Below are 55,507 nucleotides of genomic sequence, written 5' to 3' on the forward strand. Positions count from 1 at the left end.
GGTGATCCTGTCCACCGGCGCACGCTGGCGGCAGATGAACGTCCCGGGCGAGGACGAATACCGCAACAAGGGCGTGGCCTACTGCCCGCACTGCGACGGCCCGCTGTTCAAGGGCAAGCGCGTGGCGGTGATCGGCGGCGGCAACTCCGGCGTCGAGGCGGCCATCGACCTGGCCGGCATCGTCAGCCACGTCACCGTGTTCGAGTTCGACAGCAAGCTGCGCGCCGACCAGGTGCTGCAGGCCAAGCTCAACAGCCTGCCCAACGTGAAGGTGGTGCTCAACGCACAGACCACCGAGGTGCTGGGCGACGGCCAGAAGGTCAACGGGCTGGTCTACACCGACCGCGTCGGTGGCGATTCGCACCGCGTCGAGCTGGAAGGCATCTTCGTGCAGATCGGCCTGCTGCCGAACACCGAGTGGCTGCGTGGCACGGTGGAACTGAGCAACCGCGGCGAGATCGTCATCGACGACCGCGGCCAGACCAATGTGCCGGGCGTGTTCGCTGCCGGTGACTGCACCACGGTGCCGTACAAGCAGATCATCATCGCCATGGGCGCCGGCTCGACCGCCGCGCTGAGCGCGTTCGACCACCTGATCCGTACCCCGGCCCCGGCGGTTGCCAAGGCCGAAGTGGCTGAAACCGCCTGACCTCAGGCGTCTGCCCGAACAGGAGCGAGGGGCACTGCCCTTCGCTCCTGTTGCCGTTGCGTCCATTGACCGGAGTCCGCCATGAACCTGCGTGACCTGAAGTACCTGGTGGCACTGGCCGAGCACAAGCACTTCGGCCGCGCGGCGGCGGCGTGTTTCGTCAGCCAGCCGACGCTGTCCACCCAGATCAAGAAGCTGGAAGAGGAGCTGGGCGTGCCGTTGGTCGAGCGTGCGCCGCGCAAGGTGATGCTGACCCCGGCCGGGCGCGAGGCCGCGATGCGCGCGCGCGGCATCGTCGCCGAGGTCGAGCAGATGAAGGAAGCCGCGCGTCGCAGCCGCGACCCGGAAGCCGGCACGGTGCGGCTGGGCATCTTCCCCACGCTCGGCCCCTACCTGCTGCCGCACGTGGTGCCGGCGATCCGCCAGCGTTTCCCGCAGCTGGAGATGCTGCTGGTCGAGGAAAAGAGCGACGTGCTGATGGCACAGCTGCGCAATGGCCAGCTCGACGCCGCGCTGCTGGCGTTGCCGGTCAACGATGAGCAGCTGCACACCGAGTTCCTGTTCGAGGAACCGTTCGTGCTGGCCGCGCCGGAAGGCCACCCGCTGGCCGCGCACGACACGCTGCGGCTGGACGACCTGTCCGACCAGCGCCTGCTGCTGCTGCAGGACGGCCATTGCCTGCGCGACCAGGCGCTGGATGTCTGCCACCTGGCCGGCGCGCTGGAGAAGTCCGAATTCCAGGCCACCAGCCTGGAAACCCTGCGGCAGATGGTGGCCGCCAACGTCGGCGTCACGCTGTTGCCGATGCTCGCGGTCAAGCCGCCGGTGGCGCGCTCGGAGAACATCCAGCTGGTGCCCTTCCAGGGCGACCCCCAGCCCAACCGGCGCATCGCCATGGTCTGGCGGCGCAGCTCGGCGATGGGCGCCTTCCTGGAGCAGTTCGCGCAGTTGTTCAAGCAGCTGCCGGCGGGGTTGTTGCGGTTGCACTGAGGGCTGGGGCTGTACCCCTCCCCAACCCGCAATCTGAACACTCCCCCGGCCCACATTGCATCCCGGCCGTGGCGGCCCCATCATCCTGAAAGGGTCGCAAGCGACCCCTGACATCTGCACAATAGTGCCCGGGCGGCGCCGGCAAGGCGTCGCCTTTTGCTTGCATTTTTTCTTCAACTGATAAGGAACATCCCATGACCAGCCACAGCGGTCTCCCGCCATCGATCATCGTTTCCACCCGCGACATGGCCCGCCTCGAGGCCCTGCTCGACTCCCCGGCCCTGAGCCGGCACCCGGCCGCCGTCGCCCTCTCGCAGGAGCTTGAACGCGCCCAGGTGTTGCCGCCGGAGGAAATCCCGGCCGGTATCGTCACCATGCACTCCCGCGTGGACTGCGAAGACGAACTGCACGATGAAAAGCATTCCCTGACCCTGGTCTATCCGCACGAGGCGGATTTCGACAAGGGCCGCGTGTCCGTGCTGGCACCGGTTGGCAGCGCCCTGCTGGGCCTGTCGGTCGGCCAGACCATCGACTGGACCGCGCCCGGTGGCCGCCAGCTGCGCCTGCGCGTGATCGCCGTCCACTACCAGCCCGAAGCTGCGGGCGATTTCCACCGCTGAGCGCCTCGCGCCGGCCTGTACCAGGAACCTGCAATGACCCAGCCCCGCTCCAAGCTCGCCCAGCTGCGTGAACTGTCCGTCGTCGTCGCCGACACCGGTGACTACGAGGCCATCAAGCGCCTGCGTCCGGTGGACTGCACCACCAACCCGACCCTGGTGAAGAAAGCCCTCGACCTGCCGGTCTATGCCGCGTTGATCGAGCGCGAGCTGCAGTGGGGCCGCGGCCAGCCCGGCGACGTGCAGGACGTGGCCAAGGCCGTGGTCGACCGCCTGACCGTGGGTGTGGGCACGATGCTGGCCGAGCTGGTGCCCGGCCGCGTGTCCACCGAAGTGGACGCCGACCAGGCCCACGACACCGCTGCCACCATCGCCAAGGCGCGCGAATTCATCGCCATGTACGAAGCGGCCGGCGTGCCGCGTAGCAAGGTGTTGATCAAGATCGCCGCCACCTGGGCCGGCGTGGAAGCGGCGCGCGTACTGCAGGCCGAAGGCATCGACTGCAACCTGACCCTGATCTTCAACCCGACCCAGGCGCTGGCCTGCTCGGAAGCCGGTGCGTTCCTGATCTCGCCGTTCGTCGGCCGCATCCTGGACTGGTACGTGGCCAACGGCCAGGCGCCGGCCAGCATCGACGAAGACCCGGGCGTGCAGTTCGTGCGCGGCGTGTACGCCGAGTTCAAGCGCCGTGGCTCGCCGACCGTGGTGATGGGCGCCTCGTTCCGCTCGACCGCGCAGATCGAAGCGCTGGCCGGCTGCGACCGCCTGACCATCTCGCCGGACCTGCTGGAGAAGCTCGACGCCGACTTCGGCGAGCTGCCGCGCAAGCTGGTGGCCGGTACGGCCGAAGCCGTCAACGTGGCCGCCATCGATGAAGCCAAGTTCGACGCCGACCTGGCCGCCGACCCGATGGCCACCGAGAAGCTGGCCACCGGCATCGACGCGTTCGCCAAGGACCTGCAGACGCTGCGCCAGCGCATTGCCGACGAACTGGCGAAGTAAGCAGACTCACACGTAGTGCCCGAGAATCTCCCTTCTCCCGCCTGCGGGAGAAGGGGCCCCGAAGGGGCGGATGAGGGCGTTTCTGCGTTGCCGTGGCGCTTGCGCGCTTTCAAGGCGCCCTCACCCCAACCCCTCTCCCGTACACGGGAGAGGGGCTTGAGCAGAAAGCCAGGGCACGCAATGCCCGAGAACCTCCCTTCTCCCGCCTGCGGGAGAAGGTGCCCCGAAGGGGCGGATGAGGGCGTTTTTGCCTTGCCGTAGCGTTTACGTGCTTTCAAGGCGCCCTCACCCCAACCCCTCTCCCGCTATGCGGGAGAGGGGCTTGAGCAGAAAACTAGAACACGCCCAGCTCCAGGCCCGCCGCCAGCAACGCACCGAGCTCGCGGCCACGCGCCAGCGCAGAGGCCGGCACCTGCTTGGCCGCCAGAATCGCCTCCGCCGTCTGTGCCTGCGTACACACCAGCACCGGCTCGGCCACCTCCTTCAGGCGCAGGCCCAGGGCCACCCGCCGCAACTGTGCGATCGTCGGCTGCCCGTCCGAACCGGCACACACCAGCAGCGCATACGGCTTGCCTTCGCAGCGCCCCAGCAACGGGTAATAGCTGCGGTCGAAGAAGTCCTTCATCGCCCCGCTCATCGAGGCCAGCGTCTCGGGCGTGGCGAACACCACTGCATCGGCCGCCAGCACATCCGCCGCGCCGGCATCGGCCGCACGCAACGCACTCACGTCCACGGCATCATCCGTCGCCGCGCGTGCACCTTCCAGCAACGCACCGACCATGGCCTCGGTCGCACCGGTGAAGCTGTGCCACACCACCAGCAGACGCCGCGGCGTGGCCCCCATCGCTCAGACGTCCAGCCCGATCGGGCAGCTCACGCCGGTGCCACCGATGCCGCAATAGCCGTTCGGGTTCTTGGCCAGGTATTGCTGGTGGTAGTCCTCGGCGTAGAAGAACGCCGGTGCCGGATGGGCGATCTCGGTGGTGATCGGCCCGTAGCCGGCCGCTTCCAGCTGCTGCTGGTAGGCCGCGCGGCTGGCGATGGCCGCGTTGTACTGCGCCTGCGTATGGCAGTAGATCGCCGAGCGGTACTGGGTGCCGGTATCGTTGCCCTGGCGCATGCCCTGGGTAGGGTCGTGGTTCTCCCAGAACGTGCGCAGCACGGTCTCCAGGGGCACCTGTGCGGGGTCGAACACGACACGCACGACCTCGGTGTGGCCCGTGAGCCCGGAGCAGACCTCCTCGTAGGTCGGGTTGGGGGTGAGCCCGCCCTGGTAGCCCACCGCGGTGGTCACCACGCCCGGCAGCTGCCAGAACTTGCGCTCTGCACCCCAGAAGCAGCCCAGGCCCACGTCCAGTACCTGCAACCCGGCCAGATCGCCCTGCAACGGCTGGCCGTTGACGAAATGCACGTTGTGCAGCGGCAGCGGGGCCTCGCGCCCCGGCAATGCCTCTTCCGGGCGCGGCAGGCGCTGCTTGAACGCACCGATACCCAGCAAACCTTGGCCGATTCCCAACATGGTCAGTTCCTCAGGCCGGGAGCAGTCCCGGCGACTCATCTGCATCGGAAATGGGGTCGCCCGGGCCCTCGTCCAAGGCCAGTGCGGCCACGATGTCCTCGGCCTGCGGCTGGGCCGAATCCGGCACGCAGACGCGCAGCAGGCCGAACAGCGGCAGTTCGCCGCCGGCGCCCAGCAGCGACTCGCCGAACACGAACGCCGGGATGCCGGCGTCCTCCAGCGCGTGCTTGACCAAATGGGCGTCGAACAGGTTGTTGGTCTGGTAGATCTGCTGCATCAGTGTTCTCCCTTCACAGCGGCACGCGCAGTGCATCGGTGGCGGCCAGTCGCTCGGTTTCCGCCGCGCCGGCCTGGCGCCATTCGCGCAGCGCCGGCAAGGCCAGCAGCGCGCGATGGTACGGTTCCGCACCGTCATCCACGGGCACCCCGTAGCCATCGAAACGTACCGCCACCGGTGCAAACATCGCATCAACGATGCCGAACTGCCCGAACAGGAAGTCACCGCCGGTACCGTAGGTCCCACGTAGTTCGGCCCACAGCGCGCAGATCCGGCCGATGTCGGCCTGGGCCGCGGCATCCCAGCGGTAGCCGTCCGGCTGCCGCCGGCTGTTCATTGGCAACTGGGTGCGCAGGGCGGTGAAACCTGAATGCATCTCGGCCGCCGCCGCCCGCGCCACGGCCCGCTGGGCCCGGTCGGACGGCCAACCACGCCCGTCCAGCCAACGCTCGTTGGCGTACTCGCAGATGGCCAGCGAGTCCCACACGTGCAGGCCGCCGTCACGCAGGGCCGGCACCTTGCCGGTCGGCGAGTGACGCAGGGCCTGGCGGGTGAAATCCGGGCTGTCCAGCGCCAGCCGCACCTCGTCGAAGGCCACGCCGAAATGGCGCAGCAGCAGCCACGGGCGCAGCGACCAGGACGAGTAGTTCTTGTTGCCTATCACCAGAACGGGGCGGTCCATCGTTACGGTCCACGGGGCGGGAACCCCCAGCATAGCCCCGTCCCGGCAGCCGAGGCCGGGCTCGGCTAAACTTGCGGCTTATTTCAATACGTTGCGTCCCCCATGTCCGAGAACACGCCTGCCGCCGGTGCCACGCCGGAGAACGCTCCCGCCGAGAAGCGCGACTTCATCCGCCAGATCGTCCGCGAGGACCTGGCCAGCGGCAAGCACACGGCCATCAAGACCCGCTTCCCGCCCGAGCCCAACGGCTACCTGCACATCGGCCATGCCAAGTCGATCTGCCTGAACTTCGGCATCGCCGGCGAGTTCAGCGGCGTGTGCAACCTGCGCTTCGACGACACCAACCCGGCCAAGGAAGACCCCGAGTACGTCAACGCCATCCAGGACGACGTGCGCTGGCTGGGCTTCGAGTGGAACGAGCTGCGCCATGCCTCGGACTACTTCGATGCCTACTACCTGGCCGCGCAGAAGCTGATCCGCGACGGCAAGGCCTATGTCTGCGACCTGTCAGCCGAGGAAGTGCGCGCCTACCGTGGCAGCCTCACCGAACCGGGCCGCCCGTCGCCGTACCGCGAGCGCAGCGTCGAGGAGAACCTGGACCTGTTCGCGCGCATGCGTGCCGGCGAGTTCCCCGATGGCGCCCGCACCCTGCGCGCCAAGATCGACATGGCCAGCGGCAACATCAACCTGCGCGACCCGGCGATCTACCGCATCAAGCACGTCGAGCACCAGAACACCGGCGATGCCTGGCCGATCTACCCGATGTACGACTTCGCCCATGCGCTGGGCGATTCGCTGGAAGGCATCACCCATTCGCTGTGCACGCTGGAGTTCGAGGACCACCGCCCGCTGTACGACTGGTGCGTGGACAACGTCGACTTCGCCCACGACAACGCGCTGACCCAGCCGCTGGTCGACAAGGGCCTGCCGCGTGAAGCCGCCAAGCCGCGCCAGATCGAGTTCTCGCGCCTGAACATCAACTACACGGTGATGAGCAAGCGCAAGCTGATGGCGCTGGTCACCGAGCAGCTGGTCGACGGCTGGGACGACCCGCGCATGCCGACCCTGCAGGGCCTGCGCCGCCGCGGCTACACCCCGGCGGCGATGCGCCTGTTCGCCGAACGCGTGGGCATCTCTAAGCAGAACTCGATGATCGACTTCAGCGTGCTGGAAGGCGCGCTGCGCGAGGATCTGGACAGTGCCGCCGCGCGCCGCATGGCGGTGATCGATCCGGTCAAGCTGGTGCTCACCAACCTGCCGGAAGGCCACGAAGAAACCCTGACCTTCAGCAACCATCCGAAGGACGAAAGCTTCGGCACCCGCGAAGTACCGTTCGCACGCGAGCTGTGGATCGAGCGCGAGGACTTCGCCGAAGTCCCGCCGAAGGGCTGGAAGCGGCTGGTACCGGGCGGCGAAGTGCGCCTGCGCGGCGCCGGCATCGCCCGCGTCGATGAGGTGGTGAAGAACGACGCCGGTCAGATCGTCGAGCTGCGCGGCTGGCTGGACCCGGAATCGCGTCCGGGCATGGAAGGCGCCAACCGCAAGGTCAAGGGCACCATCCACTGGGTCAGCGCCCGGCACGCGGTGGAAGCGGAAGTGCGCCTGTACGACCGTTTGTTCTCGGTCGCCGACCCGGACGATGAATCCGAAGGCAAGACCTACCGCGATTACCTCAACCCGGAATCGCGCAAGGTCGTCACCGGCTATGTCGAGCCGGCCGCCGCCATTGCCGCGCCCGAGCAGGCCTTCCAGTTCGAGCGTACCGGCTACTTCGTCGCCGACCGCCGCGACCACACCGCCGGCAAGCCGGTGTTCAACCGCAGCGTGACCCTGCGCGACACCTGGGCGGGCTGATCCAACGCCGCTGCAATGAAAACGCCGGGCAACGCCCGGCGTTCTTGTTTTCCCCTCCTGGCCGTCGCTGGCTGCACGCTACCGCTGCACGTCGACAGCCTGCGGCTGACCTGCGGGTTCCACGCTGCTGCGCCAGGCATCCAGGAACTGCCGCCGCTTGAGCGCGTCCAGGTACACCAGCAGGCCCGGCCCCAACTGGATCGGCCGGCGGTTGCGGCCGGGCGTGCCATCGCGCCCTGCCGCACCCACGATCGGCATCAACCGCGCCTCGCGCGAGAGCACCAGCTGTCCGCGCGGCGACAGCAGGTAATCCAGGAAGCTGCGTGCCTCGGCCGGGTTGCGGCTGCTGCGCGGGATCATCGCCGTGCGCAGCACCACCAGCGTGTAGTCCTCCGGCTCGACGATACCCAGCGGCGCACCGGCATCGATGCGTGCCTGCGCATACGACCCCAGCACGTTGTAGGCCAGCGACAACTCGCCGCTGCTGACCTTGTCCAGCAGCACGCCAGTGCGCTCCTCGCGGACCACCGCGTTGTCCCCCAGCGCCCCCAGCAAGGCGCCGGCGATGCTGCCGCGATGCGCGTCCTGGGTGGCCAGCAGGTACCCCACGCTGCTGCGTTCGATGTCATAGGTACCGACCTTGCCGCGCAACGGCGCGCCTTCACCGCGCAGCAGCGCCAGCAACTGCCGGCGGGTATGCGGGACCCGTGCCGGCGGCAGCGCGCGGGTGTTGTAGACGATGGTCACCGGCTCGTAGCTGATGCCATAGGCTTCGTGCCGCCACTGCGCCCAGGCCGGCACCGCGTCGGTCCACACCGACTGGTGCGGCAGCGCATGACCGTCATTGACCAGTTGCGTCTGCAGGTCCATGCCGCTGGAAATCAACAGGTCCGGCCCGTTCGGGCCCTTGCCGGTGCGCAGGAAACGCGCATGCAGGTCCTGGGTGATGATGTCCTCGTAGATCACCTCGGTGCCCGGATGCAGGCGCTGGTAGTCGGCGATCACCCGCGCGAACACCTCGATATCGGTGGTGCCGTGGATGCGCAGCTGTGCGGTGGCCGCGCCCTTGGCCGGGAAGCGTTGCACATCCCCCGGCGCGGCCCGGGCCGGCAGCACCAGCAGGCAGCACAACATCATGATCAACAGGGACTTCATGCATTGCTCCTGGGCAGGTGCAGGGTGGCGACCAGGCCGCCTTCCGGCCGGTTGGCCAGATCGATCCGGCCGCCATGGCTGTCGATCACCCGCTTGACGATGGCCAGACCCAGCCCGGCGCCGCCGGCCGGCGCGTGCTCGCCGCGGCCAAAGCGCTCGAACACCCGCTCGGCGTCGGCGGCCGCGATGCCCGGGCCGTGGTCGGCGATGGTCAGCACCGCATCGGCCGCCTCCACGGTCAACGCGATCTGCAGCGCGCCGGCACCGCCGTACTTCACCGCGTTGTCGATCAGGTTCTTGATGGCCTCGCGCAGCAGCAGGGCGTCGCCGTTGACCGACACCACCGCGTTGGTCATCGCCAGCTGCACCCGCGGCGCCGGGCCGGCCTGCGGCAAGGCCTCGTGCAGGGCCTGGTGCACGACTTCGGCCAGGTCCACCGTGGCGAAGCTGCGCAGGTGCGAACGGTGGATCACGCTGGCATCGCTGAGCAGCTGGTTGAGCAGACGGCTCATGTGGGTGGCGTTGCGCTCGATCGCCTGCAGGCTGCGCCGCATCTCCTGCGGGTCGTCCTCGTCCAGCGCCAGCTGCGCCTGCGCGCGCAAGGCGGCCAAGGGCGTGCGCATCTGGTGCGCGGCGTCGGCCATGAACGCACGCAGCGTCTCGTTGCTGCTGGACAGGCGCTCCATGAAATGGTTCAGCGCACCGACCATCTGGTCCATCTCGCGTGGCACCCGCGCGTCCAGCGGCTTCAGGTCCGACGACTCGCGCCGCGACAACTCGCGCTCCACCCGCACCAGCGGGCGGAACGCGCGATGCACGCCGAACGCGACCAGCGCCAAGGCAAGTGCCGACAGCACCCCGATCGCCAGCAGCGCGCGGTTGACCATCTCCTGTGCCAGCGCCTCGCGGGCACGACGGGTCTGCCCCACCTGCACCTGCACTTCACCCTGCGCGGAGGCGGCGGCAAAGCTGCGCGCGACCACCACGAAGCGCACCGTCTCGCCGCTGTAGCCGGCATCAAACAGCTGCGGCCGGCCATCGGCGAGCTGCGGCGATGCCGGCAGGTCCGGGTAGCCGGTGATCAGCGCACCACGGCTATCGGCGATGCGATAGAACACGCGGTCCTCCTCGGCCATCGACAGCAGGTCCAGCGCTGCGTACGGCAGGTCCACCTGCCATTGCCCGTCCACCAGCGCCACCGAATCGGCGATGGACAGCGCCGAGGACACCAGCAGGTGGTCATAGGAGCGGTTGGCGGCGCGCTGCCCGTACTCGCGCGCGGCGAACAGCAACACCACCGCGAACACCGCCAGCAGGCCGCCGAGGTACAGCAGCAGCGTGCGCCGCAGCGAACCCGGCGCGCGCTCCTCAGTCATCGCCATCCACCGCGCCCTCGCCGGGCTCCAGCAGGTAGCCCACGCCACGCACGGTGGTGATGCGCAACGGCGCGCCGGCCAGCTTGCGGCGCAGGCGACCGATGTACAGCTCGATCGCATTGGGCCCGGCCTCGTCATCAAAACCGAACAGGCCATTGCCGATCTCGTCCTTGCTCACCACCTGCCCGAGCCGCCCGACCAGGATCTCCAGCAGGCGGTACTCGCGGTTCGGCAACTCGATCGGCTCGCCATCGACGCTGACGCGATGGGCCGCATTGTCGAACTGGAAGCTGCCCACCTGCACCACCTCGCTGGCATTGCCGCGGGCACGACGCAGCAGCACCCGGCAGCGCGCCTCGAACTCGCGGAAATCAAACGGCTTGCCGAGGTAGTCATCGGCGCCCACGTCCAGGGCCTGCACGCGGTCCTCGATACCATCGCGCGCGGTAAGCATCAGCACCGGGGTGCTGTCGCCGCGCTCGCGCATGCCGGCCAGCACGCGCAGGCCGTCGAGCTTGGGCAGGCCGATGTCCAGCACCACCAGGTCGAAACTCTGGTAGCGCAGCACGCTGGCCGCGCCCAGGCCGTCGGACTGCCAGTCCACCGCATGCCCGCTGCGGCGCATGCGACGGATGATCGCATCGGCCAGGTCCGGGTTGTCTTCGACCAGCAACAGGCGCATGGGCAGGAGCAGCAGGAAGGTGCGGGCATGCTAACGCGCCGCCCCCCGTCCACGCAGCAGGAATGCCACCGCGCTGCGCCGCACAAGGCGCTGACAGGCGGATGACAGCTTGGCCGCACCAGACTCTGGTCCAACGCACCATCCGGTGCCCACGCCGCGCGCCTGGCGCGCAACCTGGGAGGGTTTGTGGCAAACAACAACACGTGGCGGCAACGCGCCGCCGTGCTGGCGCTGGCTGCCTGCACGGCACCGGCCCTGGCCGCCGACGGCGAGGACGACGGCCCGGTCACCGCCACGCTCGGCGGCCGCCTGCACCTGGACTTCGCCAGCTTCGACAACGACCCGCGCGGCACCCCGAACAAGGACGACACCGAGATCCGTCGCGCATGGGTGGACGTATCCGGCCGCTTCTTCGCGGTCGACTACAAGCTGGAAGCCGATTTCTCCGGCGACCGCGTCGAGGCCAAGGACGTCTACGTCAGCCGCGGCTTCGGCAATGCCGGCAAGCTCACCGTGGGCCAGTTCAAGCAGTACTACTCGCTGGACGACCGCACCAGTTCCAACTACGGACCGCTGCTGGAGCGTGGCAATGCCGCCACCACGCTGGCGCCGCTGTATCGACTGGGCGCGTCGTGGCAGGCCAACCCGGGCGATTTCACCTGGGCGGCCAGCATCTACAGCCTGGAGAGCATCGACGCCTGGCAGGTGAAGGGCCGTGCGGCCGGTGGCCGCGTCACCTGGGCCCCGGCGCCGCAGGCAGGCGATGTGTTGCACCTGGGCCTGTCGCTGGCGCGCGAGGCCTATGACAATCCCGGTGCCAACGGCGTGCCGGCGCTGCGCATTCGCCCGCGCCCGGCCGGCCACCTGTCCGATGAAAGCCGCTTGACCCTGGTCAGCTTCGCCGACGGCCGCGACACCGACGTCGACAAATGGTCGCTGGAGTATGCGCAGGTGCGCGGCCCCTGGTCGTGGCAGGGCGAATTCAGCGGCGCCACCTTCGATGACGGTGCGCAACGCGGCAACGTGATGGCCGGCTACGGCCTGGTCAGCTGGTTCGTTACCGGCGAGACCCGCGCGTATGACCGCAAGACCGGCCGTTTCGCGCGCATCAAGGACATCCACCACACCGCCGGCGCGTTCGAGCTGGCCCTGCGCTATGACCAGATGCGCGGCGCGCAGCATCTGGACGGCCAGCCCGACCTGCGCCGCGGCAGCACCGAGGCATGGACGCTGGGCGGCAACTGGTACCTGCGCGACAACCTGCGCTTCATGCTCAACCTGATCGAAAGCCGCAACCGCGACCGCCTGGCCGGCGCCACCGTCGACCGCACCCGCGCGGTCACCGGCCGGCTGCAGTTCGACTTCTGATCCCCTTTCCCACGTCCTGACCCTTAGGAGTCTGCAGATGATGCTGACCATCCTCGGCTTCGGCATGGTGCTCACGTTCATGTACCTCATCATGAGCAAGCGCCTGTCGCCGCTGGTAGCCCTGATCACCGTCCCCATCGTGTTCGCCCTGATCGGCGGCTTCGGCCACGGGCTGGACGAGATGATGCTCGAGGGCATCAAGAAGATCGCGCCCACCGGCGTGATGCTGATGTTCGCCATCCTGTACTTCGGGGTGATGATCGATGCCGGCCTGTTCGACCCGCTGGTGCGGATCATCCTGCGCGTGGTCAAGGGCGATCCCTTGAAGATCGTGATGGGCACGGCGGTGCTGGCGATGCTGATCTCGCTCGACGGCGACGGCTCGACCACCTACATGATCACCGTTTCGGCGATGCTGCCGCTGTACCGGCGGCTGGGCATGAACGCGCTGAACATGACCTGCGTGACCATCCTCGCCGGCGGCGTGATGAACCTCACCCCCTGGGGCGGGCCGACCGCACGTGCGGCCACCGCCCTGCACGTGGATCCGGCCGACGTGTTCGTGCCGATGATCCCGTCGATGGTGCTGGCCTGCGCCGGCATCCTCGCGCTGGCCTGGTACCTGGGCATCAGCGAGCGTCGCCGCCTGGGCGTGGTCAGCCTGCCGGAGGGCGGCAACTGGATGGACAGCAGCGTCTCGGACGACGGCGATGCCCTGCCAACCGTGGAGGATGCCGAGGACACCAAGCGCCCCCGCCTGCTGTGGGTCAACTTCGCGCTGACGCTGGCGCTGATGGCCGCGCTGGTGATCGGGCTGTTGCCGATGCCGGTGCTGTTCATGGTCGGCTTCGCCATCGCGCTGGTGATCAACTACCCGAACCTGGCCGAGCAGCGCCGTCGCGTGGTCAACCACGCCGGCAACGTGCTGTCGGTGGTGTCGCTGATCTTCGCCGCGGGGATCTTCACCGGCATCCTCTCCAACACCGGCATGGTCGAGGCGATGTCACGCAGCTTCCTGGCGGTGATCCCCGACGCCTGGGGTCCGTACCTGGCGGTGATCACCGGGCTGGCGTCGATGCCGTTCACCTTCTTCATGTCCAACGACGCCTTCTACTTCGGCGTGCTGCCGATCCTGTCCGAAGCGGCGGGCCACTACGGCATCACCCCGGTGGAGATGGCCCGTGCCTCGCTGGCCGGCCAGCCGGTGCACCTGCTCAGCCCGTTGGTGCCATCCACCTACCTGCTGGTGGGCCTTGCCAAGGTCGATTTCGCTGACCACCAGAAGTTCACCCTGAAGTGGGCGGTGCTGATCTCGTTGTTGCTGATGATCGGCAGCCTGCTGCTGGGCCTGTACCCGCTGGCCGCCTGATCGGCCCCCTGCCCTCGAAACGGAGCTCACCATGACTCTTCGCATCGCCTACGTCACCAGCGGCATGGGCAGTGTCGGCACCGCCATCTGCCAGAGCCTGGCCCGTGCCGGCCATACCGTGGTCGCCGGTTGCGCGCCCAATTCCCCACGCAAGGCCAACTGGTTGCGCGAGCAACGCGAGCAGGGCTTCGACTTCATCGCCTCCGAGGGCAACGCCACCGACTGGGCTTCGACCAGCACGGCGTTCGCCAAGGTGCGCGCCGAGGTCGGCGAGATCGACGTGCTGGTCAACAACGCCGGCGGCAGCCGCGACGTGCTGTTCCGGCAGATGAGCCCGGAAGACTGGAACGCGGTGATCGCCTCCAACGTCAACGCCCTGTTCAACATCACCAAGCAGGTGGTCGAAGGCATGAGCCAGCGTGGCTGGGGCCGCATCATCAACATCGGCTCGGTCAGCGCGCACAAGGGCCAGATCGGGCAGGTGAACTACGCCACCGCCAAGGCCGCGATGCATGGGTTCACCCGCGCCCTGGCCGCCGAAGTCGCCGCGCGCGGCGTCACCGTCAACACGCTCTCGCCGGGCTACATCGCCAGCCAGGCGATCAGCAGCTTCCCGCCGGACGTGCTCGACCGGCTGGCCGCCTCCGTGCCGGTGCGTCGCCTTGGCCGCCCGGAGGAAGTCGCCGCGCTGTGCACCTGGCTGGCATCGGATGACGCGGCCTACGTGACCGGCGCCGACTATGCGGTCAACGGCGGACTGCACATGGACTGATCCTGCTTCATTGCCCCCCGGCACGCCGCGCTGCTCCTCAGCGCGGCTTTTTTTCAGCGTGTTCATGGACAGCGCAAGTGACGCATCGCGCGTTCATCGCGCTGCCGTAAACAAGCTTTCATGTTGGTTTTCCATAGTGGCCGCGCACCTGTTTCACCGCGCCCTCCCCCACGCCACGGACCGACATGCAGACCCGACACCTGAGCCTTGCCATCCTTGCCGCGCTGATTTCCGCGCCGCTGTACGCCGCCACCCCCGAGGACGTGGGCGAACGCACCGACGCCACCGCGGCAACCGCCGCCAGCGCCAGCGCGCAGACCCTGGACGCGGTCTCGGTGATCGGACGCGGTGAAACCCGCCAGGTGCAACGCATCAGCGAAGTCGACAAGCAGGTGCTGCCACCCGGCAGCAGTGGCCAGAAGATCCTCGACCGCCTGCCCGGCGTCTCGGTGCAGTCCAACGACGCCTTCGGCGCCAACGAGGAATCACAGACCATCAGCCTGCGTGGCTTCGACAAGAATCGCCTGGGCTATACGCTGGACGGCATCCCGCTCGGCGACAACAGCTACGGCAACTACAACGGGCTGAGCATCGCCCGCGCCATCATCGGCGAGAACCTGGCCGGCGCCGAACTGGCGCAGGGCATCGGCTCGCTGGGCGTTGCCTCCACCAGCAACCTGGGCGGCACCATCCAGTACTTCTCCAGCGACCCCTCCAGCGTGTTCGGTGGCCGCGCCAGCATCACCATGGGCGAGGACAACCAGCGCCGCGGCTACCTGCGCGTGGACACCGGCGAATACAACGGCTTTGCCGCCTACGTGTCCGGCGTGCACCAGGACGCGGACATGTGGGCCGCGCCCTACCAGAACCAGACCACCCGACAGTTCAATGCCAAGGCGGTGTGGAATGTCGGCGACCATCGCTTCGGGGCATTCGTCGCCACCTCGCGGGTGAGCCAGGCCAACTACGCCTACCTGTCCAAGAGCATGCTCGAGCGCGGCCTGGGCTGGGACTGGAACATCTATGCCCCGGATTGGGACCGCGCGGTCGCCGCCGCCTACTGCGCCCCGGCCACCTTCAACGCCGACCGTTGTGCGTTCGTCGATGGCGTCAGGAGCATCGACGATGCGTACTACCAGAGCCGCGCCCTGCGCGATGACAACCTGTACGCCATCGACGCCGACCTGCGCGTGGCCGAGCAGGGCCGCCTGAAGCTGCTCGCCTACCACCACGAGAACCGTGGCCAGGGCCATTGGTGGGCACCGGGCCAGCCCTCCTATCCGGGCACCGACAAGATGCTGCCCATCTCCATCCGCAGCACCAACTACACCATCAACCGCCAGGGCGTGACCGCCGCACTGTCCTGGACGCTGGGTATCCACGAGCTGGAAGCCGGGCTGTGGTGGGAACAGAACGACCACAACGTCGAGCGCAACTTCTACTACATGAGCGGCCCGTTCCTGGACGACGTCTACCTCAACCACCCGGACCGCCGCCTGTTCGACCAGGACTACGACATCCGCACGCGCCAGTTCTACGTGCAGGACCGCATGCGCTTCATGGACGACCGCCTGGTCGTGGACCTGGGCATCAAGAGCCCGAACACGCGGATGCGCGCCGTCGCCAGGCCGGGCACCGAGACCCGCCTCGCCTCCGGCACGTTGACCGCCAGGGAATCGGTGCTGCCGCAGGCCGGCATCGGCTTCAAGCTCACCCCGAACAACGAGCTGTTCGCCTCGTATGCGGAGAACATCGCCGCCTTCGTCGGCGGCGGCAGCGGCGGCCCGCTGCAGGTCTCGCCGGAATCGTTCGCCGCCAGCGCCGGGCTGGAGCCGGAGAAGTCCAGGACGCTGGAAGCCGGCTTCCGCACCTTCGGCGAGAGGTACCAGGCCTCGCTTGCCGCCTACGCGGTGAAGTTCGACAACCGCCTGCTCTCGCTCAACCCGTGTTCGAGCATCGAAGTCGGCACCCGCCCGGAGTGCGTCACCCGTTTCATCAACGTCGGCTCGGTGAAGAGCCACGGCGCGGAGCTGACCTTCATCCTCAAGCCGGTCGATGGCCTGCAGTGGTACAACGCGCTGTCGTGGAACAAGTCCACCTACCAGGACGACTACCTCTCCGGCGGCCAGGTGGTGCCGGTGGCCGGCAAGATCACTGTCGATACGCCGCAGCGGATGGCCTCCAGCGAACTGAGCTGGAACCGCGACGGCTGGTTCGCCAGCCTGCGCGGCAAGTACACCGGCAAGCGCTACTACACCTACACCAACGACCAGTCGGTGCCGGGCGTGACCACCTTCGACGCCGGCTTCGGCTACACCTTCGGCCCCGGACTGGGCCTGCAGGACCTGAAGGTGTCGATGAACGTGACCAACCTGACCAACAAGCGTTACGCCGGCCAGCTCAGCGCGTTCGCCCCGACCGACCCGACCGGCACCCGCTACGCCATCCACGCCAGCGCGCCGCGCCAGGTGTTCATGACGCTCAGCGCCGGGTTCTAGGCCAAACGACCAGCCGGCAGACGGCCCGGCCTGAATCCCCTCCCTTCTGCGCCGCAGAAGGGAGGGTTGCGGCGGGAACACGCCCGAGCCGCCCCCGCGGCAGCCCCGCTCCCCTCGGATGAACAGCCCCCGGCCCCGTCGGTGAGCCCCCGGCCCCAGTCCTATACACTGGCCGCCGTTTTTGCCTCTGGTTGGTCATCGTCATGCTTCACGCGCAGGTTCACCTCACCCTTCCCGTCTGGATCCACGACGTCGTCGATTGCGACCGCGCGTATACCGGCGACGAGGCCAAGGTGGCCCTGGCCGTGGAGCTGTCGCGGCTGAACGTCGAGCACGGCACCGGCGGCCCGTTCGGTGCGGTGGTATTCGGCCCGGATGACAGGGTCATCGCCGCGGCCGTGAACCGCGTGGTGCCGCACGCCACCTCGCTGGCGCATGCCGAGAACATGGCCTACATGCTGGCCCAGCAGAAGCTCAACACGCCGCGCCTGAACGCGCTGCTGGCCCCCATCACCCTGGCCACCTCCTCGCAGCCCTGCTGCCAGTGCTATGGCGCCACCGTGTGGGCCGGCATCGACCGCCTGTTGATCGGCGCCAGCGCCGCCGACGTGGAAGCGCTCACCCCGTTCGATGAAGGCCCGCTGCCGGCCAACTGGGTCGGCGAGCTGAACAAGCGCGGCATCGAGGTCGTGCAGGGCCTGCAGCGTGACGCCGCACGCGCGGTACTGGCCCACTACGGCCAGAACGAAGGCGCACGCTACTGATTCCCGACGCCCCGCTCCCACCGGAAGCGGGGTTGCGATGAACCGCTGACGCGACCTGCAAGCAGCGTCGCCAGTGCCTTCGCCCACCGCTGTACCACCGCTACTCCACCTGCCCTCCACCAAGGACTTCCATGACCGGCCTGCTGTGCTACTGCCGCCAGGGTTTTGAACCCGAACTCGCTGGCGAGTTGAACGAACGCGCCGGCGCGGCGGGCATCGCCGGCTACGCACGCACGCAGCGCAACGACGGCTACGTGGTGTTCGTCACCGACCAGGCCGCCGAACTGGACCAGCGCCTGGCATGGCGCGAGCTGATCTTCGCGCGCCAGAAACTGCGCGTGCTGGCCGAGTTGCCGCAGCTGGACCCGTCCGACCGCATCACCCCGATCATCGCCGCACTGGAAGGCCAGGCGCGTTTTGGCGACCTGTGGGTCGAGCACCCCGATTCGGATGCCGGCAAGCCGCTGGCCGGGCTGGCGCGCAGCTTCGGCAACGCGTTGCGCCCGGCGCTGCGCAAGGCCGGCCTGCTCACCGACAAGCCCAATCCCAAGCTGCCGCGCCTGCACGTGGTGTTCGTCGACGGCACGCATGCCTTCGTCAGCGTCGCCGACACCCGCGACAGCGCACCGTGGCTGCTCGGCATCCCGCGCCTGAAGCTGCTCCCCGACGCGCCCTCGCGCTCGGCCTTGAAGCTGGAAGAGGCGCTGATGACCCTGCTCACCCCGGAAGAGCGCGAGGCGCTGGTCAAGCCGGGCATGCGCGCGGCCGACCTCGGCGCGGCACCCGGCGGCTGGACCTGGGTGCTGACCCGCCAGCACGTCCAGGTGCTGAGCATCGACAACGGCCCGTTGCGCCAGCACGTGCTCGATACCGGGTTGGTGGAACACCTGCGCGCCGACGGCTTCCATTGGCAGCCGGAGACGCCGTTGGACTGGATGGTCTGCGACATGGTCGAACAACCCCGTCGCGTCGCCGAGCGCATGGCAACCTGGCTACGCCAGGGCTGGTGCCGGCACGCCATCTTCAACCTCAAGCTGCCGATGAAGAAGCGCTGGGACGAAACCCGCCTGTGCCTGGACCTGTTCGCCGAGCAGGCTGGCAAACCGCTGACGCTGCGCGCCAAGCAGCTGTACCACGACCGCGAGGAAATCACGGTCTTCGTCACGCCCGCCTCGCGCTGAGCGGCCCGGGCCCGGGCCGCCTTCCTCCAACAGGCGGGCGAGCCCGCAGCGGCTACCATGGCGGCGTGCCCTGAAACGGAGTCCGCCATGTTGCGTTCGTTCCTGTTGCTCGTCGCCCTGCTCGCCGGCAGCGCCTGCAGCGCCCCGGCCACCACCCATCCCCCTGTCACGGCGCCGACGCCGTCCCCCCAGGCAACGGCGGTGGTGATCGACCAGAGCTGCCGCACCGATGCCGACTGCACGGTGAAGGATGTCGGCAATTGCTGTGGCTATTACCCGGCCTGCGTCAACGTCAACAGCCCCACCGACCCGAAGGGCGTGCAGGCCAGCTGCCAGGCACGCGGCATGATGAGCGTCTGCGGCTTCAGGGAGATCAGCGGCTGCAGCTGCGTGCAGGGCAAGTGCGCCGCCCGGGAGGCCGAGGCCGGTTCACTGCGGCGGCCACTGCAGATGGACGGCCAACGCTGAGCGGGAATGCCGCGCGGTTGCCTCCGCAACCACCGCCCGCGTGCACGACGTGCTCTGGCACACTGCCCCGGACCGTGAACCCGAGGATGCCGCCATCGCCCGCCCTGCCCGCCTGTCCCGCGTCGTTGCTTCCCTGAGCCTGCTGCTGGCCGGCAGCGCCTGTGCCGCCGCGCCGTTCCTCGTGCGCGACCATGTGGGCGACGGGGTGTTCACCGCCGGCATCGAGGGGCCGGCCACCGGCCCGGACGGCGCGCTGTACGTGGTCAACATCGGCAAGGACGGCACCGTCGGCCGGGTGAACGCCGACGGCATCGCGGAGACCTTCCTCACCCTGCCCACGGGCAGCGTGGGCAACGGCATCCGCTTCGGCGCCGATGGCCGCATGTTCATCGCCGACTACGCCGGCCACAACGTGCTGCAGGTGGACCCGACCACGCGCACGGTCACGGTGTTCGCGCACCTGCCCGATGCCCACCAGCCCAACGACATCGCGCAGGCGCCGGATGGCACGCTGTACGCCAGCGACCCGGACTGGGCACGCCCGGACAACGGCCAGCTGTGGCGGATCGACCGCGACGGCACCGTACACCTGCTCGAACGCGGCATGGGCACCACCAACGGCGTGGAAGTCAGCCCGGACGGCGCCCGGCTGTACGTCAACGAAAGCGTGCAACGCAACGTATGGGTCTACGACCGCGCCGCCGACGGCAGCATCGCCAACAAGCGCCTGCTGGTCCGCTTCGCCGACCATGGCATGGACGGCATGCGCTGCGACGTGGACGGCAACCTCTACATCGCCCGCTACGACGCCGGCGTGGTCGCGATCGTGTCCCCGGCCGGCGAGCTGCTGCGCGAGGTGCCACTCACCGGCCGCAAGCCGACCAACGTGGCCTTTGGCGGCACTGACGGCCGCCAAGTCTTCGTGACCCTGCAGGACCGTGGCGCGGTGGAAACCTTCCTGGCCGAGCGACCGGGGCGTGAATACGGCGGGGCACCGCTCCAGTCTCAGCCTGTGCCATCGCGATAAGGCATCCTGTAGTCCTTCCGGGAGGACCACGATGCAAGCAATCGAACTGAAGGATCCGGCGGCGTTCGGCAATGAGTTCCTGCGGCTGACGCTGCTGCAGGGCTTCCAGTCGCTGACCAAGCGTGACCTGGAACTGTTGATCTTCGTGCTGCTCGAACGCGACGGCAGCATCGACCGCAGCGAGTCCAATGCCGCGGTGGCGCTGCGCCTGCGGGTCACCCCGGCCAAGGTCAAGGGACTGCGCCGCGACGGCTACGCCCGCTGGCGGGCGCTGGTGCCCGAGGATGGCGAGGCCGCGCTGCAGCGCATCGTCGCCGGCGTGCTGACCGAAGCCAACCTGCGCTCGGGCGCCAAGCACGTCAGCGAACGCAGCCGCAAGGAAGGCTTCCTGGCCATCCGCATCGAGCACCCGGATGACGCGCAGCAGTTCGAGCAGGCGATCCTCGACGTCGGCGCGATCCCGGTCTACGAGCGCAACCGTGAGGTGGTGGCGGTGCGTTTCGACACGTTGGTGCAGATCGCCGAGCGCTGGAACTACCTGCAGCCCGACCCCCAGGCCACGCTGGCGGCATTGAAGAAGCTGGCGCCGGCCTCCGAAGAGGTCGCCGACCTGCTGAAGAAGGACGTCAAGCAGCTGCGCTGGGACGATGCACGCCGCGCACTCAACAGCCTCGGCGCAAAGGCGGTCAGCTCCACCGTCGAGGGCGGCCTGCGCGGGCTGCTGAAGCTGGTTTTCCCCTTCATTCCGGGCTGAGTGGCCGGCATCGGGTTCTCCGGCCCGCACCTGCGGGCTACCATCACCGCGGCGGCGCGCGTCCCGCGCGTGCCGGCTGCCTCCCCTGGATCACGTGAGCCGTTTGATGACCTGCCCGTTTCCCGCCCGCCTTGCCCTGTCGCTGTTGCTGGGCGCTGGCACCTTCGCCGCGTTTGCCCAGCAGCGCCCTGCCCCGGCCGTCAGCACGCCGCTGACCGAGGTGCCGGTCAACGTGCGCGAGCAGCCGCTGTCCAGTGGCCGTGTCACCCATGCCGTGCAGGTGCGTACCGAACCCGGCCAGGCCCCGGTGACGATCCGCTCGATCCAGCCGGACACCGTGGCCGGCAACTACCGCATTGATTTCACCGCGCTGGACCTCGATGGCGATGGCTTCATCAGCCGCGCCGAAGCACAGGCCAACCCGGCGCTGGCCGATGAGTTCAATGCGCTGGACACGGCCCGTCGCGGCAAGCTGTCACGCGAGCAGCTCGCCGGCTGGCTGAAGCCGTAGCCGCGCCCCTGAACGTGAGGCGGGCCATCGGACCGTCCTCTGGGTTGGCGGCCGAGAGGAAATCCCTGCGCGCTGCCTGCTGTCTATCGGCTTCGCGGCCGAGGCCGCGCCTACAGGCCCGAGGCGCGCTTCCAGAACAGTGACAACAACGGCGGCATCCTGCCGGCCATGCCCAGCAGGGCGCCACGGGCCAAGGTCAGGTGCATCTCGTCGTTGGAGAACACCTTGTTGATCGCATCGAAGCTGTAGGCGGCCACGGTGTTCTCGCTGCGCCGCGTGCGCGCCCAGCGTTGCAGGCGGTGCGGCGTACTCCACTCCTGGCGACGTTGCCGGGCATCACGCACCAGCTCACGCAGGCCGGCCACGTCGCGCAGGCCCAGGTTCACGCCCTGACCGGCCAGCGGGTGCACCACGTGCGCGGCATCACCCAACGTCAGCACGCGCCCGGCGACATAGCCCTTGGCCAACTGCCGGCGCAACGGGAACGCGGCGCGCGGTGAGGCCACCTTCATCTGCCCCAGCCGGCCGGCGAAGGCGTTGGTCAACTCCCGCTCGAACGCCGCATCCTCCAGCGCCAGCACCCGTTCTGCCTCGGCATCGGGCAAGGTCCATACGATCGAGCTGCGGTACTTGTCGTAGGGCAGCACCGCGAGCGGGCCGGTATCAAGGAAACGCTGCCAGGCCGTTGCTTCGTTCGGTCGCTCGCTGTCGATGTAGCCCACCACGCCGCGCTGGCCGTAGTCGTGCCGGCTCACGTCCAGCCCGGCCAACGTGCGCAGGGTGGATTCGGCCCCGTCGGCGGCAATGGCAATGGCCGCCTCGATGCGGCGGCCATCGTCCAGGCGCAGGCGCACGCTGCCGGCGTCCTGTTCCATTTCCACCACCTTGGCCGGGCAGTACACCTGCACGCCGGCTGCCGGCAGCGCCGCCCACAGCCGGTCGACCAGCAGGCCGTTCTCGACGATCCAGCCCAGCTCACGCCGGCCCAGCGTGTCCGCATCGAAGGTCAGGTCGCCGCCACCGCCGGCATCCCAGACGCGCATGCGCCGGTAGGCATAGGCGTGCCCGCCCTCGACCTGTGACCACACGCCCAGCCCATCCAGCAATGCGGCATTGTCGGCGGCAAAGGCGAACACACGCAGGTCCGGGCGTTGCGGCGACCACGGCGGCGGCTCGCGGCCTTCCACCAGCGCCACCTGCAGGCCTTCCTTCGCCAGCGCCAGCGCGCAGGCACCGCCCACCACGCCGCCGCCTACTACGACTGCATCCCATTGTCCGCGCCGGCTCATCGCGCTTCACTCCTGCACAACTCGGGCACCTGCCCACGGAATCCCATCGCACCGCCCACCAGGAACGATTGCAGCGGCGCGGCCTGCGCGGCGGCCACCAGGCCCAGGCTGCGCAACGGCCGCATCAGCGGCGAGGCATTGCTGGTCAAGCGGGCCAGGCCGTCGGAGAAGGCCAGGGTCTGCTCGCGGTCCGGGCCGCGGCGCTGCATATAGGCCTGCAGCAGTGCATCAGCGCCCGGGTCCATTGCGCCATCGGCAATCAGTTCGGCCAGGGTCAGCGCATCGCGCAGGCCCAGGTTGAAGCCCTGCGCGCCCAGCGGATGGATGGTCTGCGCGGCATTGCCGAGCAGCAGCGCGCGTTCGCCGACCAGCTTCCTGGCCAGCACCTGGATCAACGGGTACGCACTGCGCGGCCCGCTCTCCAGCAGCCGCCCGGCGCGCCAACCCACCGCGTCCTGCAGGCGCGCCAGCCAGGCGCGCTCATCCAGGGCCAGCACCGCATCGGCCTGGTCGCGGGCCACGCCATGGACCACGCCGTAGTGGCGGTCCCCGCGCGGCAGCAGGGCGGTCGGGCCGGTATCGGTGAAGCGTTCGTAGGCACTGCCGTCCGGTGCCTTGGCCGCGCGGACGCGGGCCACGAACAGGGTCTGCGCGTAGTCGTGCTCGGTCACCTCGATGCCCAGTGCTTCACGCACCGCGCTGCGGGTACCGTCGGCCCCGACCACCAGCCGGGCCCGCAGGCGACGTTCGCCGTCCGCCTCGGCGATGACCACCTCCCGGTAGCCATCGCTGCCGGCGCCCAGCCCGACGAACCTGGCCGGGCGATAGCGGGTCAGGTGCTGCAGCTCGCCCAGCCGGGCTTCCAGTGCATCGCCAAAATCACGCGCCACCACCACCTGGCCGAACGCCTCGCGGCCGTAATCCTCCGCGCGCATCACCACCCGGCCGAAATCCCCGGCGCGGCTGACATGGATGCGGCGGATCGGCCCGCCCGGGTTGCCCAGCCGCTGCATCACGCCCAGCGCGGTCAACGCGTTGACCGTGGCCGCGGCGAAACTGAGGTTGCGCTGGTCGAACACCGCCGGCAACGCCCCACCCGGCGTGGCTTCGACCAGGCCCACGTCCAGCCCCAGCCGGTCCAGCGCAATGGCCAGGCTGGCCCCGACCAGGCCACCACCCACAATCACTACGTCATGGTTCTTGCTCATCCCGCCATGATACGGGCTCGCCCGCCCGCTTCGATCCCGGCCCGTCCGCCGCCGGACGCCGGTTCACCCCCAGTCCGGCTAGAATGGCCTCCTGATTAACGGGAACCGACCATCCATGACCGCCAACGTCCAACGTGCCTTCATCCTGTCCCTGCTCGTGCTGCTGATGGCCGGCACCCGCATCAACCATTTCGCACCGATCCCCGATGCCTCCTGGGCGGTGTTCTTCATCGGCGGCTTCTACCTGCGCGACTGGACCCGCTGGGCCTTCCCGCTGCTGATGGCACTGGCGGTGGTGGTCGACTGGGCGGTGATCAGCAACCAGGGCATGAGCTTCTGGCAGCACTACTGCGTCTCGGCCGCCTACTGGATGCTGGTGCCGGCCTACTTCGCGATGTGGGCCGGCGGCATGCTGCTGCGCCGCTTCCACAAGGCTGCCAGCTGGCAGTCGCTGGGCCTGCTGGTGGCCAGCCTGGTCGGCTCGGTCGCGCTGTGCCACCTGATCGCGCAGGGCAGCTTCTACTGGATCAGCGCCTCGGTCGCCGACCCGACCGTCGCCGGCTGGGCCAAGAACTACGCCGACTGGCTGCTGCCTTACCTGCGCACCGCCGCCCTGTACACCGGCGCCGCCGCCCTGGTCCACGTCGTCGTGGAAGCCGTTGCCAAGCAGCCGGCCACCGGCCGCGTCGCCCACTGAGGACGGCGTCGGCATGGGCAACCGTCTTTCCAGGATCTATACCCGCACCGGTGACGATGGCAGCACCGGCCTTGGCGATGGCAGCCGCACCGGCAAGGATTCGCTGCGGGTCAACGCCTACGGCACCGTCGACGAGGCCAACTCGGCCATCGGCGTGCTGCTGGCGGTCCCCCTGCCCGACGACGTGCGGACACTGCTGACCACCATCCAGCACCAGCTGTTCGACCTGGGCGGGGAGCTGTGCATCCCCGGCCACGCCGCCATCCACGCCGCCGACATCGACGCGTTGGAGCAGCACCTGGACCGCTACAACGACGACCTGCCGGCGCTGAAGGACTTCATCCTGCCGGCCGGCGGCGAAGCGGCTGCCCGCTGCCACCTGGCGCGCACCATCGTGCGCCGCGCCGAGCGCGAGACGGTGGCCCTGGCCCGTCAGGAAGACATCCGTGGCGAGGCGGTGCGTTACCTGAACCGCCTGTCCGACCTGCTGTTCGTGCTGGCCCGGGTGCTGGCCCGCGCCGACGGCCATGGTGAAGTGCTCTGGAACCACGAACGCCGGCGCGGCTGATCCCTCCTTCCCCCTCCCAGGACGCCGCGCAACGCGCGGCGCCGACGGTCCAGAGTGCGGCCATGCTGGTATTCACCCACCCCGCCTGCCTTGAACACGACCCCGGCATCGACCATCCGGAGTCCCCGGAGCGCCTGCACGCGGTGATCTCGGCGCTGCGCGCCGAATTCCCGGACCAGCTGGAATGGCGGCAGGCCCCGGCGGCCAAGCTCGGCGAGCTGGCACGGGTGCACAGCCGCGAACTGATCGACGACATGCTGCGCGCCCAGGTCGCCCCGCTGCGCCGCATCGACCTGGACACCTTCACCTCGCCCGGCTCGGCCAGCGCCGCCCTGCACGCCGCCGGCGCCGGGGTCGCCGCCGTGGACGCGGTGATGCTGGAGGACGACCGCCGTCACGTGTTCTGCGCAGTGCGCCCGCCCGGCCACCATGCCACCGCCGATACCGCGATGGGCTTCTGCCTGTTCAACAACATCGCCGTGGCTGCCGCCTATGCCCGCGACAAGTACGGCCTGGAACGCATCGCCATCGTCGATTTCGACGTCCACCACGGCAACGGCACCCAGGCCATCTTCGAGGCCGACCCCAAGGTGGCCTACTACAGCACCCACCAGTCGGGCCTGTTCCCGTTCTCCGGCAGCATGCGCGAGCGCGGCGTGGGCAACGTGTGCAACATCCTGCTGCCGCCGGGTAGCGGCGGCTTCCGCTTCCGCAACACCTGGGCCGACGACATGCTGCCGCAGATCGAAGCGTTCCAGCCCCAGCTGTTGTTCATTTCCGCCGGCTTCGACGCCCACATGCGCGACCCGCAGGCCGACCTGATGGTCGAGACCGAGGATTTCGGCTGGCTGACCCGTGAGCTGGTCACCCTGGCCGAGCGCCACGGCAGCGGACGGGTGGTATCGATGCTGGAGGGCGGCTACGACCTGCAGGCCCTGCGCGAATGCAGCGTCGCCCATGTCCAGGCCCTGCTGCCATCGGCCTGATGGATGAACCCGACCCGGCTCCGCCGGGTGCCCTTCATTGCCCCCATGCAGGCGATGCGGCAAGCTAGCGACCGTTTTCCCCCAGAATCCGAACCGCGTGCGCCGAGCCTTCCGCCTGCTTCCCCTGCCCCTGGGTATCGCCATCTGCCTGCCCGCGATGGCCGATGACAAGCCCGTGAACTGGGGGCTGTGCCCGGCCACCGAGTCCCTGCCTGCCTTCGAGGAGGCCCCGCAGGCCGACCCGAAAAGCGCGGCCAACCGCGAGCAGTTGCCGACTGACATCGAAGGCAACGAGCTGACCGGCACCACCGTGGTCCCCGAGTACCAGGGCAACGTGGTGCTCAAGCGCGGCGACCAGTTCATGGGCACCGACAGCCTGCGCCTGGACACCGAAAGCGGTAACTACATCGCCGAGGGCAACGTCCGCTATTCGGACTCCTCGATCCGCATGGTCGCCGAGCGGGCCGAAGGCAACCAGGAAACCGACACCCACAAGATCAGCAACATCCAGTACCAGCTGGTCTCGCGGCGCGGCAACGGTGGTGCCGAGTCGATCGACCTGCAGGGCTCGGTCGGCCAGATGCACCATTCCACCTACACCACCTGCGACCCCTCGCAGCCGGTGTGGAAGCTGGTGGCCCCGCAGATCGAGGTGGACAACGAGGAAGGCTTCGGCACCGCCCGCAATGCCGTGCTGCGCATCGGCAAGGTGCCGGTGCTGTACGCGCCGTGGTTCAAGTTCCCGATCGACGACCGCCGCCAGACCGGCCTGCTGTATCCCAAGCTGAGCATGTCCGGCCGCAATGGCTTCGACTACGAGCAGCCGATCTACTTCAACCTGGCACCGAACTACGACGACACGCTGAGCCCGCGCTACATGAGCAAGCGCGGCCTGATGCTGGAGAACGAGTTCCGCTACCTGTACAGCGGCGGCAAGGGCCAGCTGGAGACGGCCTACCTGCCCAACGACTCGCTGCGCGACAAGGACCGCGGGCGCATCCAGTACAGCGGGTACCACAACATCGACAGCCACTGGCAGGCCCGCGCCAACCTGGGCTGGGTCAGCGACGAGCGCTACGTGGAGGACTTCTCCAACCGCCTGCTCGGCGTGACCTCGTCCAACCTGCAGAGCACCATCGGCCTGTACGGCTCCGGGAGGAGCTGGACCGCCGGGGTGATGGCCGACCACTGGCAGCTGACCGATTACACCCTGACCGAGAGCTCATTGGCCTACAACCGTGAGCCGCGCTTCTTCGGCACCTGGGACGAGAGTTTCGGCCGCTGGTTCGAAGCTGGCGTCTACGCCGAAGCGGTGCGCTTCACCCACGACGACGTCCACCTCAAGATCCAGAACGCCGACGGCGAGTACGAACGCACCGGCGTGGTGCAGCCCATGTACGGTGGCTCGCGCCTGGACATCAAGCCCTACGTGTCGATGCCGCTGGCCGGTGCCTCCTGGTACATCACCCCGACCCTGGCCTGGCGCTATACCGCCTACCAGCTGGACCGCGGAATGGTCGCCAACGGCGCGGACCGCACCCCGACCCGCAGCCTGCCGATCACCACCGTGGACGCCGGCCTGTTCTTCGACCGCGAGACCTCGCTCGGGGGCAAGTCCTACCTGAACACGCTGGAGCCGCGGATCTTCTACCTGAACACCCCGTACCGCGAGCAGAACAACCTGCCGTTGTTCGATACCCGTGCGTTCACCTTCAGCTGGGGCCAGCTGTTCCGCGATAGCCGCTACACCGGCGCCGACCGCCAGAACGACGCCAACCAGCTGACCACCGCCCTGACCACGCGCCTGATCCGCCAGGAGGATGGCCGCGAGAAGCTGTCGGCGAGCATTGGCCAGATCACCTATTTCGACGACTCCCGCGTCACCCTGAACAGTGGCGAGGCGCCGGTCGAGCAAGGCAACTCGGCGTGGGTGGCCGACGTCAACTGGGCGCTCACCGACCGCTGGACGCTGGGCAGCACCTACCAGTGGAACCCGAAATACGGCAAGGAAGACCTGGCCAGCGTCCGCGCCCGCTACCTGATGCCGGGCGACGGCGTGGTCAACCTGAGCTACCGCTACCGCCGCAACCCGAACAACGGTACGGACCAGCTCGAACAGGCCGACCTGTCCTTCCTGTACCCGATCAACCCCACCTGGAGCGTGGTCGGCCGCTATTACTACTCCCTGCTGGACAACAAGCCGCTGGAAATCATCGGCGGCGTGCAGTGGGACAGCTGCTGCCTGACGGTCCGCGCCCTGGCCCGTCGCTACGTCCGCAACCGCGACGGCGACCTGGACAACTCCTTCCAGATCGAGTTCGTGCTCAAGGGCCTGAGCTCGGTCGGGCAGGACACAGACCGCACCTTGCGCCGTGCTATTCTCGGCTACAACCGAGACGACCTGTACCTCGTTCCGCCGAGCAACATCGAGGCGAACGATGACGACTACGATCCGAACCAGATTCCATGACCAAGACCCTTTCTGCAGTCCTCGCCAGCGTACTGGCGCTTTCCGGCGTGTCCGCCCCGGCCGTTGCCCAGCAGCAGCCGCTGGATCGCATCGCCGCCATCGTTGATGAGGACGTGATCCTGCAGAGTGAGCTGCAGCGGGCGGTCAACAACATCAAGGGCCAGTACGCCGGCCGCGAAGCCCAGCTGCCGCCCGAAGCGGTGCTGGAGCGCCAGGTGCTGGAGCGCCTGGTGCTGGTCAAGCTGCAGGTCGCCCGTGCCGAGGGCAGCGGCATCCGCGTCGGTGACGAGGAGCTCAACCACGCCATCGGCAGCATCGCCCAGCAGAACGGCACCACCGTGGACGGCCTGCGCCAGCGCCTGGCCCAGGACGGCATCGGCTTCACCGACTTCCGCAACTCGGTGCGCGAGGAAATCATCACCCAGCGCCTGCGCCAGAGCTTCGCGCAGAGCCGCATCAGCGTCAGCGAAGGCGAAGTGGACGCGGCCCTGGCCCAGCAGAACGCCGGCGGCGCGCAGTACCACCTGGCGCACATCCTGGTCGCCCTGCCCGAAGGCGCCAACGCCGAGCAGATCGCCACCGGCCAGAGCAAGGTGGACGGCATCAAGAACCTGCTGGACAAGGGCGAGCTGGACTTCGCCGCGGCGGCAGTGCGCTACTCCGACAGCCCCAACGCGCTGGAAAGCGGCGACCTGGGCTGGCGCAGCCTGGATGAAATCCCCAGCGCGTTCTCCAACCAGATCAAGAACATGAAGGCCGGCGACGTGCTCGGCCCGATCCGCGGCCCCAGCGGCTTCCAGCTGCTCAAGCTGGTGGAAGTGCGTGAAGCCGGGGCCGGCGGCGGCTCCGCCGCGCAGGTCACCGAGTTCCACGCCCGCCACATCCTGGTGCGCATCACCGACCAGGTGGACGAGGCGGCAGCCAAGGCCAGGATCGACACCCTGCGCGCCCGCATCGCCGGCGGCGCCGACTTCCAGGCCGTGGCCAAGGAGTCCTCCGACGATGCCAACAGCCGTGGCCAGGGCGGTGACCTGGGCTGGTTCCCGGCCGATGCCTTCGGCCCGGACTTCGGCAAGCAGATCGAAGGCGTCAGCGATGGTGGCGTGACCGCACCGTTCCGCACCGATGCCGGCTGGCACATCGTGCAGCGCGTGGGTACGCGCCAGACCGATGTCACCGACGACAACAAGCGTGCGCAGATCCGTGACCAGATCGGTCGCCGCAAGCTCGACGATGAGTACAACCGCTTCCTGCAGGAACTGCGTGGCGATGCCTACGTCAGCTTCCGCAGCGGCGACCGCGCCGAAGGCACCGCCGAGCCGGCCACCGAACCGGCCAAGCCGTAAGCCATGATTCCCCAGCTCGCTCTGGTCCCGGGCGAGCCCTCCGGGATCGGCCCGGAACTGTGTATCCGCCTTGCCCAACAGCCGCGCAGTGATTGCCGGCTGTTGGCGTTTGCGGACCCGCAAACCCTGCGCGACGCCGCTGCCGCGCTGCAGCTGCCGCTGCAACTGCTGCCCGAACACGCCTGGGCCCAACAGCCCGGTGATCTGCGCCTGCGCCCGGTCACCAATGCCGTCCCCAGCCGTTTTGGACACGCCGACCCACGCAACGCGCGCGCGGTGATCGATGCCTTGCACGGGGCCGGGCAAGCCTGCCTGGACGGCGCGCTCGATGGCGTGGTGACCGGCCCGGTGCACAAGGCCGTCATCAACGACGGCGGCATCGCCTACAGCGGCACCACCGAGTTGCTGGCCCAGCAGGCCGGGGTCGAGGTGGTGATGATGCTGGCCAACGACATCGTCCGCGTCGCCCTGGCCACCACCCACCTGCCGCTGCGCGAGGTCGCCGACGCGATCACCGCAGACGGCCTGCGCAAGGTCATCCTCACCACCCATCGCGCGCTGCGCCGTGACTTCGGCCTGGCCGCGCCCCGCATCGCGGTGCTCGGGCTGAACCCGCACGCCGGCGAGGATGGCCATCTGGGCCGCGAGGAGCTGGATATGATGATCCCGCTGCTGGACCAGCTGCGCGCCGAGGGCATCCCCCTGATCGGCCCGCTGCCGGCCGATACCGCCTTCCTGCCGGCCAAGCTGGCCGGCTTCGACGCCGTGCTGGCCATGTACCACGACCAGGGCTTGCCGGTGCTCAAGTACAGCGGCTTCGAACAGGCCACCAACATCACCCTCGGCCTGCCCTACCCGCGCGTGGCGGTGGACCACGGTACCGCGCTGGACCTGGCCGGCAAGGGCATCGCCGACCCCTCCAGCCTGTTCGCCGCCACGGAACTGTGCGCCAGGCTGGCCGCACAACGTAAAATCACCGAATGAATTCCTCCCATCCCCCGCGCGCCGGCGCAGGTTTCACCGCGCCGGCGAAGAAGCAGCTGGGCCAGCACTTCCTGGCCGACACGCATTACGTCGAAAAGATCGTGATGGCGGTCAACCCGAAGGACGGCGACTGCCTGGTCGAGATCGGCCCGGGCCAGGGTGCCATCACCTTCCCGCTGCTGCGCCGCCACCCGAAGCTGACCGTCATCGAGTTCGACCGCGACCTGATCGCACCGTTGACCGAGGCCGCCGCGCCCCTGGGTGAGCTGACCATCGTCCACCGCGACGTGCTGCAGGTCGATTTCACCGCGCTGGCCGCTGGCGGAAAGATCCGCCTGGTCGGCAACCTGCCCTACAACATTTCCTCGCCGATCCTGTTCCATGCACTGGAGCACGCCGCGGCGATCTCGGACATGACCTTCATGCTGCAGAAGGAAGTGGTCGACCGCATGGCCGCCGGCCCGGGCAGCAAGGTCTATGGCCGCCTGAGCGTGATGCTGCAGGCCTGGTGCGAGGTGACGTCGCTGTTCGTGGTGCCCCCAGGCGCGTTCCGGCCACCGCCGAAGGTGGACTCTGCCGTGGCCCGGCTGGTGCCGCGCGACCCCGCCACAATCGGCATCGATGACCCCAAACGCTTCGCCGAGGTGGTCAAGGCCGCCTTCGGGCAACGCCGCAAGACGCTGCGCAACGCCCTCAACGGCGTCATCGACGAAGCCGGCTTCGCCGCCGCCGGGGTCCGCAGCGACGCCCGCGCCGAACAGCTGGAAGTGGCCGATTTCATCCGACTTGCGAACGTACCGCACGCCTGAGTGCGACATCTGCGCAAACCGATCACCTGCTTTTGCTTACACTCCCCCCATGGAAGAATCCCGCCACTACGCGATCGAGATCGAGGTTTCCCCTCGTTTCATCGACGACCAGTCGGCCCCTGAAGACGGGCGCTTCGCGTTCGCCTACACGATCCGCATCCAGAACCGCGGCAGCGTCCCCGCGCGGCTGATCAGCCGCCATTGGCGCATCACCGACGGCGAGGGCCGGGTCGAGCACGTCGACGGCGACGGCGTGGTCGGCGAACAGCCACGGCTGCGCCCGGGCGAGGAGTTCAGCTATACCTCCGGCGTCATGATCGGCACCGAGTACGGCACCATGCAGGGCCACTACGACATGCTCGCCGACGACGGCACCGAGTTCGCCGCGCCGATCGCACCGTTCGTGCTGTCCATTCCCAGGACGCTGCACTGATGGCGACCTGGGCAATCGGCGACCTGCAGGGCTGTTACGACGTCACCCAGTCGCTGCTGGAGAAGATCAACTTCGACCCCGCCGTAGACCGGCTCTGGTTCTGCGGCGACCTGGTCAACCGTGGCGGGCAATCGCTGGAGACCCTGCGCCTGGTGCATTCGCTGCGCGAGCAGAGCGTGGTGGTGCTGGGCAACCATGACCTGTCGCTGCTGGCCATCGGCGCCCGCAGCGAAGAGGAGCAGCGCAAGGTCAACCCGGACCTGCAGCGCATCGTGCTGGCCGAGGACCGCGACACCCTGCTCGACTGGCTGCGCCTGCAGAAGCTGGTGCACGCCGACCGCGAACTGGGCTGGATGATGTTCCATGCCGGGCTGGCGCCGAAGTGGACCGTCGCCCTGGCCGAGAAGCATGCCCGCGAGGTCGAGCAGCAACTGCACGGCAACGGCTACCGCAAGCTGTTCCGCAACATGTACGGCGACAAGCCGGCCTGGTCGCCGGGGCTGAGCGGCTATGACCGCTCGCGCGCGATCATCAACATCTTCACCCGCATGCGCTACTGCACCCCCAGTGGCCGCATCGGCATGGAGGACAAGGGCACGCCCGGCACCCAACCGCAGGGCATGTACCCCTGGTTCGAAGTACCCGGCCGCGTGGAGCGCGAGCTGAAGATGGTCTGCGGCCACTGGTCGGCGCTGGGCCTGACCATCACCCAGGGCGTGCACGCCATCGACACCGGTGCGGTCTGGGGCGGCAAGCTCACCGCGCTGCAGCTGGACAGCGAGGACCTGCGCGTGGTGCAGGTGCCGGGCCGTGACGTACCCGCGCCGGTCCCCGGTGCGCATCCGCCGCGCAAACCCAAGCCGGAGCGCCCGGCCGAGCCCCGCGGCGAGCAGCCCGCGCGCGGCGAACCGCGCCGACGCCCGCGCCGTCGGCGACCGGGTGCGGGTAATGGCGGTGGCAACAATGCCGGCACCCACGGCGCTCCGCCCACCGTCGGGCCGGGTGAATGATCCGCGGGCCATCAGCCCTGCTGCTGATGGCCTCCGTCCTGCTCGGCGCCTGCCGGCAGGAAGTCCCCCACTCCACTGAACTGCCGCCTTCGCGTGCCCAGGCACCGGCGGTCACGTCCGTACCGCTGGTGGCCGCGGCACGTGCGCAGGTCGGCGTGACCGTGCGTTACGACCCGGCCTACTTCGCATTGGCCTATCCCGAAGGCGATCCTCCACGGGACCGTGGGGTCTGCACCGACGTGGTGGTACGCGCATTGCGCGGGGTCGGCATCGACCTGCAGGCGCGCATCCATGCGGACATGCGCGCGCACTTTTCCGAGTACCCCCCGCTATGGGGCCTGTCGCGTACGGACCGCAACATCGACCACCGGCGCGTGCCCAACCAGATGCGCTGGATGCAGCGCCAGGGTTGGGAATTGCCGATCAGCGCGCAACCGGGCGACTACGCGCCCGGCGACATCGTCGCGTGGAAGCTCAACGGTAATGGCCTGCTGCACGTGGGCATCGTGTCCGATCGCCTGCTGGACGATGGCACGCCGCTGGTGCTGCACAACATCGCGCGCGGCACGCAGGAGGAGGATGTGTTGTTCCGGCACCGCATCATCGGGCACTACCGGATGCCGGGTTAAGGCAAAGGCTTACCCCTCCCCCTCCCCTTGGCTGCGCCAAAGGGAGGGCGCGGATCCTGCGAGCGTTCAGATCATCGCCGTGCGAGCGTCGTTCGGATCACCGCCCTGTGAGCGCTCAGATCATCGCGCAGCCGCTGTTGGCCCCCTCCCTTTGGCGCAGCCAAGGGGAGGGCTGGGGAGGGGTTCGCTGTTCCAGCAGTCTGAGAAACGGCGCCAGCTTCGCAGCCGAGGCCGCTCCTACCCGCTAGGCCGCGCCTACCGGCGGATGTAGTGGGCGAAGCGGAAGGCGTAGGCGTGCCGGTCGTCGGCCGCGTGCGGCTGGCTGTCCACCTCCTGCCACTGGGCCGGGTCCACGGCCGGGAAATGCGTATCGGCCACCACCTCGGCGTCCACCCAGGTCAGGTACAGGTCGGTGGCCTGATCGATCAGCAATCGGTAGATCTCACCCCCGCCGATCACGCACAGTTCGGACGCGCCTTGCGCCAGCGCGATGGCCTGCGCCTGCTGCAGCGATGCCACCGCCTGCATGCCCTCGAACGGCACCTGGCCGCTGCGGGTCAGCACCAGGTTGGTCCGCCCCGGCAGCGCGCGACCGAGCGACTGCGCGGTCCTGCGCCCCATCAGGATCGGCTTGCCCAGCGTGAGCGTCTTGAAGTGCCTGAAATCATCTGGCAGGTGCCACGGCATGCCGTTTTCCTGGCCGATGCCGCGATTGCGGTCCAGCGCGGCGATCATCGACAGCCGCAGCTGCACCGGGGTTGCCGCTTCGCCGTTCGCCGTTCCCATCCCCAGGCTCACACCGCCACCGGTGCCTTGATCGCCGGGTGCGGGTCGTAGCCGTCGATACGGATGTCCTCGAAACGGAAACCGAACAGGTCGGTGACCTCCGGGTTCAACCACAGCGTCGGCAGCGCGCGCGGCGCACGCGACAACTGTTCGCGCGCCTGCTCGTAGTGATTGGAATACAGGTGTGCATCACCCAGCGTGTGCACGAAATCGCCCACGCCCAGGCCGGTGGCCTGCGCCACCATGTGGGTCAGCAACGCGTAGCTGGCGATGTTGAACGGCACGCCGAGGAAGATGTCGCCGCTGCGCTGGTATAGCTGGCAGCTGAGCTTGCCGTCGACCACGTAGAACTGGAACAGGTTGTGGCAGGGCATCAGCGCCATCTGCAACAACTCGCCCACGTTCCATGCGCTGACCACCAGCCGGCGCGAATCCGGGTTGCGCTTGATCTCCTCGACCAGCCACTGCATCTGGTCGATCTCGCGCCCGTCGGCGGTGGCCCAGCTGCGCCACTGCTTGCCGTAGACCGGACCGAGGTCGCCGTTGGCATCGGCCCACTCGTCCCAGATCCGCACGTTGTTGTCCTTCAGGTAGGCGATGTTGGTATCGCCCTTCAGGAACCACAGCAGCTCGTGGATGATCGAGCGCAGGTGCAGCTTCTTGGTGGTGACCAGCGGGAAGCCTTCGTTGAGGTCGAAGCGCATCTGCCAGCCGAACACGCTGCGCGTGCCGGTGCCGGTGCGGTCGGACTTCTCGCTGCCGTGCTCGAGCACGTGCCGCAGCAGATCCAGGTAGGGCTTCACGCTTTTTCCTCCAGCGGCAGGACCGGCTGCAGCACCGGGGCACGGCGCGACATCACCAGCAGGATCACGCCCAGCGCGATCAGCGGCAGGCTCAGGATCTGGCCACGGGTCAGCCAGTCAAACGCCACGTAGGCGCCGTTGTCGGGCATGCGCACGAACTCGACCAGGAAACGGAAGGCGCCGTACATCAACGCGAACAGGCCGGACACGGCGTAACGCGGGCGCGGCTTCATCGAGTACAGCCACAACACCACGAACATCACCAGCCCTTCCAGCACCGCTTCATACAACTGCGAGGGATGGCGCGCGTACTGGGTAAGCAGCCCGGCGGCGAAGTCCTGCTTGATCTGCGCGGCCGACATCAGCTGCTCCATCGTCGGCAGGCCCGCCGGCACGTCCTTCAACGGCGAATGCGGGAACACCACGCCCCAGCCGGAATGAGTGAACTTGCCCCACAACTCACCGCCGACGAAATTGCCCAGCCGGCCGAAGCCCAGGCCCAGCGGCACCAGCGGCGCGACGAAATCAATGGTGTCGAAAAAGTGCTGGCGCTGCTTGCGCGTCCACCACCAGCCGGCGATCAGCACGCCGAGCAGGCCGCCATGGAAGCTCATGCCACCTTCCCATACGCGCAGCAGCAGCAACGGGTTATGCAGGAACTCGGCGGTGGCATAGAACAGCATGTAGCCGATGCGCCCGCCCAGCACCACGCCGAGCATGGCGTAGAACAGCAGGTCCGAAAAACCGTTCATGCTCACGCCCGGCAGGCGCCCGGCGAGGATCCGCTGCCGGCCCAGCCACCAGGCGGCGCCGAAGCCCAGCAGATACATGATGCCGTACCAGTGCACCGAGATCGGCCCCAGGCTGAAGGCGATGGGGTCTATGTCATGGAGATAGATCATGAAGGCACTGTCTGGCGAACGAAGTCCTATTCTCGGGGCTGCATTCCCTGCGTCAACCGCCCACTCAGCCAAGCAGCTGCGGGCGGTCAGGCAACTCGTTGCCACGTGGTCGGTCCGGGTCGGCGGGAAAGTGCCGGGCCAGCAGCTGCGAGACCTCGGCCACGGCGGCCAACACGGCCGCCTCGCGGTCGCCACTGCCCAGTTGCACGCGCAGGTGCTCGCAGACCTGCTGCCACTGCCCGGCCTCGATGCGGCCCGACAGGCCGCGGTCGGGCACGATCTCGATGGCGTGGTCGGCCAGCAGCAGGTAGATCAGCACTCCGTTGTTGGCCTCGGTGTCCCAGGTGCGCAGCACCGCGAAGGCATGCTCGGCGCGCTGCCGGGCATCCACGCCCCGCCAGAGCATCGGCAAGGACAGGTCCGACTCCACGGCGAACATCACCTGGCCGCCGTGCTGGCGCTCACCGTCGGCGATGGCCCGGGCGATCCGCTCCAGGCTGGCTTCCGGGAAAACCGCATGGGCCGAGGGCGAGAACACATGGCGCAACCAGCGCATCACCAACTCCCCGAGGCGCCACCGCCTCCCGATCGCCCGCCGCCGCCGGACCAGCCACCGCCGCCGAAGCCTCCGCCACCGCCAAAGCCCCCGCTCCCCCAGCCCCCGCCCCCGCCGCGGGCGAAGCCGCCGGAAGCCCTGCCGAAGGAGAAGAACAGCGCGGCGAAGGCCGCCATCACGCCATTGGTCAGCGTCAGCAGCAGCGCACCGGCAAGCCCGGCCAGCACCGCGGCAAGCAAGCCGCGCACCGCCTTGGGCTGCCGCGCCAACAGCAGGCGCATCAGCACCGCGGCAACCACGCCGATGCCGATCGCGAACAGGAAACTGTCCTCGCCGCCGTCCCTGCGCCCGCGGTTGCTGCTGACCTGGGCCGGCAGTTGCTCGCCATCAATCAGCTTGACCAGCACCCCTGTGGCGGCGGTGATGCCGCCGGCATAGTCATCCTGGCGGAAATGCGGCACCAGATACTCCTGGATCACCCGGTTGGCGATGGCATCGGGGATCGCCCCTTCCAGCCCGTAGCCGGGCTCGATGCGTACCCGCCGGTCGTCCTTGGCCACCACCAGCACCACCGCGTCATCCACGCCCTTGCGCCCGACCTTCCATTCGTCGAAGACGCGGGTGGTGTACTGGGCGATGTCCTCGGGCTGGGTGGTGGGCACGATCAGCACCTGCAGCTGGCTGCCCTTGCGCTGCTGCAGGGCCAGCGCCTGCTGCTCGAGTGCCTGCTTCTGCGCTGTGTCCAGGGTGCCGGTGACGTCCACCACCGGCGAGTCCAGCGGCGGGATCGGTGCCCGTTGCTGGGCCACCGCCAGGCCTGCCCAGCCCACGCCAAGCAGGCACAGCAACAGCCACAGCCGCGGCAGCAGGCCGGTCATCGGCACGAACTCACTGCGCCGGCGCAGGCGCCGGTTGCGGTGCCGGCGGCTGCGGCTGTTGGTTGCCGAAGTTGACCGCCGGCGGCTGGGCGATCTGCGCCTCGTTCTCCACGCTGAAATTCGGCTTGGCCGCATAGCCGAACATCTTGGCGGTGATCACCTGCGGGAACGAGCGGATGTAGGTGTTGTAGTCCTGCACCAGCTGGATGTAGCGGCCGCGGGCCACGGTGATGCGGTTCTCGGTGCCTTCCAGCTGCGCCTGCAGGTCACGGAAGTTCTGGTCCGACTTCAGCGTCGGGTAGTTCTCGCTGACCACCAGCAGCCGCGACAGCGCGCTGCCCAGCTCGCCCTGGGCCTGCTGGAACTGGGCCAGCGAGTCGGCATCGTCGGCGTTGACCTGGATCTGCCCGACCTTGGCGCGGGCGTTGGTGACCTCGGTCAGCACCTGGCGCTCCTGCTGGGCGTAGCCCTGCACGGTGTTGACCAGGTTGGGGATCAGGTCGGCGCGGCGCTTGTACTGGTTCAGCACCTCGGACCAGCCGGCCTTGACCGCCTCGTCCTTCTGCTGGATGGCGTTGTAGCCACACCCGGAAATGGAGATTGCCGCCACGACGAGCAGCATCAAGCGGAGGAACTGGCGCATGGTCGGGTCCTTGGACGTCGGAGTGCCGAGCATGCCACGGCCGGGGTGCAGCGTGTGCCAAAGCAAAGGGCCGGCAATGCCGGCCCTTTGTGATTCGTTTACCAGTCTTCCGAACCCGGTACGTGGTGCTGCTTGGCGTTGCGCCGCATCAGCAGGTTCAGCCACTCGACCAGGACCGAGAAGCCCATCGCCGCGTAGATGTAGGGCTTGGGCACGTGGACATCGAAGCCGTCCAGCACCAGCACCGTGCCGACCATCAGGATGAAGGCCAGCGCCAGCAGCTTCACGGTCGGGTTGGCGTCGATGAAACGGCCCAGCGGGTTGGCCGCCAGCAGCATCACCGCCACCGACAGCAGCACCGCGCAGACCATCACCGGCACGTGGTCGGCGATGCCGACGGCGGTGATCACCGAGTCCAGCGAGAACACGATGTCGATCACCGCGATCTGCGCGATCACCATGCCGAACGCGGCCGAGGCCTTGGTGGTGGTCGGGTCGGCGTCTTCACCGCCACTGACCAGCTCGCGGATTTCCTTGATGCCCTTGTAGAGCAGGAACAGGCCGCCGACGATCAGTACCAGGTCGCGGATGGAGATGCCCATCCCGGCGATGGTGAACAGGTTGTTCTCCATGTGCGCCAGGTAGGCCAGCGAGATCAGCAGCAGGATGCGGGTGATGCAGGCCACCGCGATGCCGACGCGACGCGCCAGCGGGCGCTTGTGCTCGGGCAGGCGCCCCACCGCGATGGAGATGAACACCAGGTTGTCGATGCCCAGCACGATTTCCAGCGCACTGAGCATGAACAGCGTGACCCATACGTTCGGGTCGGCAAGAAACTCAAAAGACATGCACGCAATCCTTCAATAGAACCCAACTACCCCGCGCCACCCGGCGCGTGGTTTCAGAAAAGACGGGGAACCAGCAACAGGCCCCAGCACACCAGCACGTTCATCATCAGCACGAACACCGCCGCCGAACCCATGTCCTTGGCGCGGCCGGCCAGCACGTGGTACTCCGGGCCATAGCGCTCGATCACGGCCTCGATGGCCGAATTGGCCAGCTCCATGGCCAGCACCAGCAGCATCGAGCCGATCATCAGGACCTGCTCGACCGGGGTCTGCCCCAGCCACAGCGCCAGCGGGGTGAGGACCACGAACAGGTAGACCTCCAGGCGGAACGAGGACTCGTGCAGCCAGGCCGCGCGCAGGCCCTGCCAGGACCACTGGGCCGCCTTGAAGATGCGGCCCGGACCGCGCGGCATATGGCCGGTCTGGTCAGCCATGGCACACCTTGCCAGTCGCCGCGCCACGGCGCGGCGGGTACAGATCAAACAGGGGAGCTGCCATGAACGATGACACCGGTTGCGGATAGGCAATGGGCAATTTTGCCACATCTGCCCGTTCACTTCCCGGAACCGGCCGCCGCTCAGCTGAAGCGCACCACCGCCACGGTGCCCTGTCCCTCCCGGCTGTCCAGGCTGATCTGCCAGCCGCAGCGTTCGCACAGCCGCCGGACGATGCTCAGGCCCAGCCCCAGCGAATTGCCGTGCTCGCCGCGGACGAACGGCTCGAAGGCCCGTGACAGGGCATCGGGCGACATCCCGACGCCGGTGTCGCGCACCGTCAACTGGCCGTGGGACACCGTGACCTCGACCAGGCCGACGTCGGTGTAGGTACAGGCGTTGCGCAGCAGGTTGCCGACCACCACGTGCATCACCCGCGGTGGCGCCAGCAGCGGGTGGCGGCCGTCGATGGACACCCGCAGCTCCACCGGCTTGCCGCGCAGCAGCTCCTCGGCCAACCCGGCCTCGTAGCGGACCAGGTCGCCGACATCGAACCATTCCGATTGCGGCTCCACGTCCACTTCCCGGGCCAGCAGCAGGAAGGCATCGATCACCGCCTCCATGTCGCGCCCGGCGCGCTGGATCCGCTGCAGGCTGCGCTGCAGGCGCGGGGTCAGCTCGGGGTCGGCCAGGGCCATGTCGCTGGCCATGCGGATCACCGTCAACGGGGTCCGCAGTTCATGGCTGGCATCGCGGGTGAAGTTGCGTTCGCGGGCCACGTGCGCGGCGACGCGCCCGGCCATCGCATGCAGTGCCAACGCCAGTTGCAGGCTTTCGCCCTTGACCTCGGCCGGCAACCGCTCCGGTGCCAGCTCCCCGGCATCGGGACGGCGCGGGTCCCACTGCGACACCCTGCGTGCCAGCCAGTTCACCGGCCAGACCAGGCGCCGCGAGACCCGGTAGGTCCGCCATGACACCGCGTAGATCACGATCAGTACCAGCAGTACCGGCACCACCCCGAACCAGAATGCATTGCGCTCGGTCTGCGAGCGCTCCAGCACCAGGTACAGCCGCCCGGCCGGCTGCGGGTCGACCAGCACCCGCTGGCTGCTGGCCTTGAGTTCATGGAACCCCGGAGAAAGCGTGCGCATGGCGACCGGAATGCCATCGGGTGGCTGCCCTTGCAGCCACAGATAGCCCTGCAGGGTGTGGGTGTCGGGAGGTGGCTTGCCCGGGTGTTTGGTCCGCGCCTGCCAGTAGTGGGCCGCCTCTTCCTGCAGCTTCACTTCTTCCAGCCCGTGCCGGATCACCTGCGTCACCAGGTAGCCGCCCACCAGGACCGCCAGGCTCACCAGCAGCGCCTGAAGGATGAATGCGATCCTGATTTTGCGCGACAACCCGTAAGGCATCTGCCTCCCCCCGAAGCACGCGTGATTATAAGGATGCCCGCCCACCGGCCGACGCGCGTCCTGGTACGAAAAGGCCGTCGCGCCCCCAAAGGCGCGACGGCCTGCTCATTGTCCGGTCACCGCATGTGCCTCAGCCCATCGGCTGGCCGATGTCCGCGATGCGGTAACCGGCGCTTTGTACGGTATGCAGCAGCGGGCGATCAAACGGCTTGTCGATGATCTTGCGCAGGTTGTACAGGTGGCTGCGCAGGGTGTCGGAGTCCGGCAGGCCATTGCCCCAGATCTCCCGCTCGATCTCCTGGCGGGTCACCACGCGCGGCGATTCGCGCATCAGGATGGTCAGCAGGCGCAGGCCGATCGGGGAGAGCTGCAGCTCGCTGCCGGCGCGGGTGGCGCGCATGCTGACCGGGTCCAGCACCAGGTCGGCCACTTTCAGCACCTCGGCACCCACCTGGCGACGCTCGCGGCGGATCAACGCACGCAGGCGCGCTTCCAGCTCCTGGATCGCGAAGGGTTTGGTCAGGTAGTCGTCGGCGCCGTATCCCAGCCCGGTGAGCTTGTCGTCCAGCGTGTCGCGCGCGGTCAGCATGAGCACCGGCGTGGACTTGCGTGCCTCGTTGCGCAACCGGCGGCAGACCTCGATGCCGTCCAGCCGTGGCAGCATCAGGTCCAGCACCACCACGTCGTAGCTGTTCTCGGCCGCCAGGCGGTAGCCGTCCAGACCATCGACCGCGTAATCAACCTCAAACCCCTTGCCTTCCAGGTACTCACCGATCATTTCGGAGATGTTGCGGTTGTCTTCGACAACCAGTACCAGGCCGGACGATTCCTTTGTCTGTCGCATGGAGCCTCCTCAGTCTTCAGCTTTGTGAAACATGACGTACCCCGGGTAGATACCGCGTGAAGACGGCATGTGCCAATTGGTTGCTTCGGAAACCATTCGAGCCCGCCGATGAAGGCCGGCTCACGGCCTTCGGCCCTAAGCTATCGGCCCCTCACGACGAATCTGCACATGGCCGCGATGCCTTTCACCGCCTACCTGTACCCGGTGCTGCTGTTGATCGCCAGCAACGTATTCATGACCGTCGCCTGGTACGGCCACCTCAAGTTCAAGACCGCGCCGCTAATGACGGTGATCCTGGTCAGCTGGGGCATCGCCTTCTTCGAGTACTGCCTGCAGGTGCCGGGCAACCGGCTTGGCAGCGCGGTGTATTCCGCGCCGCAGCTCAAGGGCATGCAGGAAGTGATCACCCTGGTGGTGTTCGCGGTGTTCTCGGCCGTGTACCTGGGCCAGCCGCTGAAGTGGAACCATTGGGCCGCGTTCGGCCTGATCGTGGTCGCGGCGCTGTTGATGTTCAAGGAGTAAGGCGCCCCGGACGGCAGGAGCGCCTTCAAGCACGAAGCCGGTACCGCATTGGCCGATGCGATTCCTGCGAGTGCAGGCCTTGCCGGCTTCGCGGCCAGGTCCGCTCCTACGGGGCGGGCTCGACGAACTGCACGAACACCGCGTCGATCTTCGCGGTGTCCACGGCCGCACCGCCCTGCACGGCCTCGGCCTGCTCGAACAGCGGGATGATCATCGCCATGCCGTCCAGCTTGGTCTTCAGGTGCACGCCCGGCGCCTTGTCCAGGTGGGCCGCCCAGCGCTGGCGCACCTGCGCCCAGAAGCCGGCAGTTGCCTTCCAGTAGTCCAGCGCCGGGGTGAAGTCGACCTCGGTGGTCCTGATGTAATCGTTGAAGCCGAACTCGCGGGCGATCTCCACCTGGCTGCCGTCGGTGTTGCGCTGCACCTTGGTGTTGAACTGCTCGTGGGTCCAGCCATTGGGCGTGAGCGTGTGCCGGTTCACCACCGCCAGCGCGTTGTAGTCGCTGCGCCGGGTGTACTCGCGGCGCGGCAGCGGCCGCCAGCTGGTGTCGCTGGTCCAGGTCGGCACGTTGTTGTCATAAGTCCACTTGCCGGTGCCGCAGTAGCGCGGGGCGTCGCTGACTTCGTAGACGCACTGCGTCCAGGCGCCCTGGTTCAACGTGGCATCGACCGGCCGCACCTGCCAGGTCTGATCGGCGCTGAACTCGAAGCGGCTCGGTGCCTGGTACACCCAGTCCTGGCGCCAGTGCTTGGTCACGTGCCCGCTCTTGGCATCGACCAGCAGATGCTGCAGCACGATGCGGGTCGGGCTGTCCTCGACCACCACCACCACCTCATCCCCGCCACTGCGCATGGCCGGCGCACGTTCATAGCCGGGCTTGAGCAGCACGGTCTCGTCGAAGGCGAAATCCACGGTGTACTGGCCCTGCATGGCCAGGATGCTGTCGTGGTCACGGGTGATGCTGGCGGGCGCTGCGCTGGCCAGACCGCTCACGGCGGTCAACAGCAGCAGGCTGGCGGGATGAAACGTCATGAGGCATTCCTCGTACGTGGCGAAGTGGGTGACACGATGAAAGGCGCCTTCCCTGGCCCGGTCGCGTTCCCTCGCACCGGCCCCTGGAGGAACCGGCCTGAAGCGGGAGGGTTACCAGGACACGGCAAGGCTTGCCGACACCGTGCGCCCCGGGTTGCTGAAGCGGTCGACCACCGTGCTGCCGGTGGCCAGCGTGGAGGTGATGCCGGACCAGTCGATGTAGGTGCGGTCGCCCAGGTTGAACACCCCGACGTTGAACGTGGCTCCCGGTGCAAACTGCCAATGCGCCATCAGGTCGAGCACGCCGTAACCAGCCGGGCGGTAGGTGGCGGCACTGGCAACGCGGTCCTTGCGGCGCGCGAACGTGCCGGCCAGTTCCACGCCCCATGCCTGGCGGTCGTACATCAGGCCCAGCGTGCCGCGCAGCGGGTCGACCGAATCCAGCGGCACGTCCTCGGTACGGTTCTGGCCGTGCGACCAAGCCACCGCGCTGCGCAGCGACCAGCCATCCAGCGCGGTGCTGAGCTGGCCGAAGTCCACGCCGGCCTTGAGTTCGGCGCCGTAGATGCGCGCCTCGGAAATGTTCTGCGACTGGAACACCATCAGCCCCTGTGCATTGGTGCCGACGAAGCGCTGTGACTCGATGAAGTCCTTGTAGTCGTTCCAGTAGCCGCTGACGCTGACGTAGGCCACCGGCGCGATGTAGCGCAGGCCCAACTCGACCCCATTGCTGGTTTCCGGCTTGAGGTCCGGGTTGGGGATGGCCGTGTAACCGAACATCACGTTGGTGAAGCCCAGGTTGACGTCGTTGTACGGCGGCGAACGGAAACCGTGCGAATAGCCGGCGAACAGCGACCACTGCTCATCGAAGCGCCACACCATGCCCAGCTTCGGCGAGACGCTGGTCTTGGTGAGCGAAGCCACCGCCATGTCCGGGTTGTCCTCGCGGAAGATACTGTCCAGCTCCGGCGTGAGCCGGTAGTGGTCCACGCGCAGGCCCGGGACCAGCGACAGGCGACCGTCGGCCATGCGCATTTCATCCTGCACGTACAGGCCGAGCTCGGTGGTCTTGCTGACCGGGAAATCACGCACCGGGAACACGTCCGGCAGGATCGTGCTGCTGACCGCGCCGGTCGCCGACACCTGGTAGCCATCGCGCTTCTGGCGGATTTCGGTCCATGCGCCATCGAAACCCCAGGTCAGCGCGTGCTCGATGCCGTTGCCCTGCAGCGTCTTGTTGAACTGTGCCTGTGCGCCGTAGACGCGCTGGTCGAAGTTGAACTGGCGGTGTCGACGGCTGCCGTTGGTACGGCCCTCATCGGTGACCTGGGTGGTCTCGCTGTCCTGGCGGTACACCTGCCAGCTCAGGCTGTCGGCGAAGGCCGCGTCCACCGCATCCATCTCGTGTGCGAACGACACGCGGGCGCGCGTCTGCTTGTCATGCGCGGTCATGCCGGTAGTGGTGCGCGCCGACGGCGTCGGGTGGGTGTCGTTGACCGCCGAGAAGACATCGGTATCGGTGATGTCCTCGTTGCCCTCCACGGTCAACCGGAAGCGCTGGCTTTGATCCGGCGCATAGACCAGCTTGGACAGCACGCTGCGGCCATCGCGCTCCTGCGGATTGGCGGCGGTGCGCGTGTAGTCCTGGCTGCGCACGGTGCCTTTGTTGTCGGTTTCCTGGCCCTGGCGGTGGTTGACGTTGACCATGCCGCTCCAGTGCTCGCCACCGAAGGCGGTGGTCACGCTGCCGAGCAGGCCTTTCCAGTCCCCGTCGTAGCCGAACTTCAGGCCGACGTAGCTGTCCTTGCCGTCCTTCAGGTAGTCCGCCGGGTCCTTGGTGACGAAGGCGACCACGCCACCGAGCGCATCGGAGCCATACAGCGAACTGGCCGGGCCACGCACGATCTCGACCCGCTTGAGGGTCTCCAGGTCGGTGAAGTCGCGGTTGGCACTGGCGAAGCTGCCGATCAGGAAGCTCTTGGGCATGCTGATGCCATCGGTCTGGATCAGCACGCGGTTGCCGTCCAGGCCGCGGATACGGAAGCCGCCCAGGCCGAAGCGGGTCGCGCTGCGGGTCACCGAGATGCCCGGCTCGTAGCGGACCAGGTCGCCGATGTCATGCACCAGTTGCCGGTCCAGCTGCTCGCGGTCGATCACGTCCACCGTGGCCGCCACGTCGCTGACCGCGCGCTCGGTGCGGGTCGCGGTGACCTGGACGCGGTCGAAGTCGCGGGTGTCGGCGGGCGCGCTCGCACTTTCGGCATGCGCGGAAGGCAACACCGCCCACAGGGCGGCGCTCAACAGGGTTGGACGGATCATGGGAACCTGGAGGCGTTCGGGAAACAGAACCTTGGCGATGCGACCGGATTGCCAGGCAATCCGGTCGCGGCCAAGGGGGAGAGAGAGGTGGATCGGGCCAGCCGGGCGTGGGAGGGGAACGCCGCCGGCAGGCGGGCGGCGGCAGGCCGCCGCGACCAAGGCTTACTTGGTGAGGATCAACTTGTCGTTGCTGGTATGGCGCAGGCGATAGAACTTGTCGCCGTGCTGGATGACGATTTCACGCTGGCCCTTGAGCAGGGCGCCGCTGTCGATGACGCCCTCGGGCGACAACAGCTGCACCGGACGCTGCGGCAGGTGGAGGGTGCGGGGACGGAGCAGGACAGGCTGGGCGGACATCATCGTGGTTCCGTGCTGGGGACGGAGTTGATGATAATGATTCTCAATACCAATGCAAGACCCATTCTCAAAAACTTTCCAGAGAATGGCAGCGACGGACACCTCGCCCTCCCCGCGACGCCCCGGCCGCAACCGGGACGCCTTGCGCTTCATTGAAGGTCTACGGCGGCACCAGACCCGCCAGGGTCAGGCGAAGATCGCCTCGATACGCTGCCAGGCGGCCTCGTCCACGCGTTCCAGCACGTCCAGCGCGCGCAGGTTCTCCTGCAGCTGCGACACCCGGCTGGCGCCCAGGATCACGCTCGATACCCGCCGGTTGCGCAGGCACCAGGCGATGGCCAGCTGCGCGGGCGACTCGCCCAGCTCCGCCGCCACGGCGCTGAAGCGGCGCACCTTGCCCAGCCGGTCGTCGGCCGGCTCGCCCAGCACCGCATCCTGCAGCCAGCCCAGCGACGGCTGGCCGAGCCGCGAATCGGCCGCGATGCCGTCGTTGTACTTGCCGGTCAGCAGGCCGGAGGCCAGCGGCGACCAGATGGTGGTACCCAACCCGGCATCGGCGTACAGCGGCGCGTACTCGCGCTCGACCCGCTCGCGGTGCAACAGGTTGTACTGCGGCTGTTCCATGCTCGGCGCATACAGGTGGTTGGCGCGGGCGAAGGCCACCGCCTCGGCGATCTGCGCGCCCGACCATTCGGAGGTACCCCAGTACAGCACCTTGCCCTGCCGGACCAGCGTGTCCATGGCCAGCACGGTCTCGCTGATCGGGGTCTCCGGGTCCGGGCGGTGGCAGTAGTACAGGTCCAGGTAGTCCACCCGCAGGCGCTTGAGCGCGGCGTGGCAGGCGTCGGTGACGTGCTTGCGCGACAGCCCGCGCTGGGTGGGCGCCGGCTCCTCGGCCGAACCGAAGAACACCTTGCTGGACACGCAATAGCCATCACGCGGCAGGCGCAGGTCGGCGATCACGTCCCCCATCACCTGTTCGGCACGGCCCTTGGCATAGCCCTCGGCGTTGTCGAAGAAGTTGACGCCGTTGTCCCAGGCCGCGGCGATCAGGTTGCGGGACTCATCCCGGCCGATCTGGCTGCCGAAGGTCACCCACGCACCGAAGGACAGTGCGGAAAGCTGCAGGCCGGATGACCCGAGGCGACGGTATTGCATGGCTGGCTCCTGGTTTGCGGTCCGCGGCTGGCGCAGACGGGGGGCCAGTGTAACCGCCGGCCCTGGCCCGGCAGGGCCCCGGACCTTGCCGATACCGGCGCAATCGCGGCCGTTGGGCGCATATGGGCCAGTGATTCTTGCTCGGCATAGGCCGCTGCACTAGGCTTGCGTCTTTTGCGGGCATGCCCGGGGATTCATCATGGTCGAAGGTTTGGGCAGGATCGGCTTCGGCCTGTTCGGCTTGGCGGTGCTGCTCGGCATCGCCTGGCTGTTTTCCAACAACAAGAAGGCGGTGGACTGGAAGCTGATCGGCACGGGCATCACCCTGCAGGTCGCCTTCGCCGCGCTGGTGCTGCTGGTCCCCGGCGGCCGTGACGTGTTCGACTGGCTGGGCCAGGGCTTCGTCAAGATCCTGAGCTTCGTCAATGAAGGCTCCAACTTCATTTTCGGCAGCCTGATGGACGTGCCCAAGTACGGCTTCATCTTCGCCTTCCAGGTGCTGCCGACCATCATCTTCTTCTCGGCGCTGATGGGCGTGATGTACCACCTGGGCGTGATGCAGGCCATCGTCAAGGTCATGGCCTGGGCCATCACCAAGGTGATGCGCGTGTCCGGCGCCGAGACCACCAGCGTCTGCGCCAGCGTGTTCATCGGCCAGACCGAGGCGCCGCTGACCGTGCGCCCGTACATCTCCAAGATGACCCAGTCCGAGCTGATCACCATGATGATCGGCGGCATGGCCCACATCGCCGGCGGCGTGCTGGCGGCCTACGTGGGCATGCTCGGCGGCGGCGACCCGGTCGCCCAGGCCTTCTACGCCAAGCACCTGCTGGCCGCCTCGATCATGGCCGCCCCGGCCACGCTGGTGATCGCCAAGCTGCTGGTGCCGGAAACCGGCACCCCGCTGACCCGTGGCACGGTGAAGATGGAAGTGGAGAAAACCTCCTCCAACATCATCGATGCCGCCGCCGGCGGCGCGGCCGACGGCCTCAAGCTGGCCCTGAACATCGGCGCCATGCTGCTGGCCTTCATCGCCCTGATCGCCCTGCTCAACGCCCCGCTGACCTGGCTGGGCGAGGTCACCGGCCTGGCCGGCGCACTCGGCAAGCCGACCAACCTGGCCACCATCTTCGGCTACGTGCTGGCCCCGATCGCCTGGGTCATCGGCACCCCGTGGGCCGACGCCACCACGGTCGGCTCGCTGATCGGCCAGAAGCTGGTGATCAACGAGTTCGTGGCCTACATGGACCTGTCCAAGATCATCAACGGCCAGGTGCCGGGCGTGTCGCTGAGCGCCGAAGGCAGCCTGATCGCCACCTATGCACTGTGCGGCTTCGCCAACTTCAGCTCGATTGCCATCCAGCTGGGCGGCATTGGCGGCCTGGCCCCGGACCGCCGCCAGGATCTGGCCAAGTTCGGCCTGCGTGCCGTGCTGGGCGGCACCATCGCCACCCTGATGACCGCTACCATCGCCGGCGTGCTGACCCATTTCGGCTGATCCATCAGCCACCTTAGAGACGTAGATTCCATGAGTTCTGTTGTCGTTGCCGGTTCCTTCAATGTCGACCACGTCTGGCGCTGCGATGCCCTGCCCGCGCCGGGGGCGACCATTGCCGGTCGTTACAGCACCGGTCCCGGTGGCAAGGGCTTCAACCAGGCCGTCGCCGCGCGCCGTGCCGGCGCCGCCACCCACTTCCTCTGCGCGCTCGGCGATGACGCAGGCGGTGCCCTGGCCCGCCAGCTGGCCGGCGCCGACGGCATCGAACTGGTGGCCGAGGCCAGCAGCGAACCGACCGGCACCGCGGGCATCTACGTCGACGCCCGCGGCCGCAACTCGATCGTGATCGGCGCTGGCGCCAACGCTTCGCTGAGCCAGACGTTCATGGAGGCCAACGCCGCCCTGATCGGTGGCGCCAAGGTGTTGCTGGCGCAGCTGGAATCGCCGGTGGAGTCGATCGAGAAGGCGCTGGGCCTGGCCCGCGAGGCCGGCGTGCTGACCATGCTCAACGCCGCCCCGGCCAATGCGCATTCGACCATCGGCCTGCTCAAGCTGGCCGACGTGCTGACCCCGAATGAAACCGAGTTCGCCGCCCTGCTCGGCCGCCATGTCGGCGAGCGCGTGGAGGCCGACGACGTGGCCGCGCTGGACGGCGCCAGCCTGCACGCGCTGTGCCGCAAGCTGTCCGGCAACACCGTGGTGGTGACGCTCGGCGCGGTGGGCGTATTCGTCTCGCACGACGAGGACCGCCTGCGTGGCGACGCCCAGCCGTACTACCGCGTGGCCGCCGAGTCGGTGCAGGTGGTGGACACCACCGGTGCCGGCGATGCCTTCAACGGTGCCCTGGCCGCCTCGCTGGCCCATGCCCCGGAAGCGGCCTTCATCAAGCACGTGCGCTTCGCCAACCAGTACGCCGCCCGCTCCACCGAGCACGAGGGCGCCGCCCTGTCGATGCCGCGCATGACCCCGGCCGACGCCGCCTGAGTCATCGCTCCCCGCTGGACCGCTGACGGCCCGGTAACGGGCCGTCATGCCGTTCAGGCACCGCCCCGCAGCCGGGCAACTAGAATATGCAGATGCAGATCGGCCCCTACACCATCGCCCCGAACGTGGTGCTCGCCCCCATGGCGGGCGTCACCGACAAACCGTTCCGCCAGCTGTGCAAGCGGCTGGGCGCAGGCTTGGCCGCATCGGAAATGACCATCAGCGACCCACGCTTCTGGAACACCCGCAAGTCCATCCACCGCATGGACCATGCCGGCGAGCCGGCACCGATCAGCGTGCAGATCGCCGGCACCGAGCCGCAGCAGCTGGCCGAGGCGGCCCGCTACAACGTCGACCACGGCGCGCAGATCATCGACATCAACATGGGCTGCCCGGCCAAGAAGGTCTGCAACGCCTGGGCCGGTTCGGCGTTGATGCGCGACGAGGCGCTGGTGGCGCGCATCCTCGACGCGGTGGTCAAGGCCGTCGAGGTGCCGGTGACGCTGAAGATCCGTACCGGCTGGTGCGCGGACGTGCGCAACGCGCCGACCATCGCGCGCATCGCCGAGGACAGCGGCATCGCCGCGCTGGCCGTGCACGGCCGCACCCGCGACCAGCATTACACCGGCGTGGCCGAGTACGACACCATCGCCGGCATCAAGGCGATGCTGCGCATCCCGGTGCTGGCCAACGGCGACATCGATTCACCCCGGAAGGCCGAGCAGGTGCTCAGGCACACTGGCGCCGACGCGGTGATGGTCGGCCGCGCCGCGCAGGGCCGGCCGTGGATCTTCCGCGAGATCGCGCATTACCTGGCGACCGGCGAGCAGTTGCCGCCGCCGTCGCTGCAGGAAGTACGCGACATCCTGATCGGCCACCTCAACGACCTGCACGCCTTCTACGGCGAGCCGCAAGGCGTGCGCATCGCGCGCAAGCACCTGGGTTGGTACGCCAAGGACCGCCCCGAGAACGCGGCGTTCCGCGCCGTGGTCAATGCCGCCGAAAGCGCCGAGGCGCAGCTGCGGCTCACCGGCGACTATTTCGACGCCCTGATCGCCGGTGAAGTGCCGGCGCTTTCACCGGCTGCCTGAGCGCCAGGCGGCAAACCCGAAGCACGCTCCCGGTAGCGGTTCCGCAGGCGGCACCGGGAACGCAACGCCCGCCGTAATGGCGGGCGTTGTGGTTCAGGACCTCACACCAGATCCGGATGCCGGTCCACCAGCACCTGCTTGCGTTGCTGCAGGTCGTCGATCTTCGCCTGCAGCCCCTCGATCTGTACATCCAGGTCGCCGACGCTGGCCTCGATGTGATCGTAGGCCTGCTGCAGCAGCTCGCGCGCCTCGCGGCGGCTGGAGGCATTGGGCGTATCCCCGCGCAACGGGCGGTTGGCGGTCTCGCGCATCAGCCAGGCCGTGAGCAGCCCCACCAGCGCCACCGCCATCAGGTAGTAGGCCGGCATCATCAGGTCGCCGGTGACCTCCACCAGCCAGGCGGCCGCGGTCGGGGTCACACCGCAGATGATCACCGAGATGTTGAACGCCGTGGCCAGCGCGCTGTAACGCACGCGGGTCGGGAACATCGCCGGCAAGGTTGAAGCCATCACGCCGATCAGGCAGTTCAGCAACACCGCCAGCAACAACAGGCCCACGAAGATCAGGCCGATGTTGCCGCTGGTGATCAGGTGGAAGGCCGGCACCGCACCCACCAGCAGGCCGAGGCTGCCGGCGGCGATGAACGGACGACGGCCGACGCGGTCGCTGGCCCACCCCACCACCGGCTGCACGAACAGCATGCCGATCATCACCACGATGATGATCAGCACGCCGTGGTCCTCGGAGTAGTGCAGGTTGTGCGACAGGTAGGTCGGCATGTACGTCAGCAGCATGTAGTAGGTGACGTTGGTGACCAGCACGATTCCCACGCAGGCCAGCAACGAGCGCCAGTACCTGCCCACGATCTCCTTGAAGGAAATGCGCGGGGCGCTGCCCACCGCATCCTGGTCTTCCTTCTCCATGCGCTCCAGCTGCTCGGTGAAGGCCGGCGTTTCCTCGGCGGCGTGACGCAGGTACAGGCCGATCAGGCCCAGCGGCGCGGCCAGGAAGAACGGCACGCGCCAGCCCCATTCCAGAAAACGCGCTTCGCCGAGGATGCTGCTCAGCACCACCACCACGCCGGCGCCGAGCACGAAGCCGGCGATCGAGCCGAAGTCCAGCCAGCTGCTGAGGAAGCCGCGCTTGCGGTCCGGCGCGAACTCGGCGACGAACACCGCCGCGCCGGTGTACTCGCCACCTACCGAGAAGCCCTGCGCCAGCTTGCACAGCAACAGCAGGATCGGCGCGAGCAGGCCGATGCTGTCGTACGAGGGGATCAGGCCAATGCAGAACGTACTGACCGCCATCAGGATGATGGTGGCCGACAGCACCTTCTGCCGCCCGAACCGGTCACCCATCACGCCGAAGAACACGCCGCCCAGCGGACGCACCAGGAACGGCACCGAGAACGTCGCCAGCGCGGCGATGGTCTGCACGCTGGGCGAGGCTTCCGGGAAGAACACCTTGCCAAGTGCAAAGGCGACAAAACCGTAGACACCGAAATCAAACCACTCCATCGCGTTGCCCAACGCGGCGGCGGTGACGGCTTTCTTGACTTTGCCCTTGTCGATGACGGTGATGTCGTCGATCTGGAGCGGTTCATTGCGAATAGTGGAATCACCTGCAGACATACAGGACCAGTCCTCCCGTTACTGAGTGGGATACGTGCAGGCCCGGGCACGGAACGTCCGGCGCAGGCCGTGATGCGCACGAGTGAATGACCCGCGGCATGCGGCCACGGGAACGGTCGGGGACAGAAAGAACCGGGAACCAGGCCCGGAAAGGCGGAATGCCAGCTGTCCGGATGGCCGGGAGACAATTCCCCTGCGCGGTGCGCGCCGGCCATCAAGCTGGACTACTTTACGCCAGTGCCCGTTAAGCGCATCTAAAGGTCGCCCGGACGCGCATTCATGCAATACAGGGACGCGAAACTGCGGCGATCAGCGCCGAAACAACACCACCACCCCGGCCGTTGCAAGGCAGCCGACGGCATAACAGGCCACGTCTGCCCACGAGAACGTATTGCCGATCACCGTGTACATCAGGTCACCGCGCACGAATCCCAGCCGCTCGGCGACGGTGAAATACTGCGCGAACTCGATGCTGCAGGCGAAGGCGAACACCGCCAGCAGCAGTGCCAGGTCGTTGACCCGCACCACGCTGCGTACCGCCGCGTAGATCAGCACCACGACCAGCACGTCCCCCAGGTAGGCGCGGATCCACGACACATGCGGCAGGCGCGTGGCGATGATCACTTCCAGCGCGAACAGCAGCAACGCCAGCAGGAAGAAGCCCGCGCTGAAACGCAACGACGACGCCCGACGCGCCCGCGGCAGGCCGGTACTCATCGCCAGTTCGCGTTGTCTTCCCAGAACGCGACGGCGCGCTGGTACGCGGCGCGGTCGATCGGCACGCCCGAGCCACCCTCCTCCACGCCCAATGCGTTGCGCATCATCGTGATCGGCGCCATCGGGATCTCTTCCGGCGTGGCCGTGTACAGGCAACCGACCACGCCCCAGTCGGCTTCGATCGGCGCGCCTTCCTTCTGCAACTGCTCGCGGCTGTACAGGATCACCACCAGGTACTCGGCCACCGGCGGTTCGACGCCCTCGAACCAGCGCACCAGCACCGGCAGTTCCTCGCGCGTGCGTGCTTCATAGCCCGAACGCAGCAGGTGGCGGTTGTCGTCGGTGACCGGCACCGTCAGGCAGCGCGTGCCGGTCCAGTTGCGGTACACGTGCAGCTTGCAGAACGGCGCATAGCCGTCCAGCACGCGTTCGGCCGCGTGCGTGTTCAGGTGCTGCTCGAATTCCTCGGCGGTGCAGTCACGGATGGTGTTGGGGCGCGGCGTGCGCGGGAACAGGCGGGTACGGGCGAACGGCGTGAGGAAGATCGACATGGGTGAACCTGTGGAAAGCTGCGCCCATTGTCGGTGATACGACCACGCCGCGGGGACACCCGCCAGCTCAACCGTGTGCGCGTGCCTCGTGCTCGGCGACTTCCACCGAGGGCGTGCGCCAGCCCGACTTCACGCCCCACACGTAGAACACGATGCCGATCGCGGCCACCAGCACCAGGTCCCAGCCGTACGGCAGCAGGCCCCGCCCACCGAAGGTGGTGCTGCCCAGCCATGACACCAGCGCCAGCATCGGCAGGTAGCAGACCAGCCACAGCGCGCCCTTGAACTGGCGGCCGAAGTCATGCCAGCCGATCTTGCGCTGGTAATGGAAGTACACCGGCAGCGCCACCACCATCAGCAGGATGATCTGCCCGGTCAGCGGCCAGCGCGCCCAGTACAGCAGCTCGGTGGCCATCACGAATGCCACCCCGGCCAGCAACGGCAGCGCGAGCACGCGCAGCGGCCGGTGCAGGCCCGGCGCGGTGCGACGCAGCGACATCGCGCTGATCGGACCGGTCATGTACGAGATCACCGTCGCCACCGAGATCACCGCCGCCAGCGTGCCCCAGCCACGGAAGAAGAACAGGAACAGGAACGACACCGCCAGGTTCACCCACATCGCCGGGCGTGGCACGCCCCAGCGCGGATGGATGCGCCCCAGTGCCTGCGGCGCGGTGCCATTCTGCTGCATGCCGTAGAGCATGCGCGCGGTGGTGGCGGTATAGGTCATGCCGGTGCCGCTGGGGCTGACGAAGGCATCGACGTACAGCAGCATCGCCAGCCACTGCAGGTTGGCCAGCAACGCCAGCTGCGCGAACGGCGAACGGAAATCGACACCGTGCCAGCCAGCCTTTTCCAGCATCTGCGGCGGTACCGCACCGAGGTAGGCTACCTGCAGCAACACATAGACCACGGTGGCCAGCAGGATCGATCCCACCACCGCCATCGGGATGCTGCGCCCCGGGTTGCGCGCTTCACCGGCCAGGTTCACCGGGCTCTGGAAGCCATTGAAGCTGAAGACGATGCCGGCCGTCGCGATCGCGGTCAGCACCGCGGCGAAATCCAGCGTCGGGCTGCCGGCCCCGTGTAGCCCCACCGAGAAATTCTCGTGGTGGAAGCCACTGGCGATCAGTGCCACCGCGGTCAGGGTCGGCACCACCAGCTTGAACACGGTGATGGCGCTGTTGGAGCGCGCGAACAGCTTCACGCTCCAGAAGTTGATCAGGAAGTAGACCACCACCAGCACCGCCGAGATCAGCAGGCCCGCCGTGGTCAGCTCGCCATGCCCGTCGGGCATCTGCACGTACATGTCCTGGGCCCATTGCCACGGCCACGACGCCATGTACTGCACCGAGGCCTCGGCCTCGACCGGGATCACCGAGACGATGGCGATCCAGTTCGCCCAGGCGGCGATGAAACCCACCAGCGACCCGTGCGAGTAGTGGCTGTAGCGCACCATGCCGCCGGACTCGGGGAACATCGCGCCCAGCTCGGCATAGGTCAGGGCGATGGTCAGGATGATCGCCGCGCCCAGGATCCACGCCCAGATCGCCCCCGGGCCCGCCAGCCCCGCCGCGCGCCAGGCGCCGAACAGCCACC

General features: G+C 68.1%; 56 protein-coding genes (2 of these 56 only partly in view). 29 read left to right on the plus strand and 27 right to left on the minus strand.

What is annotated here, in order from left to right; genetic code table 11:
• The 4 genes from ahpF to ATCM_RS13040 form a co-directional block, all read left to right on the plus strand.
• Positions 1 to 649 carry the 3' end of an alkyl hydroperoxide reductase subunit F gene (ahpF, locus tag ATCM_RS13025; RefSeq protein ID WP_132864923.1) on the plus strand. It extends 947 nt beyond the left edge of the window, so the window shows 649 of its 1,596 coding nt (coding positions 948-1,596); the start codon falls outside the window, past its left edge; its stop codon occupies positions 647 to 649.
• Between the two features lie 81 nt (positions 650 to 730).
• On the plus strand, positions 731 to 1,639 hold the full coding sequence (locus ATCM_RS13030) for a LysR substrate-binding domain-containing protein (protein ID WP_132864924.1): 909 nt from the start codon (positions 731 to 733) through the stop codon (positions 1,637 to 1,639).
• Between the two features lie 194 nt (positions 1,640 to 1,833).
• On the plus strand, positions 1,834 to 2,259 hold the full coding sequence (gene rnk, locus ATCM_RS13035; RefSeq protein WP_132864925.1) for a nucleoside diphosphate kinase regulator: 426 nt from the start codon (positions 1,834 to 1,836) through the stop codon (positions 2,257 to 2,259).
• Between the two features lie 33 nt (positions 2,260 to 2,292).
• Positions 2,293 to 3,258, plus strand: coding sequence for a transaldolase (locus ATCM_RS13040; protein ID WP_132864926.1), 966 nt, complete (start codon positions 2,293 to 2,295; stop codon positions 3,256 to 3,258).
• Positions 3,259 to 3,592: 334 nt separating this feature from the next.
• Here the strand turns inward: ATCM_RS13040 and ATCM_RS13045 are convergent, their stop codons facing one another.
• From ATCM_RS13045 to ATCM_RS13060, 4 genes are read right to left on the minus strand one after another with little or no spacing between them, the layout of a single operon-like run.
• Positions 3,593 to 4,102 carry an NAD(P)H-dependent oxidoreductase gene (locus ATCM_RS13045; protein ID WP_132864927.1) on the minus strand — a complete coding sequence of 170 codons (510 nt, stop codon included), beginning with the start codon at positions 4,100 to 4,102 and terminating at the stop codon, positions 3,593 to 3,595.
• 3 nt (positions 4,103 to 4,105) lie between these two features.
• Complete coding sequence (gene msrA, locus ATCM_RS13050) at positions 4,106 to 4,756, minus strand: peptide-methionine (S)-S-oxide reductase MsrA (RefSeq protein WP_132866173.1); 651 nt, start codon at positions 4,754 to 4,756, stop codon at positions 4,106 to 4,108.
• A gap of 31 nt (positions 4,757 to 4,787) precedes the next feature.
• Positions 4,788 to 5,054, minus strand: a complete 267-nt coding sequence (locus tag ATCM_RS13055) for a DUF2007 domain-containing protein (RefSeq protein ID WP_132864928.1) — start codon at positions 5,052 to 5,054, stop codon at positions 4,788 to 4,790.
• Between the two features lie 13 nt (positions 5,055 to 5,067).
• A complete protein-coding gene (locus tag ATCM_RS13060; RefSeq protein WP_132864929.1) occupies positions 5,068 to 5,736 on the minus strand; it encodes a glutathione S-transferase family protein in 669 nt (222 codons plus the stop codon).
• Between the two features lie 102 nt (positions 5,737 to 5,838).
• Between ATCM_RS13060 and ATCM_RS13065 the strand changes: the two genes are divergently transcribed.
• Entirely contained in the window at positions 5,839 to 7,590 is a 1,752-nt protein-coding gene (locus ATCM_RS13065; protein ID WP_132864930.1) for a glutamine--tRNA ligase/YqeY domain fusion protein, read from the plus strand.
• Between the two features lie 78 nt (positions 7,591 to 7,668).
• On the opposite strand, the gene ATCM_RS13070 is transcribed toward ATCM_RS13065, so the two are convergent.
• From ATCM_RS13070 to ATCM_RS13080, 3 genes are read right to left on the minus strand one after another with little or no spacing between them, the layout of a single operon-like run.
• On the minus strand, positions 7,669 to 8,745 hold the full coding sequence (locus ATCM_RS13070; RefSeq protein WP_132864931.1) for an ABC transporter substrate-binding protein: 1,077 nt from the start codon (positions 8,743 to 8,745) through the stop codon (positions 7,669 to 7,671).
• Entirely contained in the window at positions 8,742 to 10,121 is a 1,380-nt protein-coding gene (locus tag ATCM_RS13075) for a sensor histidine kinase (RefSeq protein ID WP_132866174.1), read from the minus strand. Before ATCM_RS13075 ends, ATCM_RS13070 begins: the two co-directional genes overlap by 4 nt.
• On the minus strand, positions 10,114 to 10,803 hold the full coding sequence (locus tag ATCM_RS13080; RefSeq protein ID WP_132864932.1) for a response regulator transcription factor: 690 nt from the start codon (positions 10,801 to 10,803) through the stop codon (positions 10,114 to 10,116). The genes ATCM_RS13075 and ATCM_RS13080 overlap by 8 nt, the downstream gene beginning before the upstream one ends.
• 222 nt (positions 10,804 to 11,025) lie before the next feature.
• Here ATCM_RS13080 and ATCM_RS13085 point away from each other — a divergent pair, with 222 nt between their 5' ends.
• From ATCM_RS13085 to ATCM_RS13130, 10 genes are all read left to right on the plus strand, one after another.
• Complete coding sequence (locus ATCM_RS13085) at positions 11,026 to 12,171, plus strand: porin (RefSeq protein WP_132866175.1); 1,146 nt, start codon at positions 11,026 to 11,028, stop codon at positions 12,169 to 12,171.
• A 31-nt stretch (positions 12,172 to 12,202) separates the two neighbouring features.
• Positions 12,203 to 13,540 (plus strand): CitMHS family transporter, encoded by a 1,338-nt coding sequence (locus tag ATCM_RS13090; RefSeq protein ID WP_132864933.1) that lies wholly within the window; start codon positions 12,203 to 12,205, stop codon positions 13,538 to 13,540.
• 31 nt (positions 13,541 to 13,571) lie between these two features.
• Positions 13,572 to 14,312 (plus strand): acetoacetyl-CoA reductase, encoded by a 741-nt coding sequence (gene phbB / locus ATCM_RS13095; RefSeq protein WP_132864934.1) that lies wholly within the window; start codon positions 13,572 to 13,574, stop codon positions 14,310 to 14,312.
• A 185-nt stretch (positions 14,313 to 14,497) separates the two neighbouring features.
• Positions 14,498 to 16,810, plus strand: a complete 2,313-nt coding sequence (locus ATCM_RS13100) for a TonB-dependent receptor (protein ID WP_132864935.1) — start codon at positions 14,498 to 14,500, stop codon at positions 16,808 to 16,810.
• Between the two features lie 203 nt (positions 16,811 to 17,013).
• On the plus strand, positions 17,014 to 17,574 hold the full coding sequence (locus tag ATCM_RS13105) for a nucleoside deaminase (protein ID WP_132864936.1): 561 nt from the start codon (positions 17,014 to 17,016) through the stop codon (positions 17,572 to 17,574).
• A 131-nt stretch (positions 17,575 to 17,705) separates the two neighbouring features.
• Positions 17,706 to 18,755: a 23S rRNA (cytidine(2498)-2'-O)-methyltransferase RlmM gene (gene rlmM, locus ATCM_RS13110; RefSeq protein ID WP_132864937.1), complete on the plus strand. Its 1,050-nt coding sequence runs from the start codon at positions 17,706 to 17,708 to the stop codon at positions 18,753 to 18,755.
• A gap of 87 nt (positions 18,756 to 18,842) precedes the next feature.
• The gene (locus tag ATCM_RS13115; RefSeq protein ID WP_243694019.1) at positions 18,843 to 19,223 is read left to right on the plus strand and encodes a hypothetical protein; all 381 of its coding nucleotides are present in this window, start codon (positions 18,843 to 18,845) and stop codon (positions 19,221 to 19,223) included.
• A 112-nt stretch (positions 19,224 to 19,335) separates the two neighbouring features.
• A complete protein-coding gene (locus ATCM_RS13120) occupies positions 19,336 to 20,250 on the plus strand; it encodes an SMP-30/gluconolactonase/LRE family protein (RefSeq protein ID WP_132866176.1) in 915 nt (304 codons plus the stop codon).
• A gap of 31 nt (positions 20,251 to 20,281) precedes the next feature.
• Positions 20,282 to 21,004, plus strand: a complete 723-nt coding sequence (locus tag ATCM_RS13125) for a hypothetical protein (RefSeq protein WP_132864939.1) — start codon at positions 20,282 to 20,284, stop codon at positions 21,002 to 21,004.
• Positions 21,005 to 21,110: 106 nt separating this feature from the next.
• A complete protein-coding gene (locus ATCM_RS13130) occupies positions 21,111 to 21,515 on the plus strand; it encodes an EF-hand domain-containing protein (RefSeq protein WP_132864940.1) in 405 nt (134 codons plus the stop codon).
• 110 nt (positions 21,516 to 21,625) lie between these two features.
• Here the strand turns inward: ATCM_RS13130 and ATCM_RS13135 are convergent, their stop codons facing one another.
• Positions 21,626 to 22,804 carry a UbiH/UbiF family hydroxylase gene (locus ATCM_RS13135; protein ID WP_132864941.1) on the minus strand — a complete coding sequence of 393 codons (1,179 nt, stop codon included), beginning with the start codon at positions 22,802 to 22,804 and terminating at the stop codon, positions 21,626 to 21,628.
• Positions 22,801 to 24,012: a 2-octaprenyl-6-methoxyphenyl hydroxylase gene (gene ubiH / locus ATCM_RS13140; protein ID WP_132864942.1), complete on the minus strand. Its 1,212-nt coding sequence runs from the start codon at positions 24,010 to 24,012 to the stop codon at positions 22,801 to 22,803. The genes ATCM_RS13135 and ubiH overlap by 4 nt, the downstream gene beginning before the upstream one ends.
• A 115-nt stretch (positions 24,013 to 24,127) precedes the next feature.
• On the opposite strand from ubiH, the gene ATCM_RS13145 reads away from it, so the two are divergent.
• The 10 genes from ATCM_RS13145 (at position 24,128) to ATCM_RS13190 (ending at position 33,944) form a co-directional block, all read left to right on the plus strand.
• Positions 24,128 to 24,709: a hypothetical protein gene (locus tag ATCM_RS13145; protein ID WP_132864943.1), complete on the plus strand. Its 582-nt coding sequence runs from the start codon at positions 24,128 to 24,130 to the stop codon at positions 24,707 to 24,709.
• 13 nt (positions 24,710 to 24,722) lie between these two features.
• Complete coding sequence (locus ATCM_RS13150; protein WP_132864944.1) at positions 24,723 to 25,277, plus strand: cob(I)yrinic acid a,c-diamide adenosyltransferase; 555 nt, start codon at positions 24,723 to 24,725, stop codon at positions 25,275 to 25,277.
• A gap of 62 nt (positions 25,278 to 25,339) precedes the next feature.
• Positions 25,340 to 26,263, plus strand: coding sequence for a histone deacetylase family protein (locus ATCM_RS13155; protein WP_132864945.1), 924 nt, complete (start codon positions 25,340 to 25,342; stop codon positions 26,261 to 26,263).
• 97 nt (positions 26,264 to 26,360) lie between these two features.
• Positions 26,361 to 28,733, plus strand: coding sequence for an LPS-assembly protein LptD (gene lptD / locus ATCM_RS13160; RefSeq protein ID WP_132864946.1), 2,373 nt, complete (start codon positions 26,361 to 26,363; stop codon positions 28,731 to 28,733).
• On the plus strand, positions 28,730 to 30,079 hold the full coding sequence (locus ATCM_RS13165; protein ID WP_132864947.1) for a peptidylprolyl isomerase: 1,350 nt from the start codon (positions 28,730 to 28,732) through the stop codon (positions 30,077 to 30,079). Before lptD ends, ATCM_RS13165 begins: the two co-directional genes overlap by 4 nt.
• 3 nt (positions 30,080 to 30,082) lie before the next feature.
• The gene (gene pdxA, locus ATCM_RS13170) at positions 30,083 to 31,063 is read left to right on the plus strand and encodes a 4-hydroxythreonine-4-phosphate dehydrogenase PdxA (RefSeq protein ID WP_132864948.1); all 981 of its coding nucleotides are present in this window, start codon (positions 30,083 to 30,085) and stop codon (positions 31,061 to 31,063) included.
• Complete coding sequence (gene rsmA, locus ATCM_RS13175) at positions 31,060 to 31,872, plus strand: 16S rRNA (adenine(1518)-N(6)/adenine(1519)-N(6))-dimethyltransferase RsmA (protein WP_132864949.1); 813 nt, start codon at positions 31,060 to 31,062, stop codon at positions 31,870 to 31,872. Before pdxA ends, rsmA begins: the two co-directional genes overlap by 4 nt.
• Before the next feature lie 49 nt (positions 31,873 to 31,921).
• Entirely contained in the window at positions 31,922 to 32,305 is a 384-nt protein-coding gene (gene apaG / locus ATCM_RS13180) for a Co2+/Mg2+ efflux protein ApaG (protein ID WP_132864950.1), read from the plus strand.
• Complete coding sequence (locus ATCM_RS13185) at positions 32,305 to 33,315, plus strand: symmetrical bis(5'-nucleosyl)-tetraphosphatase (protein ID WP_132864951.1); 1,011 nt, start codon at positions 32,305 to 32,307, stop codon at positions 33,313 to 33,315. The genes apaG and ATCM_RS13185 overlap by 1 nt, the downstream gene beginning before the upstream one ends.
• A 26-nt stretch (positions 33,316 to 33,341) precedes the next feature.
• Positions 33,342 to 33,944, plus strand: coding sequence for a DUF1287 domain-containing protein (locus ATCM_RS13190; protein WP_207911811.1), 603 nt, complete (start codon positions 33,342 to 33,344; stop codon positions 33,942 to 33,944).
• A 255-nt stretch (positions 33,945 to 34,199) separates the two neighbouring features.
• Here ATCM_RS13190 and ATCM_RS13195 read toward each other — a convergent pair whose 3' ends face one another.
• The 10 genes from ATCM_RS13195 to ATCM_RS13240 all read right to left on the minus strand — a co-directional run bounded on the left by ATCM_RS13195 (position 34,200) and on the right by ATCM_RS13240 (position 42,047).
• The gene (locus tag ATCM_RS13195; RefSeq protein WP_132866177.1) at positions 34,200 to 34,691 is read right to left on the minus strand and encodes a dihydrofolate reductase; all 492 of its coding nucleotides are present in this window, start codon (positions 34,689 to 34,691) and stop codon (positions 34,200 to 34,202) included.
• 47 nt (positions 34,692 to 34,738) lie between these two features.
• The gene (locus tag ATCM_RS13200) at positions 34,739 to 35,533 is read right to left on the minus strand and encodes a thymidylate synthase (protein ID WP_132864953.1); all 795 of its coding nucleotides are present in this window, start codon (positions 35,531 to 35,533) and stop codon (positions 34,739 to 34,741) included.
• A complete protein-coding gene (lgt, locus tag ATCM_RS13205; protein WP_132864954.1) occupies positions 35,530 to 36,435 on the minus strand; it encodes a prolipoprotein diacylglyceryl transferase in 906 nt (301 codons plus the stop codon). The genes ATCM_RS13200 and lgt overlap by 4 nt, the downstream gene beginning before the upstream one ends.
• A 64-nt stretch (positions 36,436 to 36,499) precedes the next feature.
• On the minus strand, positions 36,500 to 36,991 hold the full coding sequence (locus ATCM_RS13210; protein ID WP_132864955.1) for a TPM domain-containing protein: 492 nt from the start codon (positions 36,989 to 36,991) through the stop codon (positions 36,500 to 36,502).
• Positions 36,991 to 37,869: a TPM domain-containing protein gene (locus tag ATCM_RS13215; protein ID WP_132864956.1), complete on the minus strand. Its 879-nt coding sequence runs from the start codon at positions 37,867 to 37,869 to the stop codon at positions 36,991 to 36,993. The genes ATCM_RS13210 and ATCM_RS13215 overlap by 1 nt, the downstream gene beginning before the upstream one ends.
• Before the next feature lie 10 nt (positions 37,870 to 37,879).
• On the minus strand, positions 37,880 to 38,512 hold the full coding sequence (locus ATCM_RS13220; protein WP_132864957.1) for a LemA family protein: 633 nt from the start codon (positions 38,510 to 38,512) through the stop codon (positions 37,880 to 37,882).
• 98 nt (positions 38,513 to 38,610) lie between these two features.
• Positions 38,611 to 39,360, minus strand: a complete 750-nt coding sequence (locus tag ATCM_RS13225; protein ID WP_132864958.1) for a TerC family protein — start codon at positions 39,358 to 39,360, stop codon at positions 38,611 to 38,613.
• 53 nt (positions 39,361 to 39,413) lie between these two features.
• Positions 39,414 to 39,794 carry a diacylglycerol kinase gene (locus tag ATCM_RS13230; RefSeq protein WP_132864959.1) on the minus strand — a complete coding sequence of 127 codons (381 nt, stop codon included), beginning with the start codon at positions 39,792 to 39,794 and terminating at the stop codon, positions 39,414 to 39,416.
• A 143-nt stretch (positions 39,795 to 39,937) separates the two neighbouring features.
• Positions 39,938 to 41,203: a HAMP domain-containing sensor histidine kinase gene (locus ATCM_RS13235; protein WP_132864960.1), complete on the minus strand. Its 1,266-nt coding sequence runs from the start codon at positions 41,201 to 41,203 to the stop codon at positions 39,938 to 39,940.
• 130 nt (positions 41,204 to 41,333) lie between these two features.
• Positions 41,334 to 42,047 carry a response regulator transcription factor gene (locus tag ATCM_RS13240; protein ID WP_057633435.1) on the minus strand — a complete coding sequence of 238 codons (714 nt, stop codon included), beginning with the start codon at positions 42,045 to 42,047 and terminating at the stop codon, positions 41,334 to 41,336.
• 168 nt (positions 42,048 to 42,215) lie between these two features.
• On the opposite strand from ATCM_RS13240, the gene ATCM_RS13245 reads away from it, so the two are divergent.
• Complete coding sequence (locus ATCM_RS13245; protein WP_132864961.1) at positions 42,216 to 42,569, plus strand: DMT family protein; 354 nt, start codon at positions 42,216 to 42,218, stop codon at positions 42,567 to 42,569.
• A gap of 106 nt (positions 42,570 to 42,675) precedes the next feature.
• Here the strand turns inward: ATCM_RS13245 and ATCM_RS13250 are convergent, their stop codons facing one another.
• From ATCM_RS13250 to ATCM_RS13265, 4 genes are all read right to left on the minus strand, one after another.
• Positions 42,676 to 43,602: a DUF6607 family protein gene (locus ATCM_RS13250; protein WP_132864962.1), complete on the minus strand. Its 927-nt coding sequence runs from the start codon at positions 43,600 to 43,602 to the stop codon at positions 42,676 to 42,678.
• Positions 43,603 to 43,713: 111 nt separating this feature from the next.
• On the minus strand, positions 43,714 to 45,921 hold the full coding sequence (locus tag ATCM_RS13255; RefSeq protein ID WP_132864963.1) for a TonB-dependent hemoglobin/transferrin/lactoferrin family receptor: 2,208 nt from the start codon (positions 45,919 to 45,921) through the stop codon (positions 43,714 to 43,716).
• A 162-nt stretch (positions 45,922 to 46,083) separates the two neighbouring features.
• The gene (locus tag ATCM_RS13260; RefSeq protein WP_132864964.1) at positions 46,084 to 46,278 is read right to left on the minus strand and encodes a hemin uptake protein HemP; all 195 of its coding nucleotides are present in this window, start codon (positions 46,276 to 46,278) and stop codon (positions 46,084 to 46,086) included.
• A gap of 186 nt (positions 46,279 to 46,464) precedes the next feature.
• Entirely contained in the window at positions 46,465 to 47,436 is a 972-nt protein-coding gene (locus ATCM_RS13265) for an aldo/keto reductase (RefSeq protein ID WP_132864965.1), read from the minus strand.
• Positions 47,437 to 47,635: 199 nt separating this feature from the next.
• On the opposite strand from ATCM_RS13265, the gene ATCM_RS13270 reads away from it, so the two are divergent.
• From ATCM_RS13270 to dusB, 3 genes are all read left to right on the plus strand, one after another.
• The gene (locus tag ATCM_RS13270; RefSeq protein WP_132864966.1) at positions 47,636 to 48,934 is read left to right on the plus strand and encodes a nucleoside transporter C-terminal domain-containing protein; all 1,299 of its coding nucleotides are present in this window, start codon (positions 47,636 to 47,638) and stop codon (positions 48,932 to 48,934) included.
• Positions 48,935 to 48,964: 30 nt separating this feature from the next.
• Positions 48,965 to 49,918 (plus strand): ribokinase, encoded by a 954-nt coding sequence (locus ATCM_RS13275; RefSeq protein WP_132864967.1) that lies wholly within the window; start codon positions 48,965 to 48,967, stop codon positions 49,916 to 49,918.
• A 92-nt stretch (positions 49,919 to 50,010) separates the two neighbouring features.
• The gene (gene dusB, locus ATCM_RS13280; protein WP_132864968.1) at positions 50,011 to 51,009 is read left to right on the plus strand and encodes a tRNA dihydrouridine synthase DusB; all 999 of its coding nucleotides are present in this window, start codon (positions 50,011 to 50,013) and stop codon (positions 51,007 to 51,009) included.
• 101 nt (positions 51,010 to 51,110) lie between these two features.
• Here the strand turns inward: dusB and proP are convergent, their stop codons facing one another.
• The 4 genes from proP to ATCM_RS13300 all read right to left on the minus strand — a co-directional run.
• Positions 51,111 to 52,640, minus strand: coding sequence for a glycine betaine/L-proline transporter ProP (gene proP / locus ATCM_RS13285; protein WP_132864969.1), 1,530 nt, complete (start codon positions 52,638 to 52,640; stop codon positions 51,111 to 51,113).
• Between the two features lie 309 nt (positions 52,641 to 52,949).
• Complete coding sequence (locus ATCM_RS13290) at positions 52,950 to 53,357, minus strand: DUF2809 domain-containing protein (RefSeq protein ID WP_132864970.1); 408 nt, start codon at positions 53,355 to 53,357, stop codon at positions 52,950 to 52,952.
• A complete protein-coding gene (locus ATCM_RS13295) occupies positions 53,354 to 53,908 on the minus strand; it encodes a DUF3228 family protein (RefSeq protein WP_132864971.1) in 555 nt (184 codons plus the stop codon). Before ATCM_RS13295 ends, ATCM_RS13290 begins: the two co-directional genes overlap by 4 nt.
• Positions 53,909 to 53,975: 67 nt before the next feature.
• Positions 53,976 to 55,507 carry the 3' portion of an APC family permease gene (locus ATCM_RS13300; protein ID WP_132864972.1) on the minus strand. Its footprint extends 82 nt past the window's final position, so the window shows 1,532 of its 1,614 coding nt (coding positions 83-1,614); its start codon lies beyond the right edge, outside the window; it ends in the stop codon at positions 53,976 to 53,978.

The sequence above is a fragment of the Stenotrophomonas sp. ATCM1_4 genome (genome assembly GCF_004348115.1).
Classification (GTDB): Bacteria; Pseudomonadota; Gammaproteobacteria; order Xanthomonadales; family Xanthomonadaceae; genus Stenotrophomonas; species Stenotrophomonas capsici.

Excerpts from the sequence above, each read along its gene's own strand:
- ATCM_RS13065 (WP_132864930.1), top strand. The coding sequence starts at position 5,839 with ATGTCCGAGAACACGCCTGCCGCCGGTGCCACGCCGGAGAACGCTCCC.
- ATCM_RS13045 (WP_132864927.1), bottom strand. The coding sequence starts at position 4,102 with ATGGGGGCCACGCCGCGGCGTCTGCTGGTGGTGTGGCACAGCTTCACC.
- ATCM_RS13240 (WP_057633435.1), bottom strand. The coding sequence starts at position 42,047 with ATGCGACAGACAAAGGAATCGTCCGGCCTGGTACTGGTTGTCGAAGAC.
- ATCM_RS13295 (WP_132864971.1), bottom strand. The coding sequence starts at position 53,908 with ATGTCGATCTTCCTCACGCCGTTCGCCCGTACCCGCCTGTTCCCGCGC.
- ATCM_RS13100 (WP_132864935.1), top strand. The coding sequence starts at position 14,498 with ATGCAGACCCGACACCTGAGCCTTGCCATCCTTGCCGCGCTGATTTCC.
- ATCM_RS13290 (WP_132864970.1), bottom strand. The coding sequence starts at position 53,357 with ATGAGTACCGGCCTGCCGCGGGCGCGTCGGGCGTCGTCGTTGCGTTTC.
- ATCM_RS13165 (WP_132864947.1), top strand. The coding sequence starts at position 28,730 with ATGACCAAGACCCTTTCTGCAGTCCTCGCCAGCGTACTGGCGCTTTCC.
- ATCM_RS13155 (WP_132864945.1), top strand. The coding sequence starts at position 25,340 with ATGCTGGTATTCACCCACCCCGCCTGCCTTGAACACGACCCCGGCATC.
- ATCM_RS13250 (WP_132864962.1), bottom strand. The coding sequence starts at position 43,602 with ATGACGTTTCATCCCGCCAGCCTGCTGCTGTTGACCGCCGTGAGCGGT.
- ATCM_RS13215 (WP_132864956.1), bottom strand. The coding sequence starts at position 37,869 with ATGACCGGCCTGCTGCCGCGGCTGTGGCTGTTGCTGTGCCTGCTTGGC.
- ATCM_RS13130 (WP_132864940.1), top strand. The coding sequence starts at position 21,111 with ATGACCTGCCCGTTTCCCGCCCGCCTTGCCCTGTCGCTGTTGCTGGGC.
- ATCM_RS13135 (WP_132864941.1), bottom strand. The coding sequence starts at position 22,804 with ATGAGCCGGCGCGGACAATGGGATGCAGTCGTAGTAGGCGGCGGCGTG.
- ATCM_RS13265 (WP_132864965.1), bottom strand. The coding sequence starts at position 47,436 with ATGCAATACCGTCGCCTCGGGTCATCCGGCCTGCAGCTTTCCGCACTG.
- ATCM_RS13225 (WP_132864958.1), bottom strand. The coding sequence starts at position 39,360 with ATGTCTTTTGAGTTTCTTGCCGACCCGAACGTATGGGTCACGCTGTTC.
- ATCM_RS13255 (WP_132864963.1), bottom strand. The coding sequence starts at position 45,921 with ATGATCCGTCCAACCCTGTTGAGCGCCGCCCTGTGGGCGGTGTTGCCT.
- apaG (WP_132864950.1), top strand. The coding sequence starts at position 31,922 with ATGGAAGAATCCCGCCACTACGCGATCGAGATCGAGGTTTCCCCTCGT.
- ATCM_RS13075 (WP_132866174.1), bottom strand. The coding sequence starts at position 10,121 with ATGACTGAGGAGCGCGCGCCGGGTTCGCTGCGGCGCACGCTGCTGCTG.
- ATCM_RS13260 (WP_132864964.1), bottom strand. The coding sequence starts at position 46,278 with ATGTCCGCCCAGCCTGTCCTGCTCCGTCCCCGCACCCTCCACCTGCCG.
- ATCM_RS13060 (WP_132864929.1), bottom strand. The coding sequence starts at position 5,736 with ATGGACCGCCCCGTTCTGGTGATAGGCAACAAGAACTACTCGTCCTGG.
- ubiH (WP_132864942.1), bottom strand. The coding sequence starts at position 24,012 with ATGAGCAAGAACCATGACGTAGTGATTGTGGGTGGTGGCCTGGTCGGG.
- pdxA (WP_132864948.1), top strand. The coding sequence starts at position 30,083 with ATGATTCCCCAGCTCGCTCTGGTCCCGGGCGAGCCCTCCGGGATCGGC.
- ATCM_RS13270 (WP_132864966.1), top strand. The coding sequence starts at position 47,636 with ATGGTCGAAGGTTTGGGCAGGATCGGCTTCGGCCTGTTCGGCTTGGCG.
- ATCM_RS13055 (WP_132864928.1), bottom strand. The coding sequence starts at position 5,054 with ATGCAGCAGATCTACCAGACCAACAACCTGTTCGACGCCCATTTGGTC.
- ATCM_RS13230 (WP_132864959.1), bottom strand. The coding sequence starts at position 39,794 with ATGGCTGACCAGACCGGCCATATGCCGCGCGGTCCGGGCCGCATCTTC.
- proP (WP_132864969.1), bottom strand. The coding sequence starts at position 52,640 with ATGTCTGCAGGTGATTCCACTATTCGCAATGAACCGCTCCAGATCGAC.
- dusB (WP_132864968.1), top strand. The coding sequence starts at position 50,011 with ATGCAGATCGGCCCCTACACCATCGCCCCGAACGTGGTGCTCGCCCCC.
- lgt (WP_132864954.1), bottom strand. The coding sequence starts at position 36,435 with ATGATCTATCTCCATGACATAGACCCCATCGCCTTCAGCCTGGGGCCG.
- ATCM_RS13245 (WP_132864961.1), top strand. The coding sequence starts at position 42,216 with ATGGCCGCGATGCCTTTCACCGCCTACCTGTACCCGGTGCTGCTGTTG.
- rnk (WP_132864925.1), top strand. The coding sequence starts at position 1,834 with ATGACCAGCCACAGCGGTCTCCCGCCATCGATCATCGTTTCCACCCGC.
- ATCM_RS13150 (WP_132864944.1), top strand. The coding sequence starts at position 24,723 with ATGGGCAACCGTCTTTCCAGGATCTATACCCGCACCGGTGACGATGGC.
- ATCM_RS13040 (WP_132864926.1), top strand. The coding sequence starts at position 2,293 with ATGACCCAGCCCCGCTCCAAGCTCGCCCAGCTGCGTGAACTGTCCGTC.
- ATCM_RS13220 (WP_132864957.1), bottom strand. The coding sequence starts at position 38,512 with ATGCGCCAGTTCCTCCGCTTGATGCTGCTCGTCGTGGCGGCAATCTCC.
- ATCM_RS13145 (WP_132864943.1), top strand. The coding sequence starts at position 24,128 with ATGACCGCCAACGTCCAACGTGCCTTCATCCTGTCCCTGCTCGTGCTG.
- ATCM_RS13190 (WP_207911811.1), top strand. The coding sequence starts at position 33,342 with ATGGCCTCCGTCCTGCTCGGCGCCTGCCGGCAGGAAGTCCCCCACTCC.
- ATCM_RS13105 (WP_132864936.1), top strand. The coding sequence starts at position 17,014 with ATGCTTCACGCGCAGGTTCACCTCACCCTTCCCGTCTGGATCCACGAC.
- rlmM (WP_132864937.1), top strand. The coding sequence starts at position 17,706 with ATGACCGGCCTGCTGTGCTACTGCCGCCAGGGTTTTGAACCCGAACTC.
- ATCM_RS13070 (WP_132864931.1), bottom strand. The coding sequence starts at position 8,745 with ATGAAGTCCCTGTTGATCATGATGTTGTGCTGCCTGCTGGTGCTGCCG.
- ATCM_RS13030 (WP_132864924.1), top strand. The coding sequence starts at position 731 with ATGAACCTGCGTGACCTGAAGTACCTGGTGGCACTGGCCGAGCACAAG.
- rsmA (WP_132864949.1), top strand. The coding sequence starts at position 31,060 with ATGAATTCCTCCCATCCCCCGCGCGCCGGCGCAGGTTTCACCGCGCCG.
- ATCM_RS13235 (WP_132864960.1), bottom strand. The coding sequence starts at position 41,203 with ATGCCTTACGGGTTGTCGCGCAAAATCAGGATCGCATTCATCCTTCAG.
- phbB (WP_132864934.1), top strand. The coding sequence starts at position 13,572 with ATGACTCTTCGCATCGCCTACGTCACCAGCGGCATGGGCAGTGTCGGC.
- ATCM_RS13115 (WP_243694019.1), top strand. The coding sequence starts at position 18,843 with ATGTTGCGTTCGTTCCTGTTGCTCGTCGCCCTGCTCGCCGGCAGCGCC.
- ATCM_RS13125 (WP_132864939.1), top strand. The coding sequence starts at position 20,282 with ATGCAAGCAATCGAACTGAAGGATCCGGCGGCGTTCGGCAATGAGTTC.
- ATCM_RS13185 (WP_132864951.1), top strand. The coding sequence starts at position 32,305 with ATGGCGACCTGGGCAATCGGCGACCTGCAGGGCTGTTACGACGTCACC.
- ATCM_RS13210 (WP_132864955.1), bottom strand. The coding sequence starts at position 36,991 with ATGCGCTGGTTGCGCCATGTGTTCTCGCCCTCGGCCCATGCGGTTTTC.
- ATCM_RS13080 (WP_132864932.1), bottom strand. The coding sequence starts at position 10,803 with ATGCGCCTGTTGCTGGTCGAAGACAACCCGGACCTGGCCGATGCGATC.
- ATCM_RS13275 (WP_132864967.1), top strand. The coding sequence starts at position 48,965 with ATGAGTTCTGTTGTCGTTGCCGGTTCCTTCAATGTCGACCACGTCTGG.